51 protein-coding genes and 2 pseudogenes (2 of these 53 running past the window's edge) are annotated in these 57,236 nt (G+C 63.3%); 28 read left to right on the forward strand and 25 right to left on the reverse strand.

Annotation, left to right across the window (positions count from 1 at the left end):
* A protein-coding gene (locus tag A7A08_RS11805) for a flavin reductase family protein (protein WP_069095732.1) crosses the window boundary here: on the reverse strand, nt 1–55 show its 5' end (the start). Its footprint begins 446 nt before the window's first position; 55 of the gene's 501 nt are visible here — the first part of the coding sequence; its start codon is at nt 53–55; its stop codon lies off the left edge, out of view.
* A gap of 104 nt (nt 56–159) precedes the next feature.
* Here A7A08_RS11805 and A7A08_RS11810 point away from each other — a divergent pair, with 104 nt between their 5' ends.
* From A7A08_RS11810 to A7A08_RS11820, 3 genes are all read left to right on the forward strand, one after another.
* Nucleotides 160–423 carry a hypothetical protein gene (locus tag A7A08_RS11810; protein WP_069095669.1) on the forward strand — a complete coding sequence of 88 codons (264 nt, stop codon included), beginning with the start codon at nt 160–162 and terminating at the stop codon, nt 421–423.
* A 193-nt stretch (nt 424–616) separates the two neighbouring features.
* Nucleotides 617–1,591: a phosphodiester glycosidase family protein gene (locus A7A08_RS11815; protein WP_069095670.1), complete on the forward strand. Its 975-nt coding sequence runs from the start codon at nt 617–619 to the stop codon at nt 1,589–1,591.
* Nucleotides 1,591–2,289, forward strand: coding sequence for a glycoside hydrolase family 25 protein (locus A7A08_RS11820; protein ID WP_425349023.1), 699 nt, complete (start codon nt 1,591–1,593; stop codon nt 2,287–2,289). Before A7A08_RS11815 ends, A7A08_RS11820 begins: the two co-directional genes overlap by 1 nt.
* 23 nt (nt 2,290–2,312) lie before the next feature.
* Here A7A08_RS11820 and A7A08_RS11825 read toward each other — a convergent pair whose 3' ends face one another.
* From A7A08_RS11825 to A7A08_RS11840, 3 genes are all read right to left on the reverse strand, one after another.
* Nucleotides 2,313–3,986, reverse strand: a complete 1,674-nt coding sequence (locus A7A08_RS11825; protein WP_069095672.1) for a tryptophan halogenase family protein — start codon at nt 3,984–3,986, stop codon at nt 2,313–2,315.
* 98 nt (nt 3,987–4,084) lie between these two features.
* The gene (locus A7A08_RS11830) at nt 4,085–4,972 is read right to left on the reverse strand and encodes an SH3 domain-containing protein (RefSeq protein ID WP_069095673.1); all 888 of its coding nucleotides are present in this window, start codon (nt 4,970–4,972) and stop codon (nt 4,085–4,087) included.
* A 1,006-nt stretch (nt 4,973–5,978) separates the two neighbouring features.
* Complete coding sequence (locus A7A08_RS11840) at nt 5,979–7,319, reverse strand: carbohydrate porin (RefSeq protein ID WP_069095675.1); 1,341 nt, start codon at nt 7,317–7,319, stop codon at nt 5,979–5,981.
* A gap of 272 nt (nt 7,320–7,591) precedes the next feature.
* Between A7A08_RS11840 and A7A08_RS11845 the strand changes: the two genes are divergently transcribed.
* The 3 genes from A7A08_RS11845 to gluQRS are packed head-to-tail and all read left to right on the forward strand — an operon-like array spanning nt 7,592 to nt 10,474.
* Nucleotides 7,592–8,461, forward strand: coding sequence for a CHAD domain-containing protein (locus A7A08_RS11845; RefSeq protein WP_208430630.1), 870 nt, complete (start codon nt 7,592–7,594; stop codon nt 8,459–8,461).
* A 56-nt stretch (nt 8,462–8,517) separates the two neighbouring features.
* Entirely contained in the window at nt 8,518–9,516 is a 999-nt protein-coding gene (locus A7A08_RS11850; protein WP_245290919.1) for a sodium:calcium antiporter, read from the forward strand.
* A 58-nt stretch (nt 9,517–9,574) separates the two neighbouring features.
* Nucleotides 9,575–10,474 carry a tRNA glutamyl-Q(34) synthetase GluQRS gene (gene gluQRS, locus A7A08_RS11855; protein ID WP_069095677.1) on the forward strand — a complete coding sequence of 300 codons (900 nt, stop codon included), beginning with the start codon at nt 9,575–9,577 and terminating at the stop codon, nt 10,472–10,474.
* A gap of 21 nt (nt 10,475–10,495) precedes the next feature.
* Here gluQRS and A7A08_RS16355 read toward each other — a convergent pair whose 3' ends face one another.
* Both A7A08_RS16355 and A7A08_RS11865 read right to left on the reverse strand, forming a co-directional pair.
* Nucleotides 10,496–10,774 (reverse strand): hypothetical protein, encoded by a 279-nt coding sequence (locus A7A08_RS16355; protein ID WP_069095678.1) that lies wholly within the window; start codon nt 10,772–10,774, stop codon nt 10,496–10,498.
* Nucleotides 10,771–12,108, reverse strand: a complete 1,338-nt coding sequence (locus A7A08_RS11865) for a DEAD/DEAH box helicase (protein WP_069095679.1) — start codon at nt 12,106–12,108, stop codon at nt 10,771–10,773. The genes A7A08_RS16355 and A7A08_RS11865 overlap by 4 nt, the downstream gene beginning before the upstream one ends.
* 481 nt (nt 12,109–12,589) lie before the next feature.
* Here A7A08_RS11865 and A7A08_RS11875 point away from each other — a divergent pair, with 481 nt between their 5' ends.
* The 3 genes from A7A08_RS11875 to A7A08_RS11885 are packed head-to-tail and all read left to right on the forward strand — an operon-like array spanning nt 12,590 to nt 15,347.
* Nucleotides 12,590–13,495 (forward strand): ABC transporter substrate-binding protein, encoded by a 906-nt coding sequence (locus A7A08_RS11875; protein WP_069095681.1) that lies wholly within the window; start codon nt 12,590–12,592, stop codon nt 13,493–13,495.
* Nucleotides 13,496–13,554: 59 nt separating this feature from the next.
* Entirely contained in the window at nt 13,555–14,535 is a 981-nt protein-coding gene (locus A7A08_RS11880; RefSeq protein WP_069095734.1) for a FecCD family ABC transporter permease, read from the forward strand.
* Nucleotides 14,532–15,347: an ABC transporter ATP-binding protein gene (locus A7A08_RS11885; protein ID WP_069095682.1), complete on the forward strand. Its 816-nt coding sequence runs from the start codon at nt 14,532–14,534 to the stop codon at nt 15,345–15,347. The genes A7A08_RS11880 and A7A08_RS11885 overlap by 4 nt, the downstream gene beginning before the upstream one ends.
* Before the next feature lie 9 nt (nt 15,348–15,356).
* Here the strand turns inward: A7A08_RS11885 and A7A08_RS11890 are convergent, their stop codons facing one another.
* Entirely contained in the window at nt 15,357–16,106 is a 750-nt protein-coding gene (locus tag A7A08_RS11890; protein ID WP_208430631.1) for a GntR family transcriptional regulator, read from the reverse strand.
* A 73-nt stretch (nt 16,107–16,179) separates the two neighbouring features.
* Between A7A08_RS11890 and A7A08_RS11895 the strand changes: the two genes are divergently transcribed.
* Genes A7A08_RS11895 through A7A08_RS11910 form a run of 4 tightly spaced genes read left to right on the forward strand, consistent with a single transcriptional unit; the run spans nt 16,180 to nt 20,557 of the window.
* Nucleotides 16,180–17,526 (forward strand): glutamine synthetase family protein, encoded by a 1,347-nt coding sequence (locus tag A7A08_RS11895; RefSeq protein ID WP_069095684.1) that lies wholly within the window; start codon nt 16,180–16,182, stop codon nt 17,524–17,526.
* Nucleotides 17,526–18,833, forward strand: a complete 1,308-nt coding sequence (locus A7A08_RS11900; protein ID WP_069095685.1) for an NAD(P)/FAD-dependent oxidoreductase — start codon at nt 17,526–17,528, stop codon at nt 18,831–18,833. Before A7A08_RS11895 ends, A7A08_RS11900 begins: the two co-directional genes overlap by 1 nt.
* A 23-nt stretch (nt 18,834–18,856) precedes the next feature.
* Nucleotides 18,857–19,828 (forward strand): agmatinase, encoded by a 972-nt coding sequence (gene speB / locus A7A08_RS11905; RefSeq protein WP_069095686.1) that lies wholly within the window; start codon nt 18,857–18,859, stop codon nt 19,826–19,828.
* Between the two features lie 18 nt (nt 19,829–19,846).
* Entirely contained in the window at nt 19,847–20,557 is a 711-nt protein-coding gene (locus A7A08_RS11910; RefSeq protein ID WP_069095687.1) for a type 1 glutamine amidotransferase, read from the forward strand.
* Nucleotides 20,558–20,566: 9 nt separating this feature from the next.
* Here the strand turns inward: A7A08_RS11910 and A7A08_RS11915 are convergent, their stop codons facing one another.
* The 5 genes from A7A08_RS11915 to A7A08_RS11935 all read right to left on the reverse strand — a co-directional run bounded on the left by A7A08_RS11915 (nt 20,567) and on the right by A7A08_RS11935 (nt 26,949).
* The gene (locus A7A08_RS11915; protein WP_069095688.1) at nt 20,567–21,997 is read right to left on the reverse strand and encodes an aldehyde dehydrogenase family protein; all 1,431 of its coding nucleotides are present in this window, start codon (nt 21,995–21,997) and stop codon (nt 20,567–20,569) included.
* Between the two features lie 29 nt (nt 21,998–22,026).
* Nucleotides 22,027–23,328: an NAD(P)/FAD-dependent oxidoreductase gene (locus A7A08_RS11920; protein WP_069095689.1), complete on the reverse strand. Its 1,302-nt coding sequence runs from the start codon at nt 23,326–23,328 to the stop codon at nt 22,027–22,029.
* A 39-nt stretch (nt 23,329–23,367) separates the two neighbouring features.
* Entirely contained in the window at nt 23,368–24,756 is a 1,389-nt protein-coding gene (locus A7A08_RS11925) for an aspartate aminotransferase family protein (protein ID WP_069095690.1), read from the reverse strand.
* Between the two features lie 14 nt (nt 24,757–24,770).
* Nucleotides 24,771–26,147, reverse strand: a complete 1,377-nt coding sequence (locus A7A08_RS11930) for a glutamine synthetase family protein (protein WP_069095735.1) — start codon at nt 26,145–26,147, stop codon at nt 24,771–24,773.
* A 115-nt stretch (nt 26,148–26,262) separates the two neighbouring features.
* On the reverse strand, nt 26,263–26,949 hold the full coding sequence (locus A7A08_RS11935; protein WP_069095691.1) for a GntR family transcriptional regulator: 687 nt from the start codon (nt 26,947–26,949) through the stop codon (nt 26,263–26,265).
* Nucleotides 26,950–27,110: 161 nt separating this feature from the next.
* Here A7A08_RS11935 and A7A08_RS11940 point away from each other — a divergent pair, with 161 nt between their 5' ends.
* The 4 genes and pseudogenes from A7A08_RS11940 to A7A08_RS11955 all read left to right on the forward strand — a co-directional run.
* Complete coding sequence (locus A7A08_RS11940; RefSeq protein WP_069095692.1) at nt 27,111–28,214, forward strand: polyamine ABC transporter substrate-binding protein; 1,104 nt, start codon at nt 27,111–27,113, stop codon at nt 28,212–28,214.
* A gap of 77 nt (nt 28,215–28,291) precedes the next feature.
* Nucleotides 28,292–29,434, forward strand: coding sequence for an ABC transporter ATP-binding protein (locus A7A08_RS11945; RefSeq protein WP_069095693.1), 1,143 nt, complete (start codon nt 28,292–28,294; stop codon nt 29,432–29,434).
* A 5-nt stretch (nt 29,435–29,439) separates the two neighbouring features.
* Complete coding sequence (locus tag A7A08_RS11950; protein WP_069095694.1) at nt 29,440–30,336, forward strand: ABC transporter permease subunit; 897 nt, start codon at nt 29,440–29,442, stop codon at nt 30,334–30,336.
* Nucleotides 30,333–31,139 (forward strand): annotated as a pseudogene (locus A7A08_RS11955) (ABC transporter permease); the annotation flags it as partial. The gene A7A08_RS11950 and the pseudogene A7A08_RS11955, both read left to right, overlap by 4 nt.
* 123 nt (nt 31,140–31,262) lie before the next feature.
* On the opposite strand, the gene A7A08_RS11960 reads toward A7A08_RS11955, so the two are convergent.
* The 4 genes and pseudogenes from A7A08_RS11960 to paoA form a co-directional block, all read right to left on the reverse strand.
* Complete coding sequence (locus tag A7A08_RS11960) at nt 31,263–32,216, reverse strand: DMT family transporter (protein ID WP_083226721.1); 954 nt, start codon at nt 32,214–32,216, stop codon at nt 31,263–31,265.
* Nucleotides 32,217–32,542: 326 nt separating this feature from the next.
* A complete protein-coding gene (gene paoC, locus A7A08_RS11965; protein ID WP_069095695.1) occupies nt 32,543–34,741 on the reverse strand; it encodes an aldehyde oxidoreductase molybdenum-binding subunit PaoC in 2,199 nt (732 codons plus the stop codon).
* A 17-nt stretch (nt 34,742–34,758) separates the two neighbouring features.
* Nucleotides 34,759–35,709: an FAD binding domain-containing protein gene (locus tag A7A08_RS16935; RefSeq protein ID WP_069095696.1), complete on the reverse strand. Its 951-nt coding sequence runs from the start codon at nt 35,707–35,709 to the stop codon at nt 34,759–34,761.
* Nucleotides 35,706–36,346 (reverse strand): annotated as a pseudogene (paoA, locus tag A7A08_RS11975) (aldehyde dehydrogenase iron-sulfur subunit PaoA). Before paoA ends, A7A08_RS16935 begins: the two are co-directional and overlap by 4 nt.
* A gap of 315 nt (nt 36,347–36,661) precedes the next feature.
* On the opposite strand from paoA, the gene A7A08_RS11980 reads away from it, so the two are divergent.
* From A7A08_RS11980 to A7A08_RS12015, 8 genes are all read left to right on the forward strand, one after another.
* Nucleotides 36,662–37,633 carry an XdhC family protein gene (locus A7A08_RS11980; RefSeq protein WP_069095697.1) on the forward strand — a complete coding sequence of 324 codons (972 nt, stop codon included), beginning with the start codon at nt 36,662–36,664 and terminating at the stop codon, nt 37,631–37,633.
* A 6-nt stretch (nt 37,634–37,639) separates the two neighbouring features.
* On the forward strand, nt 37,640–38,227 hold the full coding sequence (locus A7A08_RS11985; RefSeq protein ID WP_069095698.1) for a nucleotidyltransferase family protein: 588 nt from the start codon (nt 37,640–37,642) through the stop codon (nt 38,225–38,227).
* A gap of 439 nt (nt 38,228–38,666) precedes the next feature.
* Nucleotides 38,667–39,392 (forward strand): cytochrome c oxidase subunit II, encoded by a 726-nt coding sequence (gene coxB / locus A7A08_RS11990; RefSeq protein WP_069095699.1) that lies wholly within the window; start codon nt 38,667–38,669, stop codon nt 39,390–39,392.
* 42 nt (nt 39,393–39,434) lie between these two features.
* Nucleotides 39,435–41,381: a cytochrome c oxidase subunit I gene (gene ctaD, locus A7A08_RS11995; RefSeq protein WP_069095737.1), complete on the forward strand. Its 1,947-nt coding sequence runs from the start codon at nt 39,435–39,437 to the stop codon at nt 41,379–41,381.
* The gene (locus A7A08_RS12000) at nt 41,374–41,997 is read left to right on the forward strand and encodes a cytochrome c oxidase subunit 3 (protein WP_141693978.1); all 624 of its coding nucleotides are present in this window, start codon (nt 41,374–41,376) and stop codon (nt 41,995–41,997) included. Before ctaD ends, A7A08_RS12000 begins: the two co-directional genes overlap by 8 nt.
* 4 nt (nt 41,998–42,001) lie before the next feature.
* Nucleotides 42,002–42,442: a hypothetical protein gene (locus A7A08_RS12005; RefSeq protein WP_069095701.1), complete on the forward strand. Its 441-nt coding sequence runs from the start codon at nt 42,002–42,004 to the stop codon at nt 42,440–42,442.
* Nucleotides 42,430–42,795, forward strand: coding sequence for a c-type cytochrome (locus A7A08_RS12010; protein ID WP_069095702.1), 366 nt, complete (start codon nt 42,430–42,432; stop codon nt 42,793–42,795). Before A7A08_RS12005 ends, A7A08_RS12010 begins: the two co-directional genes overlap by 13 nt.
* 41 nt (nt 42,796–42,836) lie before the next feature.
* A complete protein-coding gene (locus tag A7A08_RS12015) occupies nt 42,837–43,262 on the forward strand; it encodes a VOC family protein (protein ID WP_069095703.1) in 426 nt (141 codons plus the stop codon).
* Between the two features lie 12 nt (nt 43,263–43,274).
* Here A7A08_RS12015 and A7A08_RS12020 read toward each other — a convergent pair whose 3' ends face one another.
* From A7A08_RS12020 to A7A08_RS12040, 6 genes are all read right to left on the reverse strand, one after another.
* Nucleotides 43,275–44,069 (reverse strand): cytochrome c oxidase assembly protein, encoded by a 795-nt coding sequence (locus A7A08_RS12020; protein ID WP_069095704.1) that lies wholly within the window; start codon nt 44,067–44,069, stop codon nt 43,275–43,277.
* Entirely contained in the window at nt 44,066–44,677 is a 612-nt protein-coding gene (locus A7A08_RS12025) for a c-type cytochrome (RefSeq protein ID WP_069095705.1), read from the reverse strand. The genes A7A08_RS12020 and A7A08_RS12025 overlap by 4 nt, the downstream gene beginning before the upstream one ends.
* A gap of 24 nt (nt 44,678–44,701) precedes the next feature.
* Nucleotides 44,702–46,771: a PQQ-dependent dehydrogenase, methanol/ethanol family gene (locus tag A7A08_RS12030; protein ID WP_083226726.1), complete on the reverse strand. Its 2,070-nt coding sequence runs from the start codon at nt 46,769–46,771 to the stop codon at nt 44,702–44,704.
* A gap of 306 nt (nt 46,772–47,077) precedes the next feature.
* On the reverse strand, nt 47,078–47,719 hold the full coding sequence (locus A7A08_RS17430) for an amino acid permease (protein ID WP_342586675.1): 642 nt from the start codon (nt 47,717–47,719) through the stop codon (nt 47,078–47,080).
* On the reverse strand, nt 47,716–48,696 hold the full coding sequence (locus tag A7A08_RS17435) for an APC family permease (protein ID WP_342586676.1): 981 nt from the start codon (nt 48,694–48,696) through the stop codon (nt 47,716–47,718). Before A7A08_RS17435 ends, A7A08_RS17430 begins: the two co-directional genes overlap by 4 nt.
* Before the next feature lie 299 nt (nt 48,697–48,995).
* Nucleotides 48,996–50,000 (reverse strand): alpha/beta fold hydrolase, encoded by a 1,005-nt coding sequence (locus A7A08_RS12040; protein ID WP_069095706.1) that lies wholly within the window; start codon nt 49,998–50,000, stop codon nt 48,996–48,998.
* Between the two features lie 137 nt (nt 50,001–50,137).
* Here A7A08_RS12040 and A7A08_RS12045 point away from each other — a divergent pair, with 137 nt between their 5' ends.
* Complete coding sequence (locus tag A7A08_RS12045) at nt 50,138–50,797, forward strand: TetR/AcrR family transcriptional regulator (protein ID WP_069095707.1); 660 nt, start codon at nt 50,138–50,140, stop codon at nt 50,795–50,797.
* Between the two features lie 20 nt (nt 50,798–50,817).
* Here the strand turns inward: A7A08_RS12045 and glnT are convergent, their stop codons facing one another.
* Nucleotides 50,818–52,173 (reverse strand): type III glutamate--ammonia ligase, encoded by a 1,356-nt coding sequence (gene glnT / locus A7A08_RS12050; protein WP_069095708.1) that lies wholly within the window; start codon nt 52,171–52,173, stop codon nt 50,818–50,820.
* A 454-nt stretch (nt 52,174–52,627) separates the two neighbouring features.
* On the opposite strand from glnT, the gene A7A08_RS12055 reads away from it, so the two are divergent.
* Complete coding sequence (locus A7A08_RS12055) at nt 52,628–52,921, forward strand: hypothetical protein (protein ID WP_069095709.1); 294 nt, start codon at nt 52,628–52,630, stop codon at nt 52,919–52,921.
* A 332-nt stretch (nt 52,922–53,253) separates the two neighbouring features.
* Nucleotides 53,254–55,620: an arylsulfatase gene (locus A7A08_RS12060; RefSeq protein WP_069095710.1), complete on the forward strand. Its 2,367-nt coding sequence runs from the start codon at nt 53,254–53,256 to the stop codon at nt 55,618–55,620.
* 270 nt (nt 55,621–55,890) lie between these two features.
* Here the strand turns inward: A7A08_RS12060 and A7A08_RS12065 are convergent, their stop codons facing one another.
* Nucleotides 55,891–56,925, reverse strand: a complete 1,035-nt coding sequence (locus tag A7A08_RS12065) for a YeiH family protein (protein ID WP_083226727.1) — start codon at nt 56,923–56,925, stop codon at nt 55,891–55,893.
* A 290-nt stretch (nt 56,926–57,215) separates the two neighbouring features.
* Nucleotides 57,216–57,236: the end of a porin gene (locus tag A7A08_RS12070; RefSeq protein ID WP_069095711.1), read on the reverse strand. 1,365 nt of this gene lie beyond the right edge of the window; only the last 21 of its 1,386 coding nucleotides appear in the window; its start codon lies beyond the right edge, outside the window; the stop codon is at nt 57,216–57,218.

Below are 57,236 nucleotides of genomic sequence, written 5' to 3' on the forward strand. Positions count from 1 at the left end.
TGAGATAGACGCCGTGAGTTAGGCTCTTGAAGAGGTCTGCGATGGCCTCGCTCATTGTTCCATCCTCCGCGATTCTTTTTTTTGCGTTGCGGTTCTGATCCGGTCCCAACCGGGAGCCGTAGGCCCTCATATCGAAAATCATAAACCGGAGGAATACCCATGGCTTCCACGACAAAAGCCCTTTCGATCGCCCTCGGCCTCACGTTCCTGGCAGCGTCCGGCTCTGCGGCATTCGCAGACCATCACATGTCCGGCGACATGACCAAGCGTCAGATGAAGATGATGGAGAAGTGCCAGGCCATGCCTGAAGCCGAGATGATGCAGAACAAGAAGTGCATGAAGCTGAAGATGAAGATGGATGAGTCCATGGGCGGCGAGGCTTCGCCGCATGCGGGCGATCCCAAGCAGGCCGAGCCGCAATAGGTCGGTTTGACATGCCGGGGGCGCCCCGAGACGATCGGGGTGCCCCTCGCCTTCTCTCCGACTGCTAAGCACGTTACCCCGCCGTTCGACCCATCGGGGGACTTCGCCGCTCAACTCAATTTTTAATTGAATTGCACGCGTCTGCACGGGAAGATTGGGATCTCACCTTGATCCACCAACTTCCCGGGTATCCATGCGCCGTCCTGCAAAAGTCACCTTGTCCGTTCTCGGCTGCCTGCTGGTGGCCTTCCTCGCCGTCTTCATCGGCATCTACATGTATTGGGGGTGGTACGGCATCAATGTCGTGCTGCAGCGGGGCGGCAGCCAGTGGGTCACCGTCACCAAGGACGACGAGCGCCTCTCGCCGGCCATGCGCCTGGCGCTTCAGGAAAACCCGCCTCCCGGCGAGGCCGGCAAGCTCGAGTGGAAAGAGATCGCGCCCGGCTTCGAAGCGGGCACCCTGCCCGTTCTAGTGGACGGCAAGGAGGTCGACAGCTTCCTGCTGGCGCGGATCGACGCAAAGCGCTTCAAGCTCGTCGTGCGAATCTCGCCGCCTGGCGATAACGAGGTCGGCGACTGGATGGACGAACTCGGTGCGGTGATGGCCGTGAATGGCAGCTATTTCGCCATGGATGGCTGGCCGGACACGCCGCTGGTCGCAGACGGAAAGCGCTATGGCCCGGAGGAATACGACGCGACCCACGGCGCTTTCGTCGCCAAGGGCGATGAGGCCCACATCGTCGATCTGAAGGACCGGGACTGGCAGGAGGTGCTGGAAGGCGCCGATGACGCCATGGTTTCCTATCCGCTGCTGGTCGACCGGAACGGGGAGAGCCGCTCCAAGGGCGACAATCGCTGGCTGGCCAACCGCAACTTCGTGGCCGAGGACAGCGAAGGCCGGATCATCATCGGCACCACGACGGATGCGTTCTTTTCGCTTAACAGGCTGGCGACCTTCCTAGCGAACTCGCCGCTCGATCTGGACATCGCGCTCAATCTCGATGGTGGACCGGTGGCGTGTCAGGCCATGCAGCTGAACGGCTTTAAGCGGGATTTCTGCGGCGACTGGGAGATCGCGGTGGACGACGAGGAGATCAAGCTCCTTACACCCATGATCGGCCAAAAGCGCTGGACCCTGCCCATCGTCTTCGCGGTCATGGAGCGGTGATATTGACAGCCGTGCGCATTTTCATCGGGGCCGCCGTGCTGACCGTGGCGGTTGCGGTCGTCGCGGGAATCTATCTTTTGACCTATAGACCTGACGCAAGCCTGTATCCCGTGCGCGGTATCGACGTCTCTCATCATCAGGGCGATATCGATTGGGACAAGGTGGCGGCCGACAATGTCGCCTTTGCCTACATGAAGTCGACCGAAGGGGGCGACTGGAAGGACCGCAAGTTCCTCGAGAACTGGAAGGCGGCGAAAAAAGCAGGGATCGCGACGGGCGCGTATCACTTCTTCACGCTGTGCCGCCCGGGGAAGGACCAGGCGGAGAACTTTCTCGCCACCTTGCCGAAGGACGGCACGATGCTGCCGCCGGCGGTCGATCTGGAGTATGTCGGCAACTGCAAGGAACGTCCTACGCCGGAGGCACTAAAGCCGGAAGTCGACGCGTTCTTCGGAATGGTGGAGGAGGCGCTCGGCCGGGAGGCGATCATCTACGCGCCGGAGGATTTTCTCGCGGACTATGGAGACGCTTTGCCGGACCGGCCGCTCTGGCGCCGCTCGGTTTTCCGCCCACCCCACAAGGACGACTGGCTCCTATGGCAGTACACGTTCACCGGCTTCGTCGACGGCATCGAGGAAGGCGTGGATTTGAACGTGCTGAAGGGGGATGAGGCTGTGCTGTCTAAGCAGCTCCGGTAGGCCGAGGCCTGGCCGACCGCCCTCTACCGCCGCTTTAGCTTGCGGCGCCGGCCTTTCACGGTTTTCGGGGCGCCGCCGAGCTTGATCTTGGTGCTGCTGGCCGTGAAGGACGCGAAATCGGCCGGCGCCGGCTGGGCCAGAGGGCCCGCAGGTGGCCGACCCGCGGCCTTCAGGAATTCAGCCTGGCCGACCAGCCCTTCGAGCTGACCGGGGCGGGCCTTGCGCATCTCCGTCCTGTAGCGCTCATAGGCCGACCGGCTCAGCGATCCCGCCTTTGCGATCTCGCGGTCCTTGTAGAACCCCTTGGCGATCAGAAGCAGGGTGTAGACGGGGGCACTGAAGAGATACGCCGTGTCGAGATCCATCATCTCGGGCGTGGTGTGCTGCCAGACCTTCAGGTTCTCCTGCAGGCGGTCTGAGAGCTTCATCTCCTCCCGGGCCACGCGCCAATATTCGGAATCCTGCCGGTTGTTGAGGTGGTAATGCGCCTGCACGAAGTCGCGCACCTCCTCGTAGACCTTGGAGACCTGGCGGTTATAGGCAGCCGCCAGCTCGGGCTCGAAGTCCTGGGTCGGCAGGTAGTGGTGGAGCCAGCGCGCGCCCAGATCGGTCATGAAGATGGCGGTCGCCTCCAGGGGCTCGATGAAGCCGCAGGAGAGGCCCAGCGCCACGCAGTTCTTCACCCAGGCATTGCGGACCCGGCCGGTGCGCATGGGGATGATACGGGGCTCGTGTCCCTTGGCCTGGTCTCCGTAGAAGGCGAGGAGCTCGTCCACGGCCTCATCGTCGGAGATGAACTTGCTGGAATAGATGTAGCCGGTGCCGACGCGGGTGGTCAGGGGGATGTTGAAGTTCCACCCCGCCTTGAAGCCGGTTGCGCGGGTCGTCGGCGCCATGACGCGTTCGTCTTCGTGGGGAATCTGGACCACGGCCGCGCGGTCGTTCAGCAGATGGTCGCCGTAGGATTCGAAGGGTTCACCCAGAGCCTGCTGAAGGATGGAGCCGCGGAAGCCCGTGCAATCGATAACCAGATCGACCGGATGCTCGCCTCTGTCCCGCAGGCTGAGGGACTTCACGAAGCCGCGCTCGTCGAGATTGACCTCGTCGACATCGGCGAGGATGTGGTTCACGCCCCGATTGGTGGCGACATCCTTCAGGAAGGCGGCGAGCTTGGTCGCATCGAAGTGATAGGTGTAGCCCAGCTCGCCGCTGAAATCGGGGGCGCCGGGACGGCGAGGCGCCAAATTGCGGCGGACGATCTCGACGGCGGGCGAGAAGAGCCGCACGTAGTCGAGGCCCGCCTCGGGGCCGCGATGAGCGGCATCGAAGGTCACGAAATAATCGGCCAGCTTCCGGCCGTCGATCTGGCCGGCCGCGTTCAATACGTTCAGGAACTCGGTCGGGCGGCCCTTATCGTCGTGGTTCCAATTGATGAAATGGGCCGCGACCTTGAAGGTCGCGTCGGTGAGCTTCAGGAATTCGGATTCCGAAACGCCGAGCTGATTGAGCAGCACGACCATGCCGGGGAGGCTCGCCTCGCCCACCCCCACGATGGGGATGTTGGGCGACTCGATCAGGGTGATCTCAGGTCCGCCGCGCCCATCTTTCGACGAGCAGTAGCGGTTGAGAAAGGTTGCTGTCAGCCATCCCGCCGTGCCGCCGCCGACGATGGTGATGCTGCGTAGTGGTTCGCCCATTTCGCCCCCAGTCCGTTTCCCCTGAAGCTAGACACAGGCTCGGGACGTGCCAAGGGCTAATGGGCCGCATGGCGGCAGGCCGCGCGGTCGCCTCGCCGTCACTCGGCGTCTTTGAGGAAGTTCTTGTAGATCCAGCCGCCCTGGCCGCCTTCGGGATCGGTGACCTTGAGCCAGCCATACTGATTTTCGGTCACCCGCAGACGCTTGCCCTTCGGCTGGACGATCACCGTCTGGCCATCGGAGGCCGGTTTCGCACGCATATTCACCGCCGTGGTCACCACCATCCACTTACCGTCGGACGCGGCGCCGGCGACACCGTCATCGGCGGGCTGGCCGAGCGACGATGGCTGGGGCTGGGCGCCGGGAGACGTTTGAGTCTCCCCTTCCACGGAAGCGGTTTCGACCGGATCGGCAGAGCTCTGGTTCTGCTGGGCGGAGAAGGGATCCTGCTCCCCGTCGCCGGCTTCGTCAGCCGCGGTGACTGCCGCCTCTCCCCGAACCACGAGGGTGGTCGAGGCATCGGAGAGGACGCCGCCCTGGGCATCGATCAGCGCAACCCTCACAGGATGGCTTCCTGTGGTGCCCGGCGGCACGGTCACGGCGAGATTTCCGATCTCGTCGGCAGCGAGATTCCATTCGCCGTTACCCACGGGACGGCCGGCGGAAAGGCTCGCCCCCTCGGGCAGGCCGCCGATGATCACGGAGCTGCGCTCGGGTACCGCATCGGACGGGTCGAGAGAAATGGGGAAGGGAATGGCAGCAGCCGGCGCCAGCTCGATCATGGACGCGGTGGAAAGCTCCGGCGCTGCGGCAGCCGCGGTCTCCGCAGGCGGCGTCGCGGCCTCTGCGGGCGGTGCGGAGATATCCTCGATATCGGATTCCGCTTCTGCCGCGAACCGGCCTTCGATGGATTTCCCCGTCTCCGGCGCGCTATCGGGACCGAACAGGCTGGCGATGCCGACGATCAACAGACTGAGGACGACCATGCGCCCGCGCCGCCGCCGGCAACGACGATGGGCTTACGGTCCCACAGGTCGCGAAGCTCGATGCTCTCTGCTTGTTGGCACGCGCAGGCTTGCCGGGCGGGCGGGCAGCGGCGCGCGGTCTCTCGGAGAGATTGCGCGGCGGCTCCGGCGCGATATGGCGGGCGATGGCGTCGGGTGTCAGCTCTTCCGAGGCATTCCCGCTGCCGACCGGACCTGGCTGCCCCTGCCATCCCGGCGCACCGTCGAATGCGGGATCTTGGACATAGGGATCCTGTGCATAAGGATCTTGAGGATAGGGGTTCTGAGCGTAGGGATCTCGGACATACGGATCTTGAGCGTACGGATCTGGAAATGCCGCATCCTGAAATGCCGGATCTTGGAAAGTCGGATCTTGGAAAGCCGGATCTTGGAATGCCGGATTTTGGCCGTGGCGGCCCGGGGCCTGCCCAGAAGCGGTATGGTGCGGCCCATCGGGCCTCGGCCGGTCTGCCGGCGCACCGCTCCGATTGGGGCCGTTATGGTTCGGCCGGTCGTGACGCATGTTACTCATTGAGGTTCCCCCTCATACGGATCCGCTCCCGCGGCGGCGGTTCAGGCTTCATGGCCGGCGGCGTCCAGACCCTTCAAGACGCTAAGGCTGCACGCCATGCTGCGCCGAAAATCTCGGCTGCGGCCCTGCGGAACGTTGAACTTTGGCAGTCGCTGGTCGCAGGCGAAGTGGCGCAAACAAGTGCCGGCCACAGTAAAGCCAAGTGGACTCATGCCAGAGGGCAAGACGCATCGCGTCCTCCGAAGTCCCCCAGCCATACCCCTGCGAAATCGGTATCGGGACGCATTGGTGCGAAGGCACTGGCCCGATTGTTTTTTCGAGGTTTTCTTTTACCTCAATTTCAATGGAAGCGCAGCCGAAAGAAAACGGCAAGTCCCATCGCGCGGTGACATGAAATGACCTTGTTGCAGCCACAAACCCCGCCGGTCAGCCAGCGCCGCGATTTCCGCTGTTTCTCTAGAACCGCCAGACGGACCGGGTACCGATCACGGTGGAATCCTTGAGCAGCTTGTCGCTTCCCGGATCGGTATAGCCGCCGCCCGGACGCCAGAGATACTGGAGGGTCGTCTGCAGGGTCCAAGAGTCCCGCAACGCAAGAGTATAGGTGAGTTCGGCCAGGGCCTCGTATGAACGGCCGATCAGCGCGCCGCTATCGATGTCGAAGGCCTGGGCCGCATCGGAGATGCCGGTCCGCTCATAACCGAAAGCAATCGCATCGTCTGGACGGGACGGCATCAACCCCGTGAGTATAATTCCGGCCTCGGTGTAAAGCTCGATGAAGTTGCGGTCCTCAGGCCCCCCCATGACGCGTCCGAACAGCGTAACCCCCTGCTCATCCTTCGCACCGGCAGGCTGCCAGATCATCTGCTGCAGGATGGCGTAGAACGCGTGATCGCCATCTATAGTCGCGCCCTTCAACCCGCTCACTGCGATGGGGTTGCCGCCCGCATCGAACCGGAGATCGGAGAAGGTGTCAGCATGGTGCCATCCGCCGAGCTTGACCTCGCCCGGCAGGCCGTTCGCGATGTCGTAGCGGAACGCCATCTCGCCCATCACCAGCGGCGGGTCGCCGATGGGGAAGTCGACGCCGTGGGGATTGCAAAGCTGAGCATCGCGCTCGCTGCAATCCTCGGCAACGAGGCCGTTGAATGCGGCGATCTTGATCTCGAAGCTATCCGTAGGCCTGACCGCCAACCGGATACCCGGGGCGGCCATGGGATAGGCCGGGCCGCCTTCGGGGATATCGAAGCCGGCGATGGTCGGCCAGCCCCAGGTGCCGTTCAGCAGGTAGCCGGAGGCTTCGGTGAGCATGAATTCCGTATCCGCCGCCAACTGGCCGAAGCGGATTGAGACGCGGTCCTGAAACAGGCTCTGCTCAAGCCAGATTTCCGAGAAGCGCGTGGCGGGATCGGCCTCGATATTGCTGGCCGGCGCCAAGCCTCCCGTACCTTCGGCGGTGATGCTCTGGCCATGGATCTGAAAGGCGTCGGCGTGGAAGCAGAGTCCCTGCCAGCCGCCGAGCTTCGTAAGGTCCGCATTGACGGAAAGAGTGAGCAGGCCGTCATAGGTCGTCGCCCGGCCGAGACCGCCTGAGAGATTGGAGAAGACCTCGCCCGTGTAGGAGCCGCCGATAGCGATGCCCCTGTCGGTCAGGGCTCCCCTCCCATCCTCCAGACGCGGGGCGTAGGGGACGGCGAAGTGATCCGCGAAGCATCCGGCGGCATGTCCGTCTCCGGCCCAGAACGCGACTGGAAGGACCGCGACGGCAAGCGCGGCGCGCCGGCTGCGGCGAGACAACGCCCGTCGCAATCGGCGCGGCCTCCGCCCTGCCCCGTCCTGCCACGTGTTTCCCATCAGCAAGCCCCCACTGCTGATATTCCTTCCGGTCGGTCCCTTGGCGTGTCCGCGCCCCGCGACACCGCAATTTGCAAAGCCGGAACCTCGCAGGGATTGCATGGTTTCCTGGAAGGTACACCCTTCCTAGGTACACCCTTGACGAGCCCCAGAGGAGAAGGCGTTTGGCCTATACGTTCAAAGCCGGAAAATCTGTCGAAAAAAACACGCGCCGCGTGGCGAAGAGCCAGGTCGACAAGGCCATCGCGGAGATCGACGACAGCGATCTCGGCTTGAACGATACGATCCACCAGGTCCGCAAGCGCTGCAAGAAGCTTCGCGGACTTATCCGTCTCGTGCGGCCGGGCTTCGACGATTACGCGAAGGAGAATGCCGCCTTCCGGGAGGCGGCAGGCTCGCTTTCGGTCCTGCGGGATTCCGAAGCGATGCTCGAGACCCATGACGCGCTGATGGATTTCTATGCCGACCGGACGGATGCACCGGTCTACGCCTCTGTCCGCAACCGTCTCGTCGAGCGGCAGGAAGAGGCGGCAGAGAATCACGGGTTGGAAGAAAGGCTGGCGGTGCTCCGTGACCGCCTTTCCGACGCGAAGCCCCGAATCGAAAAATGGGAAATCGAGGGGAACGGTTTCGCCGCCGCGGCGGACGGCCTGCGCAAAACCTACAAGCGCGGCCGCGATGCCATGGCAGAGGCAGCCGAGCGCCCCGCGCCGAACTCAATGCATGAGTGGCGGAAGCGGGTGAAATATCACCGCTATCATGCCCAGCTTCTGAGCGATATCTGGCCCGCGGCGATGGAGACCCACGTCGCGGCGGCCAAGAGCCTCGGCGATGTCTTGGGCGATCATCACGATCTCGCCGTTCTCCAGGAGGCCCTTCCATCCCTGTTCGGCGGTGAGACCGACGAGATGAAAGCCTACCTTGGATTGGCGCAAGGGCGTCAGGCCCTACTGGCGTCACAAGCGCTTCATTGTGGCCAGCGAGTATTCGCCGAAAAGCCGTCTGCGCTCACCCGGCGCTGGCGGCACTATTGGGATGCTTGGCAGGCCGGGCACGAGGACGCTCATCTGCTGCAGGCGGCTTAGACGCAAAAGCCTGCCAACCTGGATCCTCTCCGATCCCGACCCAGAGGATATCGCCAGTGATTGAAGTCGGAGCCTTCGCGCTGGCCGCTCTCGTGATCGCCCTCGCCGGTGTCTACATGACCCGGGTCGCCGACACGCTCGCCGACCGCACCGGGCTCGGCGAGGCCGTGGTGGGTGGTATCCTCCTCGGCGCTGCGACATCCCTCTCCGGTGTCGTCACATCGGTCTCGGCGGCCATCGACGGATTGGCTCCCCTCGCCGTCTCCAATGCCGTGGGCGGCATATGCGCTCAGACCGTGTTGCTGGTCGTCGCCGACCTCACCTATCGCCGCGCCAATCTCGAACATGCCGCGGCAGACGAGAAGAACATGCTGCAGGCGGCCCTGCTCGTCCTGCTGCTCGGCGTCGCTCTTGCTGGCTACGTCACGCCACAGCTGACCGTCTGGGCGCTGCACCCCGTCTCCTTCATCCTAATCGCCGCATACATCTTCGGCGTCCGGACCAATGTCGCCCTGCAGGAGCGGCCGAGCTGGAAGCCAAGGCAGACCTCGGAGACCCAGCCTGACGGGCCGGAGGAAGAGGCGATGCAGGAGGCGCTGATGCCGCTTCTGCTGAAGTTCGCGGGGCTCGCGGCCGTCCTCGCCGGGGCCGGTTACGTCGTCGCAAAGACCGGCGCGGCCATTTCGGCGGATTTCGGGATATCGCAGACGGTGGTGGGTGCGCTGCTGACCGCTACCGCCACCTCTCTGCCGGAGCTCGTGACTACGGTTGCCGCCGTTCGCCGCGGCGCGCTGCAACTCGCGGTCGGCGGCATCGTCGGCGGCAACACCTTCGACGTGCTCTTCCTGACCATCTCCGATTTCGCCTATCGCGACGGCTCCATCTACGCCGCCATGGGCTCCCGCGACGCCCTGCTGCTGGTTGCGGGCGTCGTGATGACGGCGATCCTTCTCATGGGGCTGATTCTGCGCGATCGCAAAGGCATCGGCTTCGAAGGCATCTCGATTCTCGCGGTCTATGCCGCGGTTATCGCCTTGCAGATCTATCTGGGCTGAGGTGCTTGCGCGACGTTAGGGAATTGATCGAGTACGGTCTTTTCCGTACGGCTTCTGCATGGTTTCCGCCTCAGATCCCGCCGTTGAACGTTTCGCCCCCTCGCCCACGGGGGAATTGCATCTCGGCCATGCATTTTCGGCACTGACCGCGTGGGAGGCGGCGCAGGCCGCGGGCGGCACGTTCCTGCTGCGCATGGACGATCTGGATACCGGGCGATGCCGCCCGAAATTCGCAAGATGCATCGAGGAGGACCTGCGCTTCCTCGGCCTCACCTGGCCGGAGCCGGTGCTCTATCAATCGACGCGAGCGAAGAGCCACTGCGCCGTGATCGACGACCTGGCCGACAAGGGACTGGTCTATGGATGCGTCTGCACCCGGGCCGAGATCCAGGCGGCGGCCGGCGCACCCCAGGAAGGCGCGCCCGACGGTCCGCCCTACCCCGGCACCTGCCGCGAGCGATCGGAGGTTCCTTCTGACAAGGCTCATGCTCTGCGGCTCGATATGAAGAAGGCCATCGACTTTCTCGGCGGGCCGGATGCGGTGCGCGCGCTATCCTTCGAAGAGATCGGCGAGGGGCCGAGGGGCGAGCACGGCATGATTCCTCTCGATCCGCAGATGCTGATCGAGCAGGTCGGAGACGTTGTGCTGAGGCGAAAGGACGGCGCCATCGCCTATCATCTGGGGGTGGTGCTGGACGACGGGTTCCAGGGCGTGACCCATGTGACGCGGGGGCAGGATCTCTTCCCCTCGACACCAATCCACCGGCTGCTTCAAGCGCTCACAGGAACGCCGACGCCGGTCTACCGGCATCATCGTCTCATCCGGGACGAGAATGGCCGGCGCCTCGCCAAGCGGCACAAGGATCTCTCCCTGGCCGTACTACGCGAGTCCGGCGCGACGCCAGAGGATATCCGGTCGTCGGTAGGCTTGGCGCCCGCCGGCCAGTCGGCCGGCTAAGCGAACCCGTTATGGCGCTGGCTAGGCCTTGGCGGTCTTGGCTGCCCTGGCAGCCTTGGCGGCGGCACGGGTCTTCTGCTTCTCGGCTTTCTCGAGAGCGGCGGCGGCGGCGGCGGAACTCTCCGCAGCTTCCCTGGCCAGGCGAAGCCCGCGCAGGCGCGCGGTCTTCTCAGCCACTGCATCGCGAGCGACCTGCTCCTCGTCGGCCATGCGGCGCGTCTGCCGCTGCCAACGCTCGTCGGCGATTTCCTTTGCCGACCGCGCGGACGGCGGCCTCGTTTTCAGGGCGAGATCGTTCATATTGCGTGCTCCGACTGGATGCGTTCCGATGACATGCGTGCGGCGGCACCGGGTGCGCCGTTCGGCCGATCGCCTCGATAGCGGCCGCGGCCTTTGGAAACCGGACGGCCTCCGAACTTGCGTTTCGGCCTGCCCGACTTGCTCTTCGGCCCTGATTTGGCTTTGGACTTGGGCTGCTGGCGCATCACGTCGGACGGCGCCAGGGCGAAGGGATGGTCCGACACCTCAAGCTCTGTCCGGGTCAAGCGCTCGATCGCCTTGAGATACGCGCCCTCGCTGGTGTCGCAGAACGACATCGCGATGCCCTGCGCGCCTGCGCGGCCGGTCCGGCCGATCCGGTGCACATAGCTCTCCGGCTCGTTCGGCATGTCGAAATTGATCACGTGGGAAAGACCGGGAACGTCGATGCCGCGGGCCGCGATATCGGTCGCGACCAGGATGCGGATCTTGCCGCCGCGGAACCCATTGAGGGCCTTAACACGCGCGTTTTGCGCCTTATTGCCATGCAGAGCTTCGGCGGTGACGCCTTCCTGCACGAGATGGCGATAGATACGGTCCGCGCCGCGCTTGGTGCGCGTGAACACAATCGCCTGCCCCACGTCTGGTCCGTTCACCAGATCGAGGAGAAGGGTCTTCTTGTCGGCGGCGCCAACGAAATAGACGCGCTGCTCGATCTTCCGCGTTTCGACTTTCCGGGGCGCCACATCGATGCGAAGCGCATCGTGCAGCAGTTCCTTGGCCAGCGTCGCGATCGGCGGCGGCATGGTTGCCGAGAACAGGAGCGTCTGCCGTTGCTTGGGACAGGCAGCCGCGATCTTCCTGACTTCCCGGACAAAGCCCATGTCGAGCATGCGGTCGGCTTCGTCGAGGACCAGCATCGAGACGCGGTCGAGGCGGATGCGGCTCCTGGTCATCAGCTCAAGGAGTCGACCAGGCGTAGCGACAAGAATGTCGACATTGCCCTTCAGCGCCTTGAACTGCTGTCCGTAGCCGACGCCACCGGAGATGATGGTCGACCGCAGCTTCAGGCCACGGCCATAGGCATCGATGCTCTCGCCGATCTGGGCGGCAAGCTCGCGGGTCGGTGCCAGGATGAGGGCGCGCGGTGCGCCGGGTGTGCGCGGCCCGCGGTCCGCGGCGAGGCGGTGCAGAAGCGGGAGGGAGAAGGCTGCGGTCTTGCCGCTTCCTGTGTCGGCGACAGCGAGAAGGTCACCGCCGTCGAGGATCGCCGGGATCGCCTTGGTCTGAATGGGTGTAGGGGTGGTGTACTTCTCGGCTTTTACCGCAAGCCGGAGCGGCTCGGCCAAGCCGAGATCATCAAACGTGTTCGTCACTAAGATATCCTTTGTGCATCGGCTGGCGCCTGCGTGTTCGCGCATGGCGCATCCTTCGATGCGATGAAAGAGAGTTGCCCGGCATGTATCGACGGGTGTTGGCAACCAGGAGCCGCGTATCCAGCGCATTCACCGAAGTGATGCGATTTCATGGGAAGCATCCGCGTCGCCGATGGCGACCTCGCGGGACGCGCTCGTGATTGGGGGCAGGAGAATCTCAAAGGGTGCAAGCACATGCTCGCACTGCCCAAGGCAATCATATGGGGCCAAGGGGCGAAATTGGCAAGCAAAACCTTCGCCTACCCTCCGGCGCTCAGGCCGAATATCGCGGGAGTGGGCCGTTTCCACGGCCATGTCCGGGGCCACGGATGAACTGGGCCCGACGGTCTCCTCTACCGCATCGAGGCCGCTTCCGTTACATGAGGGTCCCGCAATCGAACCGGAACGAGAGTCCTTCGCGGCGCTGGGACAGGCGATAGGCATGACAGCTAGACCGATCGAAAGATGGACGCGATTCGCCTTCCTCGCACTCTCTCTATCGATCGCTGCGCCATCCGACGCGGCCGAACCGAGCGCCAAGGACGCCGGGAAGCCTCCGCCGCACCGGATCGTGTCGCTGAATGTCTGCACCGATCAGCTTCTGATGCTGCTCGTGCCAGAGGAGCGGATCGCCGCCGTGAGCCATCTCGCACGGGACCCGGAGGTTTCGACGCTTTCCGAACAGGCCGCCGGGCTTCCGATCACCTTTGGCAGCGCGGAGCAGCTGATCGTCGCCAAGCCGGATCTGATCCTCGCCGGAGCCTATACCCGGGCCAATGTTCCGCTGTTGCGGCAGCTCGGCTTCAAGGTGGTGGAGGTTCCGCCCGCGACGAGCCTGAAGGAAGTGGTCTCCAATATCAGGGCCGTCGGCGAGGCGGTCGGGGAGAGCGAAAGAGCCGAGGCGATGGTCCGGGATATCGATGAAGCCCTTGCCGAACATGCCCCCCAAGCCGGCGAGGATCCTTTGGTGGTGCCGCTCTACGCCAACGCCTATACCTCCGGTCCGGGAACGCTGGTCGATTCCGTCCTGCAAGAGGCCGGGCTGCTTTCGATCGGCCGGAGCCTCGGTCTTTCGGGTATGCAGAAGCTGAACCTGGAGACCGTCTTGATGAGCAAGCCAGACGCGCTGCTGCTCCCCGACCACCGCTACGAGGGCGATGCCTTGGCCTATGACGTCTTCCGCCATCCCGCGCTGCAGGCGTTGCACCGGGACATTCCCAGCCTCAGCTGGGACAGCGCCGAGACCATCTGCGGCACGCCGGAGATCGTGCATGTCGTGAAGCGGCTGCGCGCCTTCCGCGAGGAACTGGTGACGTCGAAGAGCCGAGAGGCGGCCGCGGCGCCGTGAGCGAAACCAGGATCATCGAAGCGGAAGCACAGAGCGGCGAGCAGCTTTACCGGCGTTCGCTGGCGGGGCTGATCGCGCTCACCTTCGGCCTGTTTCTGCTGTCCCTGATTATCGGTCCTGCGCATCTCTCACCGGTCGAGGTCTTTCGCGCGCTTTTTACCCGGGACGACACCGCCTCGGCCGTCTGGCTGATCGTCCGGGAGATCCGCCTTCCCCGCAGCATCCTGGCCGTGCTCGTCGGCGGAGCGCTCGGCGTTTCCGGAGCAGCCCTCCAGGGCTATCTCAGGAATCCTCTCGCGGAGCCGGGCATCATCGGCGCGTCCGGCGGCGCGGCCCTGGGGGCGGTCCTGGCATTCTATTTCGGACTTTCATACGCGATCCCCTTCGCCGTTCCGTTCGCAGGGCTGCTTGGTGCCGGCGCCGCCGTAATCACCGTCTATCTGCTCGCCGGACACGGCAGCCGTCCGCTGACGCTTATCCTTGCGGGTGTCGCGATCAGCGCCTTCACCGCCGCCCTGACCAGCCTGACCTTGAGCCTTTCGCCCAACCCGTTCGCCATGTCGGAGGTGGTGTTCTGGCTGATGGGGTCGCTCGCAGACCGCAGCATGAACCATGTCTATCTGGCCGCGCCGCTGATCCTGGCCGGCTGCGCTCTCCTGCTGACATTAGGCCGCGCGATCGACGGGCTGAGCCTGGGGGAGGATGTCGCCGCAAATCTCGGGGTCAATCTTCGCCGCACGCAAATCCTGCTGATCCTCGGCATCGCCATGAGCGTGGGCGCGGCGACGGCGGTCGCCGGGGCCATCGCCTTCGTCGGGCTGATCGCGCCGCATATCCTGCGGCCCTTTACGGACGGCCGGCCGAGCCGGACCCTCAGTCTCAGCTTCTTCGGCGGGGCGAGCCTGGTCATCGCGGCTGATTGCCTGATCCGGGTGATCACGCCGGAGCGGGAGCTCAATCTTGGCGTCCTGACGGCCCTGCTCGGCGCGCCCTTCTTCCTGGTGCTGATCCTGCGCATGCGCGGGAGGGACTTCGCATGAGCGGCGTCGACACGGCTTCCGCCAGTCTGACGGCGGAGAAGATCGCCCTCGCCCACGGCAAGGGCGAAGCTCTGCTGCGCGACGTCTCCTTCGCGGTCGCTCCCGGCGAACTGATCGGGCTGGTGGGCGCGAACGGCGCCGGCAAATCCAGCTTGATGCATGTGCTTGCGGGACTCCGCGCCCCGACCGAAGGCCGGGTCCTGCTGCATGGAGAGCCGCTCGATGACATCGATAGAAGCGATCGGGCGCAAAAGCTCGCCTATCTGCCCCAGACGCGAGCAGTACACTGGCCGCTCAAGGTGCGGGACCTCGTGGCGCTGGGCCGCCTTCCCTACCGCCGCCCCTTCATGGGGATGAGCGGCACCGACCGGGAGGCGATCGAGCGGGCGATGTCGATGACCCATACGCTGGGGCTGGCGGGGCGGCAGGCCGATACGCTGTCGGGGGGTGAACTGGCGCGGGTGCTGCTGGCCAGGGCGCTGGCACAGACGCCAACGGTGCTGCTGGCCGACGAGCCGATCGCCGCCCTCGACCCGGCCTATCAGTTCCGGATTTTGAATCTGCTCCGGCGCGCGGTCGACCAAGGGATCGCGGTGCTCGCCGTGTTCCACGACCTGCCTTTGGCCGCGCGCTACTGTGACCGGCTCATCCTGCTCCATGACGGCGCCCTGCACGCCATGGGGACGCCGCAGGAGGTTCTGACCGAAGCGACGGTCGAGACCGTCTACGGGATCAAGGTGGAGATCGACGACACGGGCAACTGGCTCTCCGTCACGCCGATCGACGTGACCGACGAGGACGCAACGGCCTGACCGGCTATCTCACGCAACGGAGCTGAGGAGGCGATCACCGCCGCCAAGGCTGGTCTCGATAAGAGCGGCGCCGGCGCGGATGTCCTTGACCAGGGCATCGACCAGGAGGGCCTCGTTCCGTTTCTCAAGGGCGCTCAGGATCACCTTATGATGGTCCACGAGATAGTGATCGCGGATCCTGTCTCCCGCCACACGCTGGCTCGGCCCGATCTGAAGCCAGACGCTCTCGATGCAGTTCATGGCCGCATGGTAGGGGTTCAGCTCGTAGATCCCCTTGTGGAAGTGCTGGTTCAGGACGATGAGCTCGTCCACCGCATCTTCCGTGACCTTCTCGTCCATTCGGGCGTCGATGGCGCGAAGCTCGGCGATGGCGATGTCGGACACGTAGGGCAGCGCCCGGGCTGCCGCGTGGCTCTCAAGCGTCTCCCGAAGCGCGAGAAGATCTGCGAAACGCTGCAGCGTCATCGTCGGGATCTGCATGCGCCGATTGCCGAGAATTTCGATGGCGTGCTCGGAGCTGAGCCGCCGCACCGCCTCGCGGATCGGCGTCGGGCTCATATGGAAGGCATCGGCAAGGCCGCGCATGGTGAGCTGGGTGCCAGGCGGAATGGCGCCGACCATGATGCAATGGCGAAGCTTCGCGTAGCACTGCTCCTGAATCGTCAACGATGGATCGACATCGACTGCGGCGAGAGCGGCCTGAAGATCGAGCTTCGGCACCGAAACCAGGGGCGTGCCGCCGATTTGCGCGGCTTTCAACGTTGACCTCATGGCGGAATGATATCACAAATAGGAATAACGTATCAAAAACTAGCGAACGATATCATCCGATATGGCTTCGGACTACACAGATTGGCTCGCCGCGCGGCCGGAGATCGCATCACTCTTCGCCTGTCTCTGCGATTTGAACGGGACGCTTCGAGGCAAATGGCTTCCGGCCGACCAGAGCTCCAAGCTGCTCGGCGGTGGCATTCGCATGCCCTTCTCCACCCTGAACGTGGATATCTGGGGCGCAGATATCGAAGGCAGCCAGTTCGTCTACGAGACGGGCGATGCGGACGGGGTCTGCACCTACACGGGGCGTCCGCTGGTGGCGACCGACTGGATGACCCGCCCCGGCGCCATGGCGCTTCTGTGGATGGGCTATGAGGATGGGGCGCCGTTCCTCGGCGATCCGCGACGCGCGCTGGCCGCGATCTGCGAGCGCTACGCGGCGGCCGGCTTGAAGCCCGTCGTTGCGGGGGAGTTCGAGTTCTACCTGTTCGATCCTTCGGGCCGGAGCCCGATGCCGCCCACCTCGCCGGTCTCGGGCGAGCGGCTGAATGCGCACAACGCGATCTCCATCAGCGAGGTGCAGCATTTCGAGGGCTTCCTGAACGACGTCTACGATTACTGCCGGGACCAGGAGATCGGACTCGATACGACCATCTCGGAATACGGCTTCGGACAGTTCGAAGTCAGCATGAAGCATATCGACGATCCGCTGAAGGCGGCGGACGATGCGATCCTGTTCAAGCACATGGTGCGCGCCATCGCCCGCAAGCACGGGTTCGGCGCGACCTTCATGGCGAAGCCCTATGGCGAGGATTCGGGGAGCGGGCTCCACTATCACGTCTCGCTGCTGGATAGGGATGGAGAGAACGTTTTCGACGACGGCAGCCTCGAAGGTTCAGAGACGCTGCAGCATGCGGTGGGCGGACTTCTGACGACCATGCAGGAATGCATGCTCACCTTCGCGCCCCACGAGAACTCCTATCGGCGCTTTCAGCCTGGCACCCATTCGCCAGCTTCCGTGGGGTGGGGCTACGAGAACAGAACCGCGGCGGTGCGGATTCCCGGCGGCGCGGGCAAGGCCCGGCGCTTCGAGCATCGTGTCGCCGGCGCCGATGCGAATCCCTATCTCGTTCTGGCCAGCATTCTCGGCGGTGCGCTGCTCGGTATCGAGCGCAAGCTCACGCCGCCTCCCCCGGTCGACGGCAATGCCTATGACGCGGAGCTTCCCGCCCTGCCGCGGGAATGGGGTGCCGCCATTGAGGCGTTCGATGCAGGGTCCCACGTCGGCGATATCTTCTCTCCAACGCTTCAGCGCATGCTGGTCGACTGCAAGCGCCAGGAGCTGCAGCGCTTCCGGCAAACCGTGACCGAGTTCGAGCATCAGACCTATCTGGAAGTGGTTTAGTGACGAAACAGACGAGCTATGCCGGCGACGGCGAGTATGTGGAGAGCTACTACGCATATTCGGCCAATCCCGCCCCCGACCGGCCGCATCTCGAAGGAGATGCTGAGACGGAGGTTTGTGTGGTCGGCGCGGGCTACACCGGTCTTTCGGCGGCGATCACGCTGGCCGAGAAGGGCTATCAGGTCTGCGTGCTGGAGGGTGCGAAGGTTGGCTGGGGCGCCTCGGGCCGAAATGGCGGCCAGATCGTCAACGGCCTCAACGCCAGCCTGCAATCCTTCAGGAAGCGCTATGGCACGGCGACGGCGAAGTTCGTCGCAAGCGTGGTGCAGGAAGGCGGCGAGATCATACGCGACCGGGTCAAGCGCTACGAGATCGCCTGCGACTTGAAGGACGACAACATCTTCGCCGCCCTCAACGGGCGTCATATGCAGGACCTCGAGGAGCGGGTCACAGTGTGGGAGAGCTACGGCCTGCACCACCAGGAGCTGCTCTCCAAGGACCAGATGCGGGAACTGGTCGGCTCGGACCTTTACGTGGGAGGCGTCATCGACCGGTCGGGGGGCCACATGCATCCGCTCAACCTCGCGCTGGGCGAGGCGGACGCGTTGGAAAGCCTCGGCGGCGTGATCCACGAGCGCACGCCTGCGCTGCGCATCGACCACAGCGGCGACAGGCCGGTGGTCGAAACGCCCCACGGCCGGATGACCTGCGATACGCTGGTGCTCTGCGGCAATGCCTATCTCGGCTCCGTGGTGCCGACGCTCTCCTGGCGCGTCATGCCGGTCTCGACGCAAATCATGGCGACGAAGCCTCTCGGCGACGAGCTGGCCCGTGAGCTCCTCCCGTCGGACGCTTGCGTGGAGGATGTGCGCTATATCCTGGACTACTACAGGCTCTCCGCCGACAAGCGCCTGCTGTTCGGCGGCGGCACCGTCTATGGCGGGTCGACCCCGAGCGACATCAAGGCAAAGCTGATGGGCAACATGACCGATGTGTTCCCGGCCCTGAAGGACGTGGCGATCGACTTCGCCTGGAGCGGGAATTTCGCCCTGTCTTTCACCCGCGTTCCCCAGCTCGGCCGGCTCGGCGACAGTACCTATTTCGCGCAAGGCTATAGCGGTCACGGTGTGGTCGGCTCCCATCTGTTCGGTCGCATCCTGGGCGAGGCGATCGACGGCGACCGGTCGCGATTTGACGTGTTCGCGAAAATGCCCTGGGTTCCCTTCCCCGGCGGGCGACTGTTCCGGGTGCCCTATTCCACCGTCGGCTCGTGGTGGTATGCGCTGCGCGATAGGCTGGGCATCTGACAGAAGAGTTCGAGAGGAGACGGATGAACGACAAGCGCGGCGATCAGGCCTTCAGGGCGGACGGGCTTCTCGGCCGGTGGCCGGAGATGACCTATGCCGGAGCACAGAGCTTCCTGCGGCGTCGGTATACGCGCGAGATCGCCGGCGCCGATGTGGTGGTGAGCGGCGTGCCGTTCGACAGCTCAGTGACCAACCGGCCCGGGTGCCGGCTGGGACCCCAGGCAATCCGCGCAGCTTCGGTGCAACTCGCCGAGCTGAAGGCGTTCCCTTTCGGCTTCGATCCGTTCGAAACGCTGGCGGTGGCCGATTATGGTGACTGCTTCGTCGACCCCCATCATCCCCAGGACGTGCCGGCGACGATCGAGGCTCATGCCGACGGCATCCTCGACCAGGATGCGCTCATGCTGACCTTGGGTGGCGATCACTTCGTCAGCTATCCGCTGCTGAAGGCCCATGCCAAGAAATACGGGTCCCTCGCGCTGCTCCAGTTCGACGCCCATTGCGACACCTGGGAGGACGACGGAAAATCCCTGGATCACGGCACGATGTTTTCGCGCGCGGCCAAGGAGGGGATTGTGGATCCGGCCCGATCTACCCAGATAGGCCTCAGGACCTACAACGACTCGGATCACGGCTTCGAGATCCTCACAGCGCCCTGGGTTCACCGCAATGGGATCGACGCGGCGCTGGAGACGATCAAGAGCCGGGCCGGAGATGCACCGCTCTACATCTCGTTCGATATCGACGGGCTGGATCCGGCTTTCGCGCCCGGCACCGGCACCCCCGTGGTCGGCGGGCTGGCGAGTTGGCAGGCCCTGGAACTCATCCGCGGTCTCGGCGATCTGCGCTTGGTCGGCATGGATGTGGTGGAGGTCTCGCCTCCCTATGACCATGCCGAGATCACGGCGATCGCCGCGGCCACGGTCGCACATGATTGGCTCTGCCTGCTTGCGGAGAAGAAGGGCGCGAAGCGCCATCCCGTGGGCAAGCTCTAGGACTTCTTAGGTACGCTTATGAAAATCGGCATTCTGGCCACCGGACATTCCCCGGACGAGATCCGGGACGAAGAAGGGGATTACGACGATCTCTTCCATGCCTTCCTGGCAGGGAAGGAGCTTTCGTTCGAGACCTATCCGGTCATCGACGACATCTGGCCGGACAGCCCCGACGACGCCGACGGCTGGCTGATCACCGGCTCCAAGCATGGCGTCTACGAGGATCATCCCTGGATCCCGCCGCTGGAGGATTTCATCCGCGGGGCCTACGCGGCCTCCGTGCCGGTGGTCGGCATCTGCTTCGGACATCAGATCGTGGCCCAGGCGCTCGGGGGCAAGGTCGAGAAGTTCGACGGCGGCTGGTCGGTGGGCGCGACGGAATACAAACTCAAAGACGGTCAGGAGGCCCGGCTCATCGCCTGGCATCAGGATCAGGTCATCGAGCCGCCGGCGGATGCGGAAGTCGAAGGCTCATCGGCGTTCTGCCGCTACGCGGTGCTCCGCTACGGGGACAAGGCGCTGACCATCCAGCCCCATCCGGAGTTCACGCCGAAATTCTCCCGGGCGCTGCTGGAAGCGCGGGGCACGACCCTGCCCTACGACATCGCCGAGAATGCCGCATCAAGCTTCGACCTTCCGCTCGACAGAGAGGCGTTCTCGGAGCAGATCGCCGACTTCTTCAGGGCGTCCGTGAACCGGCTTGCGGTTCCGGCCGACGAGGAACGCTGAGCACTCCCGCTACGGCATCGAGACGGCTTTGATCTCGCAATAATCCTCTAGCCCGAAGACGCCGCCTTCGCGGCCGTTGCCGGACATCTTGTAGCCGCCGAAGGGCGATCCGAATCCGATATCGGTGCCGTTGATGCGGACCATGCCGGCACGCAGGCGCTTCATGACGTTCTTCGCGCGTTCGAGGTCGCCGGACTGGACGAAGGCGCAGAGACCGTAGGGCGTGTCGTTGGCTATCCGGATTGCCTCCTCGTCATCGCCGTAGGAAATCATCACGAGGACGGGACCGAACACCTCTTCCTGGGCGATGGTCATGTCATTGGTGACCTCGCCGAAAACAGTCGGCCGGACGAAGTAGCCGCGATTGAATCCGGCTGGGCGTCCCGGTCCGCCGGCGAGCGTCTTTGCGCCCTCGTCGATCGCCGTCTCGATCAGCCCTTGCACCTTCTCGAACTGCACGGCGGAGACGAGGGGACCGATATGGGGGCCCTTCTCAGCCGGCTGTCCAACCTCGAAGGTTTCTGCGAGTTTCGCGGCCGAAGACATGGCTTCAGCGTACTGGCTTTCATGGACGAGCATGCGGGTGGGCGCGTTGCAGCTCTGGCCTGAATTCATGAAGCATTGGGCGAGGCCCTGCTTGATGGATTTCTCCAGATCGGCATCGTCGAGAATGACGTTGGGCGACTTGCCGCCGAGCTCCAGGGTCACGCGCTTGACGGTCTCCGCCGCATCCTTGGTGATCAAGCGGCCGGCACGGGTGGAGCCGGTGAAGGACATCATCTGTATGTCGGGGTGCTTGGAGAGTGCGGAGCCTACAGTCGGGCCATCGCCGTTCACCAGATTGAAGACACCAGCGGGCACGCCGGCCTCGTCGAGGATCTCGGCGAACAGCAGCGCGTTTAGGGGTGTGACCTCCGACGGCTTCAGCACGACGGTGCAGCCCACGGCCATGGCGGGGAACACTTTCAGAGCGATCTGGTTGATCGGCCAGTTCCACGGGGTGATCATGCCGCAGACGCCGATGGGCTCGCGGCGGATGAGATCTCCTTCGGCGTTGATGTGCTCGAACTCGAAATTTTCCAGGGCGGCGATGGTCGCCTTCAGGTGGCCGACGCCGACGGCGGTCTGGGCCTTGTCGCAAAGATCGATGGGCGCGCCCAGCTCTTCGCAGATGATGGACGACATCTCGGCATAGCGCCGCTCGTATACCTCCAGGATCTTCTTCAGAAGCGCGATGCGCTCCTCCCGGCTCGTCTCGGAGAAGGTGGCGAAGGCACGATTTGCGGCCGCGACGGCGGCGTCGACGTCTTCCGCCGTGCCCATGGCAATGGTTGCGATGACCTCTTCGTTGGCTGGATTGATGACGTCTTCCGTCGTGCCGCCATTGGGGGCGACCCAGGCGCCGTCGATATAGAATTTGTCGGTCTTCAGATCGGTCATAAATTCAGCGCGCTTCGTGGAAGCGCCTCCTAGAGTTTGTCGCGGAAGGAGTACCAGGTCATGGCCGCCGCCAGCAGGGGCAGCCGCATGGCCGATCCTCCGGGGAAGGACGCGTTCGGGATCTCACTCATGATGTCGAAACGGCCGGCCTGATTGGCAATGGCGTCGGCGGCAATTTTGCCCGCCATGGTGGCCATGCCGATGCCGTGGCCAGAGAAGCCCGAGGTCGAGAGGATGTTGCGGTCCACGCGATGGAAATGCGGCAGGCGCGAGCGGGTGATGGCAAGGGTGCCGCCCCAGGCGTAGTCGATGGGCACATCCTTGAGCTGCGGGAAGATCTCCAGCATGGGCTTGCGCACTGTCGCGGCGATATCGTCGGGGAAGCGATAGTTGTAGGTCTCCCCGCCCCCAAACAGCATGCGCCGGTCTTCGGTGAGCCGAAAGTAGTTCACCACGAAGCGGCTGTCCGCGACGGCGTAGCCGTTCTTGATCAGCGACTTGGCGAAGTTCTCGCCGAGCGGCTCTGTCACGGCGATGTAGTTGTTGATGGGCATCACCTTGGCCGCGATCCCACCCTCGATATTGTTGTGATAGCCATTCAGCCCGAGCACCATGTGCTTGGCGCTCACCACAGCCTTGCCGGTGCGCAGCTTTACCGTCTCGCCCTTGTCGAAGCCGGTCATGCGGCTTCTTTCGAAGATACGAACGCCCGCCGCCTCCGCCATCCGGGCGAGGCCGAAGACATATCGCAGGGGATGGAGATGGGCGGAGCCCATGTTCAGAGATCCGGAATGATAATCGGGTGAGCCGACCTGATCGCGGATCTCGTCCTTGTCGAGAAAGCTGATGTCCTCGTCGCCATACACGTCGCGCATGTGCTCGACATAGGCCTTTGTGTCGGCCGTGAAGCGTGCGCGATGGTCGGCGTGGATGATGCCTGGGGTCAGAGCGCAGTCGATATTTCCCCGCTCGATCAGCCCCTTCACCAGGGCCACGGAATCCTGCCCGATCTGCCAGAGGATCTTGGCCTTCTCCAATCCGAACTCTTTTTCAAGCTCGGGCTGCTCAACGCGCTGCCCGCCGCTGAGCTGACCGCCATTGCGGCCCGAAGCGCCGAACCCGACCCGGCTCGCTTCCAGCAAGACGACATCCATCCCTTGCTCGGCGAGATGCAGCGCAGCCGACAATCCCGTGAAGCCACCGCCGACCACGCAGACATCGGCCGCAATCTCCCCTTCAGCTTCCGGATATGGGCCCGGAGGCGTCGCCGTCGCGGCGTAGTAGGAGGCCGGGTATTCGCCCGGCCGGTCGTTGATGGTCAGTATATCCATGGGCCTCGCTATCCATGAGTCCCGCCCGCGTTGCGGGCGTCAGGCCGCTTGCAACAGACCTTCGGCTTGGATGCGTTCGTAAGTTTGATCGAGGGATTGCCAGACCCGCTCCATCAGCAGGTCGATCTCGTCGTTCGTGATGACAAGCGGCGGGGCGATGATCATGCGGTCACCGACGGCGCGCATCACCAGGTTGTTCGCGACGCAGATATCCCGGCAGAGCGTGCCGACCGTTCCCTCCTCGCCGGCGAACTTTGCGCGCGTGCTCTTGTCGGGGGTCAGAGCGATGGAGGCGATCAGCCCCTTGATCTTGGCCTCGCCGACAAGCGGATGATCGGTCAGCGCTTCCCACTTCTCCTTGATGTAGGGGCCGGTGGTCTCCTTGACGCGATCGACGATGCCTTCCTCTTTGAGGATGCGAAGATTCTCCAGCGCCACCGCGGCGGCGACGGGATGGGCGGAATAGGTGAAGCCGTGGTTGAACTCGCCGCTGTCGTTGATCACAGCGGCCACCTCGTCGCTCACCAGCGAGCCGCCGATGGGCACGTAGCCCGAGGAGAGCGCCTTAGCGATGGTGACGATGTCAGGCTCGATGCCGTAGTGCTGGAAGCCGAACCATTCGCCGGTCCGGCCAAAGCCGCAGATCACCTCGTCGGCGATCATGAGGATATCGTACTTCTTCAGGATGCGATTGATCTCGGGCCAGTAGCTGTCCGGCGGGATGATGACCCCGCCCGCGCCCTGGATCGGCTCGGCGATGAACGCGGCGACCTTGTCCTCGCCAAGCTCGAGGATCTTCTCCTCCAGCTCCCGGGCGCGCTGGAGCCCGAATTCCTCGGGGCTCGTGTCACCCCCTTCGGACCACCAGTCCGGCTGATTGATATGTACGATGCCGGGGATGGGAAGACCGCCCTGCTCGTGCATCCCCTTCATGCCGCCAAAGGACGCCGCGCCGACGGTCGAGCCGTGATAGCCGTTCCAGCGGGCGATGATGGTCTGCTTCTCGGGCTGGCCCTTGGCCGCCCAGTAATGGCGCACCAGGCGGAGATTGGTGTCGTTCGCCTCGGAGCCCGAGGTCGAGAAGAAGACGTGGTTCAGATCGCCCGGCGCAAGCTCGGCGAGACGCGTCGCCAGGGTGATCGCCGGCACGTGGGAAGTCTGGAAGAAGGTATTGTAGTAGGGAAGCTGACGCATCTGCTCGGCGGCGACATCTGCGAGCTCGTCGCGGCCATAGCCGATCGCGACGCACCACAGCCCGGCCATGCCGTCGAGGATCTCGTTCCCCTGGCTGTCGCGAAGGAAGACGCCGTCGGCCTCTGTGATGATGCGCACGCCCTTGGCGCCGAGCGCGCTGCCATGGGTGAAGGGGTGCAGATGGTGGGCGGCATCCAGACGCTGCAGCTGCTCCGTCGTGTAGTTCGTTTCCATCGGCCGTCCCCTTGCTAGACGTTGAGCATCAGGTGCTCGCGCTCCCATGGCGATATCTCGCGCCGGAACTCGGTGAGCTCGGCATTCTTGATCGCGGCGAAGACCGTGCAGAAGCGCTCGCCGAGCACGGCGCGGATGTCGCTTGCGACCTCGAAGCTCGCGAGGGCGGCAGCGAGGCCGTCCGGCAGCACGCTGCCCTCCCGCCAAACCTCGTTGGTCGCTTCCGGACGCGGGTCCACCTTGTTGACCATGCCGAGATAACCGGCCGCCAGGCTTGCCGCGATGGCAAGATACGGATTGGTGTCGATACCGATGATCCGGTTCTCGACCCGGCGCGCCTCGGGTTCGCAGATGGGAATGCGCAGGCCGGTCGTGCGGTTGTCCTTCGACCACTCCACATTGCCCGGCGCGCTCATGCGGCCGTTCAGGCGCCGGTAGCTGTTCGCGTAGGGCGCCAGGAGCGGCATGACGTCCAGCAGATGTTTCTGGGAGCCGCCGATGAAGTGGAGGAAGGAGGACGAGATGCCGCCCGTCTTGTCGGAGAAGATGTTCGCGCCCGTGTCGATATCCACCACGCTCTGATGGATATGCATGGCCGAGCCCGGCTCGTCGCGCATTGGCTTGGCCATGAAGGTCGCGAAGATGTTGTGCTTCAGCGCGGCCTCGCGGATCGCTCTTTTGAAGTAGAACACCTCGTCGGCCAGCAGGAGCGGATCGCCGTGCAGCAGGTTCAGCTCGATCTGTCCGGCGCCGCCTTCCTGGATCATCGTGTCGATGTTCAGGCCCTGGGCTTCGGCGAAGTCGTAGATCGTATCGATGACCGGGCCGTACTCGTCGACGGCGACCATGGAGAAGGACTGACGGCCGGAGGCCGACCGTCCCGTCCGCCCGATGGGCGGCTCGACGGGCTCGTTGGGATCGAGGTTCGGCTTGGTGAGATAGAATTCGAGCTCAGGGGCGACGACCGGACGCCAGCCCTGCTCCTTGTAGAGCGAGATGACCCGCTTCAGCACATTGCGGGGCGCGACCTCCACGAGCTCGCCGCTCCTCGTCTTCAGATCGCAGATCACCTGCAGGGTCACGTCTTCCGCCCAGGGCGCGGCGCAGGCCGTGCTCATATCCGGGTGGAGGGCGATGTCCTTCTCCATCCACTGGTTCTCGATCTGATCGATCTCGACATATTCGCCGGTGATCGTCTGATAGAAGAGAGAGTCCGGCAGGTAGTAGATGGTGTCCGGCGAAAACTTCTCGCACGGCATCGCCTTGCCTCGGGACATACCCACCATGTCGGGGATGATGCACTGCACCTCCTCCACGGGCTTGTCACCGCGGAAGTGGTTGAAGTTCTCGGGTATGGAGTCGAACCAGTCTGGTTTCGTATAGCGGGTCACGCTGCACACATCATGAAGGGGCGGTAGCACGCCCGGTGGCCAGGATATTGATCGGCCTGCCCCGAATGCCAACCCGGCAGTCTCCGGATGCATAAGGCCGATCAAAGATATTCCGTCAAGAAATTTTGATCAAATTATCCTTCCTCTCGGCCGCCTCGAAGAGACCGGAGCGGATGGTGTCGATGCCCTGGAGAATGTCCTCCCGCATGGCCTCCTCCACCTTGTCGGGCCGATTGTCCCGCAGGGCGGCCATAGCCTGCTGATGCATATCGATTAGATTCAAGGTGCCGAACCGCCCGAACATCATTCTCAGCGACGGCCCGGTCTTCAGCCAGAGCCGCTCAACCATGTTCAGCAACTCCGGCTTTCCCGCCGCCTGATAGATGGTCATGTGGAAGCGGTAATTGTGGATGAGATACTCGCGCACATTGCCGTAGGCGATGGCCGAGTTGAGAGCGCGATCGATCATGTCGAGCTCGTAGACCTTGCTGACGCCGATCTTTTCGGCGCCCCAGCGGGCCAATTGCGGCTCGATGGCCAGGCGCGCGAAGGCGAATTCGTCGAGCTTCGCCTCCGTAAGGACGGGCACGCAGACCCGGCGATTGCCCATGAATTCGAGAGCGCCTTCGCTCGTGAGCCGGCGGATAGCCTCGCGCACCGGTGTCATTCCGGCACCCAGCACATTGGTCAAACCCTGGATGGTGACCGCCTCTCCAGGAGCCAGCTCACCATAGAGGATCATGTCCCGAATGAGCTTGTAGACGCGAAGATGCGCAGGCTGCTTCAGATTACCGACCTCCAACTGCCCTTACCTTCCGGCGAAATTCGCGCTCTGTTTCACGGCTTTAGGGCGGATCGTTGCGCCAATTTCGGACAACGAGTGTTTCGCCTTGCCACACCAAACCAAATTTGATCAAATAATTTAGCGTAACTCGAAATCCAAGTCACGGAGTAGAGCACGACATGAGGTACATCTGGCTCATCTGCAGCTGCCTGCTGGCGTTCGCCGCCGCCCTTCCCACCAACAGCTCCCCCGCCGCCGCCGAAGAAGTCCACGTCTATAACTGGTCGGACTATATCGACGAGTCCTTGCTGAAGAAGTTCGAGGACGAGACCGGGATCAAGCTCGTCTACGACGTTTTCGACAGCAACGAAGTGCTGGAGACGAAGCTGCTGGCCGGCTCTTCAGGCTATGACGTCGTGGTGCCGTCCGCGACCTTCCTCGAGCGGCAGATCCAGGCCGGTGTCTTCCAGCCGTTGGATTATTCCAAGCTGCCGAACGCCGACAATCTCTGGGATGTGATCAAGAAGCGCCTGCAGCCCTACGATCCGGACAACAAGTACTCCGTCAATTATATGTGGGGCACCACGGGCATCGGCTACAACGTGAAGAAGGTTAAGGAAGCACTCGGCGACGATGCGCCGGTGGACAGCCTCGACCTGATCTTCAAGCCCGAGAACATGGAGAAGCTCGCCAAGTGCGGTGTGATGTTCCTCGATGCGCCGACCGAGATCATTCCCGCAGCGCTGAAATATATCGGCGAGGATCCGAACTCCCAGGATCCCGAAGTGATCGCGAAAGCCGAACCGGTGGTCGCGGCGGTACGTCCCTATGTCCGCAAGTTCCACAGCTCCGAATACATCAATGCTCTGGCCAACGGCGATATCTGCGTCGCATTCGGGTGGTCGGGCGACGTCTTCCAGGCGCGTGACCGGGCCGACGAGGCCGAGAACGGCGTGGAGATCGCCTACAACATCCCGAAGGAAGGCGCGCTGATGTGGTTCGACCAGATGGCCATCCCGAAGGATGCGCCCAATCCGGACGCCGCGCACAAGTTCATCAACTTCATGATGGACGCCCACAACATGGCCGACGCCTCGAACTACGTCTATTACGCCAACGGCAACAAGGCGTCTCAGGAGTTCCTGGAAAAGGACGTGATCGACGATCCGGCCATCTATCCGGACGCGGAGACGATGGACAAGCTGTTCACCGTCTCGGCCTACGATCCCAAGACCCAGCGCGTGGTGACGCGCATGTGGACGAGGATCAAGTCCGGAACGTAAGGCAAGATAATGTGATTGCGCGGGACCAAGATCCCGCGCAATTCGTCTCTGGGGTGGGCTGAAAGAAGAATACTGTGATGGGCCAGAACGCTGCGACCACTGCTTTTGCGCCTTGGAACGATCCTGACGCAAATCCTCTTATCCGCTTCGAGAACGTCACGAAAAGGTTTGGCGACTTCACCGCCGTCAACAATCTCAATCTGACGGTCTACGAGCGGGAGTTCTTCGCGCTCCTGGGAGCTTCGGGCTGCGGAAAGACCACGCTGCTCCGCATGCTCGCCGGCTTCGAAACGCCGACAAGCGGGCACATCCTGCTCGACGGTCAGCACATCAACGGCGTGCCGCCGAACAAGCGGGCCGTGAACATGATGTTCCAGAGCTACGCGCTGTTCCCGCATCTCAGCGTCTGGGACAATATCGCCTTTGGCCTCCGCCGCACGAAGATGGAAAAGGACGAGATCGGCGACAGGGTGCAGGAGATGCTGCGCCTCACCCAGCTCGAGCCGTTCGGCCGCCGCAAACCGCATCAGCTTTCCGGCGGCCAGCGCCAGCGCGTGGCGCTTGCCCGCTCGCTTGCGAAGGCGCCCAAGCTTCTGCTGCTCGACGAGCCTCTAGCCGCGCTCGACAAGAAGCTGCGTCAGGAGACGCAGTTCGAGCTGATGGATATTCAGGAGAAGACGGGCACCACCTTCGTGATCGTGACCCACGATCAGGAGGAGGCGATGACCGTGGCGTCCCGCGTCGCGGTGATGAACAAGGGCAATCTCCTGCAGGTGGCGACGCCGGGCGAGATCTACGAAGGGCCCAACTCGGTCTATGTCGCCGACTTCATCGGCGAGGTGAACATCATCGAGGGCACGGCGAAGATCGTAGGACCTGATGAGCTCGCCATTCAATATTCAGAGAACGCGCCGCCGATCCACGCGAAGATCGAGACGGAAGGCTTCAGCGACGGGCAGAGCGTGTCCTACGCGATCCGGCCGGAGAAGATCGGCGTTTCCCTCACCCAGGACGACCCGCGACCGAACAAGGTCAAGGGGACCGTCATCGATATCGCCTATCTCGGCAGCACCTCGACCTATCACGTCCGGTTGGATTGCGGCCAGATGTTCTCCGCTCAGATGACCAACGTCCGGCGGATCGAGCATCGAGAGATCACGTGGGAAGACACGGTCTGGCTCAGCTGGTCGAACAGCGCCGGCCTGGTTCTGGTGAAGTAGCGCTCATGAACCTCCGCCGCCTGCTCATCGTCATCGTACCCTACGCCTGGCTGGTCGGCTTATTCCTCATCCCTTTCCTGATCATCCTGAAGATCTCGCTTTCGGACACGGCGATCGCCATCCCGCCGTATACGCCGACCCTCGATCTCTCTGCGGGGTGGGCCGGGATCAAGGAGTTCTTCTCCGAGCTCGATCTGGAGAACTACTACTTCCTGTGGACCGACAGCCTCTATTGGAAGTCCTTCGTCTCCTCGATCACCATCGCGACGATCTCGACCTTCCTCACCCTGCTGGTGGGATTTCCGATCGCCTACGCCATGGCGCGGGCACCGTCGGCCTGGCGCCCCACTCTGATGATGCTGGTGATCCTGCCGTTCTGGACGTCGTTCCTGATCCGTGTCTATTCGTGGATGGGAATCCTCTCCACCAACGGTTTCCTGAACAACTTCCTGATGTGGACGGGACTTATCGACTCGCCGTTCCACATCCTGAACACCCCTACGGCGGTCTATATCGGCATCGTCTACACCTATCTGCCGTTCATGATCCTGCCGATCTATTCCACGCTGGAGAAGATGGACATCTCGCTGCTGGAGGCGGCCGAGGATCTTGGCTGCACCAGCCGGTCCGCCTTCTGGCTGGTGACGGTTCCCCTCGCCCGCTACGGCATCATCGCCGGGTGCTTCCTGGTGTTCATTCCGGTGAACGGCGAGTTCGTCATCCCCTCGCTGCTGGGCGGCTCGCGGATCAACATGATCGGCAAGGTGCTGTGGGATGAGTTCTTCAACAATCGCGACTGGCCGGTGGCTTCGGCCGTGGCGATCATCCTGCTCCTGATCCTGGTGGTGCCGATCGTGCTGTTCCAGCGCGTGCAACAGAAGCAAGAGGAGGCCACGGTATGAACAGGCCCCTCAGCTGGTTCAACATCACGTCGCTGACCCTGGGCTTCACCTTCCTCTACCTGCCCATGGTCATCCTGATCATCTACAGCTTCAACGCGTCGAAGCTGGTGACGGTGTGGGCCGGGTTCTCGACGAAATGGTATGTGCGGCTGCTCCACGACGAGCAGTTCCTGGATGCGGCGTGGGTCACCCTCAAGGTCGCGGTGTGCTCCTCGACGCTTGCGACGATTCTGGGCACCATGGCGGCTTATGCTCTGGTGCGCATGCGCCGCTTCCCCGGCCGCACGCTGTTCTCCGGCATGGTGTACGCGCCGCTCGTCATGCCCGACGTGATCATCGGCCTGTCGTTGCTTCTGCTGTTCATCGCCATCGGACTGGACCGCGGCGTCTTCACCATCGTGCTGGCCCATACGACCTTCGCGATGTGCTACGTGGCGATCGTGGTCTCCTCCCGGCTGACGAGCTTCGACGAGTCCTTGGAAGAGGCTGCGCTGGATCTCGGCTGCACGCCGTTCGATGCATTCAAATCCGTGACGCTGCCGATCATCGCGCCGGCGGTGATCTCGGGCTGGCTGCTGTCCTTCACGCTGTCCCTCGACGATCTGGTGATCGCTTCCTTCGTCACGGGGCCGTCTTCGACCACCTTGCCGATCAAGATCTTCTCGTCCATCCGGCTTGGTGTGAACCCGGAGATCAATGCGCTCTCCACCATCATGATCGGCCTGGTCACGGTGGGCGTGCTGGTCGCTTCGCTTGTTTCGCGAAACACGATCGCGAAACGCGAGCGAGAAGAGCTCGAAGCCAATCTCGCGCCCGTCACCGAACCGGCCATGGCCAGCGTCACCGAGGGGGTGGTTCGGGACGAGGAGATCGAGGACGCCAGGGCCAGCGGCGCTCGCGGCTAAGGCGGTGAGCGAAAGTCGGCTCTAGAGCGGCGGCCGATCCCGTTTCATGATCATCTTCCGGTCGAAGCTTGCCGCCAGCAGAGCGACGACAATCAGCGCGCTGCCGCCCATCTGCATGGCGCCGACCGGCTCGCCGAGGAAGGCGACCGCGCCGCTGACGCCGAAGACCGGGATGAGGGTCAGATAGAGAGCGGCCTTCTGCACCGGGATGGTCCTGACGGCGTAGAGGTAGAGCCAGAAGGGCAACGTGTGCTGCGCCACCCCGGAGAAGACGATGAACAACCATTCGCCCGTGGTCGGCCAGTGGGAGATGCTCTCCCAGCCCGCGATCAGGGAGACGACCGTGGCACTCAGGATAATCACGAAGCCGACGCTCTGCTGAAGTCCTGCCAGCAGGAGGGGTGGCGCATGGTCGGCAAGCCTGCTCGACAGCACGACATAGAGCGCGGCGAAGAGGGTCGATGCGACGACCAGCATATCGCCGGCGAAATGGACGCTCCCTTCCTTGCCCCCTGCCCCGCCGCCGGTAGCCGTCACCAGCCCGGCACCGACCACCGCCAGGGCGATGGCGATCACGTCGCGCCAGCGGCTTCGCTCGCGAAACACGACGAATAGCAAAGCAAGCGACAGAACCGGCTCCGTGGCACCGATGAGGGACGCGTTGGCGGCCGAGGTGAGGGCCAGGCCTTGCATGCCAACGACGTAGGAAAGACCGGGCTCCAGCACGCCGTTCAGGGCCGCAAGCCGCATGGGACCGGAGATTCTGGGGACGCCCTGGACGCAGAGGAGGAGCGTCCAGATCAAGACGATGCTGGCGCTGAGCTGGGCGGTCAGCAGGGAGAGGGGGGGCAGGATCGAAAGCGCGCCCTTGCTCATCACGGTGGCCAGCCCCCAGCACGCGGCCGAGCCGATCATCGCAAGGGTTGCGATGCCATGGCTGGGCGGGGGAGACGACTCCAGCGGGTCCGTGCTCATTGCCGGGTCCGCTCGCGCGATGCAGACATCAGGTCTCCGGTCCAAACCATCATCAACGTCCGAGGACTCCGACCGGATGCCGCCGCGAACGGACCGGGCCTACTCTGCCACGCAGCCGCTTGCGTTCAGGAAATATCCGTTCCCGACCCTATGGGCTGCCGATGGGTGAGCGTAGCATTCAAACCCCGCGGAGGAACTGCCTGAATGGGCTCACTGCCTGCTCTTCGGCGTCCCGGACTGGCCACGATTCAAGCGCGATCAAGCAAGGCGATAATGGCGAGCGGATTCCAGGGAGCCGACGCCTCTCGAGAGCTGCCCTGCGCAGGTTATGCCAACCGGCCCAGATGATGCTCGAGGGTGATCGGATAGTCGCGGGTGCGCACACCGGTGGCGTTGTAGATTGCGTTGGCGATGGCGGCGCCCACGCCGCAGATACCGAGTTCGCCGACCCCCTTCGCCTTCATGGGCGAGGAATATGGATCCACGTCGTCGATGAAATGGACCTCCTGATGCGGGATGTCGGCATGAACCGGCACCTCATAGTTCGCCAAGTCGTGATTGACGAAGAAACCGAAGCGCTTGTCGACAGCGAGATGCTCCATCAGCGCGGCGCCCGCCCCCATTGTCATGGCGCCGATCACCTGACTGCGGGCAGATTTCGGATTGAGGATCCGGCCGGCGGAGCACACGGCCACCATGCGGTCGATGCGCGGAACGCCTGTGAAGCGGTTGACCGACATCTGGACGAAATGGCCGGCAAAGGTCGCCTGCTGATACTGCTTGTCCAGGTCGCCGTATTCGATGGCGTCCTCGCCGACAAGTTCGCCATCGGCCACGGCATCGGTGAGCGGCACGCTCTTGTTGGCAAGATGGATCCGGCCGTTGGTGAAGTTCGCCTTCTGAGGATCGAGGCCCACCTTCTCCGCGGCCTGCTCACGCAGCTTCACGCAAGCCGCATAGACGCCGGCCGTCGAGTTGTTGGCGCCCCACTGACCGCCGGAACCGGCGGAGATCGGGAAATCGGAATCTCCCAGAGTCACCTTCACTCTCTCCAGCGGCAGACCCATCATTTCGGCCGCCGTCTGGGCGAGGATCGTGTAGGTGCCGGTGCCGATATCGGTCATGTCAGTCTCGACGGTAACGATGCCGTCCTTTCCGAGACGCACACGGGCGGCCGACTTCATCAGCAGATTGCCGCGGTAGCCCGCGGCCATGCCCATGCCGACGAGCCAGTCGCCGTCGACGGTCTTGCCCGGGGTGGAGCTGCGCTTGTCCCAGCCGAACTCCTTGGCGCCGCGGCGAAGACATTCGACGAAGTTCCGCCGGGAGAACGGACGGTCGGCATCCATGGGGTCGACCTGGGTATCATTCAGGATCCGGAACTCGACGGGATCCATGCCGAGCTTCTCGGCCATCTCGTCCATGGCGATTTCGAGGGCCATGAGGCCCGGTGCCTCGCCCGGCGCGCGCATGGCGTTGCCTTCCGGCATGTTCATCTTAGCGAGACGGAGGGCCACCTTGCGGTGAGCGCCAGCGTAGAAGACCTTGGTCTGATTGACCGCCTCCTCCGGCTTGCCGTCGGGCAGATTTCCCGAGGTGCTCTCATGGGCGATCGCGGTCAGCCGCCCGTCCTTGGCGGCGCCGAGGCGAATGCGCTGGATGGTCGCCGGCCGGTGGGTCGTGTTGTTGGCGATCAGGGGCCGCTGCAACGCCAGCTTGACGGGGCGTCCGGCCTGGCGCGCACCGATCGCTGCGACCACCACATCGGCACGGATGAACAGCTTCGACCCGAAGCCGCCGCCGATATAGGGCGAGTCCACCCGCACCTTCTCCTCCGGAATCCTGAGGGCTTTTGCGAGGTCGCGCTTGCCCCATTGGATCATCTGGTTCGAGGTCCAGACGGTGACCTTGTCGCCATCCCAATGGGCGATCGTCGCATGGGGCTCCATCATCGCGTGAGTCTCGGCGGGCGTCCGATAGGTGGCGTCGGTTGTCACCTCGGCCGCCTCGTAGGCGCCTTCGAAATCGCCGAAATGATCGGCCATCTCCTCGCCGTCGGGGCCTTTGGCAAGGTTTGCGGAATCGGCATGCTTCTCAAGATCGAAGCTGCCGTCGTCTCGCTTGTAGTCGACGTCGATGAGCGCCGAGGCGGCCCGCGCCTCTTCGAAGGTCTCGGCGATCACGAGAGCGATCGCCTGATGGTAATGGTCGATCTTCGCGCCGCCGAACAGATTGGCGGTGTTGTGCTCTCCCAGCGGCACGGGCTTGTGGTCGAGGGTCGAGACCACGTCGATCACGCCCGGCGCCTGCTTCGCCTTGCTCACATCCATGGAGCGGATCCGGCCCGTGGCGATGGCCGAGCCCAGGATGTAACCGTAGGCCTGGTTCGGCACCACGTCGTGGCGCTCGTAAGCATAGGGTGCGGTGCCGGTGACCTTCAGCGGTCCGTCGATACGGTCCGTCGGCTTGCCGATCACCTTCAGCCGGTCGATAGGATTACGGGTTGCGGGGGTATCGAACCTCATGGTTCTCGCTCCTTAGCCTAGCTTTTTGCCTGTTCGATCACCGAGGCGAGCGTGCGCTCGACAAGCGGGACCTTGAAGGCGTTGTCGCGGGTGGTCGTGGCGCCTTCGGTAAGCACGCGGGCGACGGCTTCCGCCCCATTGGGCAGTTCCGCGTCCGCTTCCGGCTTTCGCCAGGGCTTGGGCGCGATGCCGCCGATGGCGACACGCCCCGTGCCGTCTGGCTGGATGACGGCGGCGACCGAGACCAGCGCAAAGGCGTAGGACGCCCGGTCGCGGACCTTGTGATAGAAATGCTTGCCGCCCGGCGGAGGTGGCAGGATCACCGCGGTGATCAGCTCGCCCGGGTAGAGCGCATTCTCGACCTCTGGCGTATCGCCGGGCAATTTATGGAAGTCCTCCAGGGGGATCTGCCGGGTCTTGCCATCGGGACCGACCGTCTCCACGACGGCGTCCAGCACACGCATGGCGATGGCCATATCGCCCGGATAGGTGGCGATGCAGCTGTCGCTTACGCCGACGATCCCGAGCTGCCGGCTGTAGCCGCCGATGGCGGCGCAGCCCGCGCCAGGGGACCGCTTATTGCACGGCATGTTGGTATCGTAGAAATACGGACAGCGGGTTCGCTGGAGCAGATTGCCGCCGGTGGTCGCCTTGTTGCGAAGCTGGCCGGAGGCGCCCGCGACGAGCGCGCGGCTCAGCACGGCATAATCCCGCTTGATACGATCGTCGGCAGCCAAATCCGTGTTGGAGACCAGCGCACCGATCCTGAGGCCGCCCTCCTCGGTTTCCGTGATCTCGTCGAGGCCAAGGCCATTCACGTCAATCAGGTGAGCAGGCGTCTCGACCTCAAGCTTCATGAGATCGATCAGATTGGTGCCCCCGGCGATGAATTTGGCGTTCCGTCGCGCCATGGCCGCGATCGCGGCATCCTTCGGGGTGGAAGCACGTTCGTAGGTGAAACTTCTCATGCTGGCACTCCTGCAACCTCTGCCATGCGTCGGCGATGTTCGAGTAGGCGCCGCAGCGGCAGATATTGCCGCTCATCCGCTCGCGCATTTCCATGTTGGTGAAGCCTGGCTTGCTGGTGAGATCCTCGGTCACGTAGCTGGGGATGCCCGCTTCGATCTCCTTGAGGACAGCAACGGCGGAGCAAATCTGACCGGGCGTGCAGTAGCCGCACTGATAGCCGTCATGTTTGACGAAGGCGGCCTGCATCGGATGCAGATCTTCAGGCGTGCCGAGGCCCTCGATGGTCGTGATCTCATCGCCTTCGTGCATCACGGCGAAGCTGAGGCAGGAATTGATGCGCTCCCCGTTGACCATCACCGTGCACGCGCCGCACTGGCCGTGATCGCAGCCCTTCTTGGTGCCGGTCAGCTTCAGATGCTCGCGCAGCGCATCCAGCAGGGTGGTGCGCGTGTCGACGTCTATGTCGCGCGTCTGCCCATTCACGGTGAGGCCGATTCCGCTCCGCGACGGGGTCGGAGCACCGGCGGATTTCGTGATCTCCTTCGCAGCACCCGGACTCGCCATGAGGGCGGTGAACGCCACGCCGCCAGCGAGGAAACCTCGTCGGGAAAGCGGGAAAGATTGTCTGATATTCATGGATCTTGCTCCGGCCTAGAGACCATGGGATGAGCCGAGCCCATGCATGGAATGAAACAATTTGAGTGAGGCAGATGAAACAATCCGGCCGCAGTTTGGTTCGATGCCCGTAGCAAAACGAGGGAGCGACCCGACGTCGCGCTTGCATTCGGCTCGCGGATAACGACGTCAGAAGCTCCATCACAACCGGATATTTCGCGCCCCGTGCCCCTCGCATTCGGGGCATTTCGCACCACAGTGCCGATTGATGGATCGTCCATTCTGGATGCGAGTTTCTTTTGGTAGCGCCTCCGAGGCGCCTGTTCCCTGAGGACGATGAACGCGTTTTCCGACCTCCTACAGTTCCTCCTCGCCGCCGCAGATCGCGGCGAGCGCACGGCGCTGGTGACGATCACCGATGTGATCGGCAGTTCTCCGCGCGCGCCGGGAACCCATATGGGCGTCACCGAACGCGGCGCCTATTTCGGATCGGTCTCGGGCGGGTGCGTAGAGGCGGCGGTGGCCACCGAGGCCGTGCGCATCATGAAAACAGGCCGGGCCGAGGAGATCCGCTTCGGCAGAGGCTCGCCGTTTCTCGATATCCGCCTGCCCTGCGGCGGCGGGATCGATCTGCTGTTCACGCCGATGCCTGCTTCCGAAGTTCTGGCCGAAGCGCTTCGTCAGCATGAGGCCCGCCGGCCGGTCCTTCTTGCGCTGGGACGGCACGGCAGCCTCGACCTCATGGATTCGGACGGCGGAGGAAGCGGTTGGAATCATGATGTTTTCTATGCTTTCCACCGCCCACGGCTGAAGCTCTGCGTGTTCGGGCGGGGCGCGGAGGGGCGCTCGCTGTTGGAGCTCGCCCCGGGGCTCGGCGTGGATCTTTGCGTGGTGAGCCCGGAGGAGGAGTTGATCGCGGCAGCGCAAGCGATGGGCGCCGAGGCCCATCACCTTGCGTCGCGCGAGGCCCCTGCCCGGCTGTCGATCGACAGGAATACCGCCATCGTCATGCTGTTCCACGATCACGGATGGGAACTGGATATCCTTCAGCAGCTTCTCCCCCAACCGGCCCTCTTCATCGGCGCCATGGGGAGCCGCCGCACCCATGAGGACAGGCTGGAGGAGCTGCGGAAACGTGGGGTGAAGGAAGCCATGCTTGCGAAGCTGGTGGGACCGATCGGCCTGATCCCGTCGACCCGCGATCCCCGGACCCTGGCCCTGTCAGTCCTCGCCCAGGTGGTGGAGCGCTACAATGCAGCGGAACCTTCGAATAGCGCTCGAGCATGCCAGGCACGAGCAATCGCCTAGCGCGAGATGACTCCGTCGCCCTTCATCGCCGTCCTTGCCGCCGGCCGAGCCCGCCGCTTCGGCGCGCCCAAACTCGATGAACTATTGGCAGGACAGCCCGTCGGAAGCTGGGTTCTGAACGCGGTATCTTCAGCCGGGCTTCCGGCGGGAGCGGTCGTCACCGGCCCGACGCCCCCGGACTTCCTGGCGGCATGGCCGGATTGGGAACGGCTTGAGAACGCCGCGCCCGAACGGGGTCTGGGATCATCGCTCGCGCTCGCCGCCCAAGCCGCCCTGCAGGCGGACGCCGATGGACTCCTCGTCCTGCTTGCCGACATGCCGCTTTTGGATGCGACGTTCCTGAGCAAGCTCGCCGCAGCAAAGCCTCCCGCGGCCACCGAGCAGATGGATGGCTCGCCCGGCGTTCCGGCCCTGCTCCCCCGCGCTCTTTGCGAACGGCTCGCTACGATGACCGGCGATTCCGGTGCGGGACGTTTTCTCGGAGAAGACCCTGCGACGACCCTTATTCAGCCGCCCGCGAATATGCTGATCGATATCGACCGACCGGAGGATCTGGCCCGTGCCGCTGCCTTGCTCGGCGGAAACAGGGCATAGCGCTTCAATTCAGCGGTTTCGCAGGGATAGCGGACGTGCGCGCCCTCCGGAGGGGATGGGCGATCGGAAGCGGCCACCGGCCGCGCTCCGCTCCCCGCCCGTCCTGTCTCAGGAACACTTCCCCTGCCGTCGCGTTGCCAAACTGGGTGGCCGGCCCTCGATCTTGCCGCCGCCCAGCTTGAGAGATGCCAAACATGTCGCTTATCGAGACGCCGTTATCCTATCTCACGGGCGCCGGCGCGCGGGCCTATCCCGTCGTCGGCCTCACCTGGGGTATGATCGGCATCTCGGTCGTCGTGACCCTGATCATCGCAGTGCTTCTGGTCCAAGGTGTGCTCAGCCGCCGGCGCGGGCAACCGAAGGGATCGCCGCCTCCAAGCCCATCGAGCGGCCTCTCTCCGGGCTCCGCTGGATCTATATCGGTGTGGGGATTTCGTCTGTGGCGCTGGTCGCGACGGCCGTGTGGACCATGACCACCCTGGCGGAGGTTTCCGGCCCGCCAGCCGAGCCGGCCTTCACCATCGAAATCACTGCGCATCAGTGGTGGTGGGAGGTGCGCTATCTCAGCGACCAACCCCATCGCATCTTCACGACAGCCAACGAGATCCACATTCCCACGGGTGAGCCCGTGCGCTTCGAGCTCAAGAGCGCGGATGTCATCCATTCCTTTTGGGTGCCGGCGCTGACCGGCAAGACCGACACGATCCCGGGTCAGGTGAACCGTACGTGGCTCGAAGCCGACGAGCCTGGCGTCTATCGAGGGCAATGCACGGAATATTGCGGTCTGGAGCACGCCAGGATGGGATTCGAGGTCGTGGCCCAGACACCCGAAAACTTCAAGACGTGGCGCGAGGACCAGCTTCACGGCGCCGAAGAGCCGCCGAATGGCGGCACCGCGGCACGCGGCGAACGCATCTTCATGGCGAGCTGCTCCGGGTGTCACCAGGTGCGCGGCACCGCGGCCGGCGGAGCCATGGGCCCGGACCTCACCCATGTGATGTCGCGGGATATGATCGCGGCCGGAACGCTTGAGACGTCCAAGGCAAATCTCGCCGGCTGGGTCGCCGATCCCCAAGCGATCAAGCCCGGGACGCAGATGCCGGCTCTGCCGCTCTCCGGGTCCGAGCTGAATGCCGTGGTCACGTATCTGGACGGTCTCGAGTAGGAGAAGCGGATGGTCACCTTATCGGATACGACCAGGAACAACATGATCGCCGACATTCCGATCGTGAAGCCGACCGCTGCCCTCAAGCGCCGGCTGGAGGCGATCTGGGGCGATCCGCCAGGCCTTGCCGGTTTCTTCTCGACGGTCGATCACAAGCGGATCGGCATCCGCTATCTCGTGACCGCCTTCATCTTCCTTCTACTCGGGGGAATCGAGGCACTGATCCTGCGTGCCCAGCTCGCGCAGCCCGGCGAAACGCTGCTCACGCCGGAGCAGTACAACGAGCTTTTCACCATGCACGGGATCTCGATGATCTTCCTTTATGCGGGCCCCGTGCTGTCCGGCTTCAGCAACTATCTCTGGCCGCTCCTTTTCGGCACACGCGACATGGCGTTCCCACGGGTCAACGCGCTGTCCTACTGGATCTTCCTCGCCGCGGGCCTGTTCATCTATGCCAGCTTCTTCATGGGCGCGATGCCCAATGACGGCTGGTTCGGCTACGTGCCGTATTCGAGCGCGGAGTATAACCCCGGCTTCAATATCGACTTCTACACGCTGGGCCTGATCTTCCTCGGCATCTCGACCACAGTGGGCGCGGTCAATTTCGTCGTTACGTTCATGCGCACGCGGGCGCCGGGCATGTCGATCAACCGGGTGCCGATCCTGGTCTGGGGGACGCTCACGGCATCGGTCGCCAATATCCTGGTGATCCCTTGCGTCAGCCTGGCCTTCTTCCTGCTCTGGATGGACAGGAATATCGGCACCCATTTCTTCGACGTCTCGGCCGGCGGGCAGCCCCTGCTCTGGCAGCATCTGTTCTGGATGTTCGGCCATCCGTGGGTCTACGCCATCGTGCTGCCGGCCATGGGCATCGTATCGGACGGGCTGCCGACCTTCTGCCGCCGGCCGCTGGTGGGCTACGCGCTGGTGGCGCTGTCGACGGTGGCGACCATGGCGCTCGGCTTCGGCGTCTGGATCCACCACATGTTCGCGACCGGCATCGCGGACATGTCCCTCGCCTTCTTCTCCGGCGCGTCCATCTTTATCGCGGTCCCGAGCGCCGTCGCCGTGTTCGCCTGGCTCGCCACCATCTGGACCGGGCGGCCGGTGATCACAACGGCATTCCTATTCTTCGCCGGCATGGTGATCCTGTTCGTGATCGGCGGGGTTTCGGGCTTCATGACGGCGTCGGTGCCGGTCGACTGGCAGCTCACGGACACCTATTTCGTGGTGGCGCATATCCACTACGTGCTTATCGGCATCAACGTCTTTCCCGTCGTCGGCGGGATCTATTATTGGTTCCCGAAAATGACCGGTCGCATGCTCAACGAGAGGCTGGGCAAGTGGAATTTCTGGACCATGTTCGTCGGGTTCAATCTCGGCTTCTTCCCAATGCACATCACCGGCCTGCTCGGCATGCCGCGCCGGGTCTACACCTACGGCGCCGCGTTCGGCTGGGGCGATCTCAACCTAATCACGACGCTCGGCAGCTTCCTGTTCGCGTTCGGCATCGCGCTGTTCTTCATCAATGTCGCGATTAGCTTGCGGCGCAGCGCGCCCCCCGGCGCCAATCCCTGGCATGCACCCACGCTGGAATGGGCCACGTCCTCGCCGCCGCCCGCCTATAATTTCGCTGTTCTGCCCGCGCTTGCGAGCCGCCACCCGCTCTGGGAGGGCGAGCTCGAGGAGGCGCCGTCGCGGTCCGTTATCGATCGCGGACCGGCACTCGACGACGGGCATCAGATGCTGGGCACGACGGTGCTGGACGCAGAGCCCGATGCACTACTGAACATGCCAGGACCCAGCTATCTGCCGTTCATCCTGACGGTGGCCATGGCGGTGTTCTTCAGCGCCATGCTGCTCCAGTCCTGGATGCTCGTCGCGGGCTCGGCAGCCGTGATGGTTGCGACACTGTTGGCTTGGATTTGGCCGCGCTTCTCGACGGTGCGGCTCGGACGCGAGGCGCGGGAGGCCGTGGTCAGTGGCTGATACGAGCGATGTGACGACAATGCATTCCGGTCTGACCGAGCGGCAGGACACCCATATCGCCTCGGGATGGTACGGGATGTGGTGGCTGGTCATCACGGAGGGAGCGCTCTTCGCATATCTCCTGTTCAGCTACATCTACACGATGCTGGAGAACCAGGGCTGGCCGCCGGGCGGGCCGCTCTCCCTGAAGCTGGCGCTGCCCAACACGTTCGTTCTTCTAGCGAGCAGCGTGCTTATCTTCATCGGCGAGCGCGCCGGGCGGCGCGGCCGGTCCGGGCTGGAGCTGGGCATGCTGCTGGGTGCCATCGTGCTGGGCGTCATCTTCGTGGGCGTGCAGCTGATGGAGTGGTCGGACAAGGCCTACTCCTACGACACCAATCTCTACGGCTCCTTCTATTTCACGGTGACCGGCTTCCATATGGCCCACGTCGTCGTCGGTCTATTGGGCCTGACCGCGCTGGCTGCATGGATGGTCTTCGGCGGCAGCAAGGCGCTTGGACCAAGTCACCCCTTGCAGCAACGGCCGCTGACGATCTTGTCGATCTACTGGCACTTCGTCGATGCGGTTTGGCTCGCCGTTTTCATCACCTTCTATCTCTGGCCGCTATGGAGCTGACGCCATGACCGATACGGCTAGCGCAGAGCAGAGAGATATTCAGCATCCGGCGCCGCAGCGCGGCGAGGTAAGCCTGCTTGCAATCGTGTTCGGGCTTGTCGCGGCCCCCACCGTCTGGGCTCTGCACCTGACCGTAAACGCGGCTTTGGCGAGCTCCGTCTGCAAGGGGCTGAGCCCGAATATCGGTCGGGACGGAGCATTGGTCGCGATGACGGCAACCGGGCTGACCGCGCTCGGCGTTTCCGTGATCGCGGCTGTCGTGGCCTATCGCGGCTGGCGTGCGACCCAGCAGAAGCAGGAGAGCAAGCACCACATCGTCTTCGAAGTCGGCGAAGGCCGCACGCGGTTCCTCTGCGTAATCGGAATCGTCTTCAGTATCGGCTTCTTCGCCGCCAGCCTTTTCGATCTCATCGCCGTCTACATGGTGCCGCTATGCGCAAGCTGACCCTCGTCTTCATGGCGGCGGGCCTGAGCCTGCTTGGCGGGTGCGATATCGATACGGTCGCCGCGGAGAAGCCGACAGCGGCGCAGCGGGGCGCCGACCTCATCGCCGAGGTGGGCTGCGGGTCGTGCCACACGATCCCCGGCATACAGGGCGCGAACGGGCTCGTCGGCCCGCCCCTCGACCAAATGGCCCGTAGGATCTACATCGCAGGCAAGCTGCGGAACTCCCCGGACAATATGGTGCGCTGGATTCTAAACCCGCAGAAGGTTTCGCCCGGCAATGCGATGCCGGATATGGGCCTCACGGAATCCCAGGCGGAAGACATCACCGCCTATCTCGCGACGTTGGAATAGAGCTAGACTGCGGTCTTGCATTCGAGCCTTGAGAGGAAGCCGTGGAGCAGCGGATCACCTTGGTCACGCTTGGCGTACGCGACCTGCAGAAAAGCGCCGCCTTCTTTGAGCGTCTGGGCTGGCGGCGATCCGTGAAGGACGTCGAAGGCGTTGCCTTCTACCAATGCGGTTCAATCGCTCTCGGGCTCTATCCTTGGGAGGCTTTGGCTGAAGACGCAGGCGTCGCCCCCGATGGCCAAGGCTTCGTCGGGATTACACTGGCGCACAACGTTCGGACCAAGGATCAGGTAGATTCGGTACTGGCAGATGCGGAAGCCGCCGGCGCCTCCATCGTGAAACCTGCTCAAGACGTCTTCTGGGGAGGGTATCACGGCTATTTCCGCGACCTTGACGGACATCTGTGGGAAGTGGCCTGGAACCCGGGCTTTCCCCTCGATGCCGATGGCGCGGTTACCCTGCCCGATTAAAGCGTTGCTGCCTTAAGCCGATAGAGCCTCGTCGCGGTCCCGCTGTTCCAGACGGTGAAGGTAGACGCCAAGCGCGGCGAGAAGCTCGATGGTGAGGATCAGACCGCCGGGCACCCACATGATCAACCCGCCGAGGATCTGGTCCTGGAGAGGGGTGAGCCCGAAGGGCCAGGTCGTGTTGTCGTGCACCGCGAAGAGGGCTGCCGGTGCGAGGGTGAGGATGGCGCCGATGCCGGACATCTGGATGCCGGTGACGAAGCTCGCCATAAGCATGGAGGCCGGGTCGGCACGCAGGATCACCCGCCACACGATGAGCGCCGTCCCGATCATGGTGATGTGCATAAGCCAATAGATTGCGTGGCTCTCGAACGTCGCCGTGTAGGGAACCGGCATGTGCCAGATCCATACGGCAAGTGCGAATCCGACTGTGCCGATGGCGAATTCAGCCCACCCCGGCGTCTCGCTCAGGCCTCTTACGGCACGGGCCAACATGATATCGGCGCGGCCTGCAATAATCAGCGGCGCGGCGATCAGAGCGAGGATCATGTGCTGACCGACGCGGGCGGCGAAGAGCGCGACACTCAGATTGCAGAGAGGCGAGATGAGCGCCAGGGTCAGGATCGTCCAGCCGATGGCGAAGGACAGCGCGCTGGTCCGATTCGCGCCGGGGTCGATGCGTCTGGCGTACCCGATCGCATAGGCGGCCGCGAATGCCATCAACACAGTGATGAGAATGGGGTCGAGATTCCACACGGCACCGCCGGGCTCCGGAGCCGTGCCGCAATATGGGATCGCGTTCCAGATCATCGGCCGCTCTCCTCCGGGGACTTGATCTCGCCCTCATCATCTTTGGCGGCGGCCTTCTCACTGATGCTCGCCGGCTCGGCAAGCTTCACGTCGGACCTCGGCTTCGTATTCTCGCTGAGAGACTTCACATAGGCGGCCAGCTTATAGACGGTGTCGCCCTCGACCATGGCGCGGAACGAAGGCATGCCGTTGGGCCGGCCTTCGCGGATCGAACTCGCGATGTTTTCCATCGAGCTACCGTAGATCCATTTGTCGTCCATCAGGGCCGGCCCCATTCCGCCACCGCCGTTGAAATGGCAGCCGTTGCAGTTGAACGAGGTGAAAAGCTGCCGGCCGATCTCGATGGCCTGCGGATTACCCTTAGCAGCCTTCGCGGCCGCGCTCTGCTGATCCACGGGCTTCCCGCCGCCGGGCGCGATGGACACGAGCGAGATCTCGACATCCCCGCCCGAAGGCTGATCGAGAGGCGGAGGATTCTCGCTACCGGCGCTCTGGGTATCGGATTGAGCGCTGTTGTCGGCGTTTTCCTCGTCGCCCTGATCGCTGCAGCCGGCCACGCCCAGGCAAAGTGAGATAGCGAGAACGAATGGAAAGACTCGATAAGTCATTTCGCTTCCTCCAAAGGGCGCGCGTCAGTCCGGCAGCTTGAACGCATAGAGCGTACCGCCCGCCGTCGTGTAGTCGGGCAGGTCGGTCATCGCATTTACGAAGCCCAGAGCTGCCGTGCCGTCACGCGGGTCGAGATTGCCGGCCACGATCGCGCCGGACCAGCCGCCGACGCCGTCCAGCACGCCGATATATTGATGGCCGTCGGGGCCCCTCCAGGTGGTGGGCTGACTGATGATCCCGGACGATGTCTTGAACTTCCAAAGTTCGTCGCCCGTCGTGGCGTTCAGCGCTTTGAACCACCCGTCCATCGTCCCGTAGAACACGACATTGCCCGCCGTGACCACGGTGCCGCTCCAGACGGGGAAGCGCTCCTTCAGCGTCCATTTCGCCTTCTGCTTCGTCAGATCCCAGGCGGTGAACTCTCCACGATGACCGCCCGGACCAGGCTTCATGCGGACCTCGGCGCCGACGAATGGTGTGCCCGCGATGTATCCGACCTCGGTCTCCTTGAGATCCATGCAGAGGTTCTGATGGGGGACGTAGAGCAGCCCTGTGTCGGGCGAGTATGCGCTGGGCTGCCAGTCCTTGGCGCCAGGGGCTGCCGGGCAGAGGTCCTTCTTCACCCGACCGGTATCGTCGGGCATCTTGTCCTTGACCCATTGGATGCGGCCGGTCTTGAGGTCCACGCCGTCTGAGGTGGTGATCGCGCCGAATGGCTCGGCGGAGAGGACCTCGCCGGTCTCGCGGTCCAGAATGTACATGTAGCCGGTGCGACCCGGGTGGACGAGAACCTTCCGCTTCTCGCCTTTCCACTCCATGTCGAGGATCATGTACTCGTTCACGCCGTCATAGTCGTTCCAGTCGTGATGGCTGGTCTGATAGTACCAGACGGCTTCGCCCGTATCGGCGTCGCGTGCGAAGACGCCGGCCGCCCACAGGTTGTCGCCGGGGCGCATGGACGAGTTCCAGGGGCCCGGGTTACCGATGCCCGTGTAGACGAGATTGAGTTCCGGATCGTAGGAGACCCAACCCCACGCACCGCCGCCGCTGTTCTTCCACATGCCGGCCGGCCAGCTCTTAACGCCGAGATCCTTGCCCTTGTACTGATCGTAGAACGGCTTGAACCTCTCGCCGATCTTAACGTCCTCGTCGGGTCCGGTGCTGTTGGCGGTCCACACGACCTTGCCCGTCGCGACGTCCAACGCCTTCACCCAACCGCGGATGCCCATTTCGCCGCCGGAATTGCCCACGATCACCTTGTCGCCTGCCAGGGTCGGCGCCATGGTCATGGTCATGCCTTCCTGGATCCGGCCCAGCTTCGTCCGCCAGGCCTCTTTCCCGGTCTCGGCGTCCACGGCGACCGTGGTGTCATTCAACGTGTTGTAGATGATCTTCCCGTCGGAATAGACGGCGCCGCGATTGACCACGTCGCAGCATGCGACGCCCTGGGCGGCCAAGGGTTGGTCGGGCGTGTAACTCCATTTGAGGGGCGCCCCTTCCTTGGTCAGATCGAGCGCATAAAGGTGGTTCGGATAGGCCGTCACCACATAAAGCGTATCGTTGACCACGAGCGGCGCCGATTCCTGGCCTCGGTTGACGCCGAGGGAAAACGTGAAGGCCAGCTTCAGATCCTTCACGTTCTTGTCGTTGATCTCGTCGAGCTTGCTGAAACGGGTGAGTGCCGTGGTCTTGCCCGGCATCGTCCAATCGGACTCGTCGGTGCGCTCGGCAGCGAAATCCGGAATTTGTGGCTTCTCCGTCGCGGAGCTCGAGACGTGGTCCTGGGAAATCTCGTCGTCCTGGGAAGTCTCGTCGTCCTGCGAAGTCTCGTCGCCTTTTTCGTTTCCGGGTGGAGGCGTTTCGTCAGAAGCGGTTGGGGACGGCGCGCTATCGGGCTGCAGTTGTTTCACGCTGTCGCCAACTGCAGGCTGAGGGCCCGTCGCGGCCGGATCGGCGGGCACATCCGGTGCCGCCGCATCGTCGGCCGGCGGGTCATCGGTTGCTTGCGCGAATGCGGCGGTCGGGGACGTCGCAAGGACGAAAGTCGCTACCAGAACGGCGAATGCGTGGCGGGAGCTTGGACGTGTTTTCATTATGCGCTTCTCCTGCCTGAGGTTAGGCGAGAGCGGTCGCTCACATGGGCTCAACACGGGTATGGACTGCAAGTTCCATAGGTTCCCGGAGCCGCCAGGCATTCTCGGAAAAGCACCCGCGCAGACCACCCGTGGCTTCCGCCAACTATTGCGATGGGCTGCAAGAGGCGGTCGAGCCCGCGGATACCACCTCCGCGTTCGACCCTCGGTCGGGGTTGTTTGGTGACGGGCACGAAAAACCGGCCCCTTGGGATTCGCATCTGTCCCAAGAGGCCGGCAGGTGTAGAAGGAGGGAGGCCCCTTCTGTTAGTAGACCGCTATCGAGTTGAAGAAGAAGACCACGGCGAAGGCCGCAGCGAGAGTGAGATAGGGCAGCATTCCGCATCGCCTCTCAATCGTTCCCCCCTCTTCGCCATGGGTCAGAAGCATGTCCTTGTACATCTGCTCCGGGAACTCGCCCTTATCCTGGACGTAGTGGCGGTAGCAGAAGACGGGGATGATGGCCGCCGCGACCAGCAGGCCAACGGTCAGTGTCCCCGCGCCCCAGATATTCGCGCCCATGCCCAGGAAGGCGAGGTTCACGAAACCCAGGATTGCGCCCGTGCCCAGCAGCCAGGTCGGGCATCGGAACGGACGCTTCGCGTTGGGGCTGTCCACCCGGTGCATCCAGCCGGATTGCAGGTTCAGGAAGATGAAGACCATGTAGTTGACGTTCGCGAGCGCCAGCAAGAACACGTAGTCCGACATCATCAACAGCAGCATGTTGAAGCAAAGGTCTGTCCACATCGCCGACACGGGCGCGCCGTTGTGGTTGATGCGAGACAGGTAGCGCGGCAGCCAACCGTCGACGGAGCCCTGGTAGAGGGTGCGGGAAGACCCTGCCATTGCCGACATGACCACAAGGAGCAGCGCCAGGATCAGCATCACCACGATAACGTTGCCGATCACGCGCCGCCGCCGACCATCTGGGCCATTACCTGTCCGACGCCGTCGCCGTTATAGATCCCCGGCGCAAGCATACCGTCGAGCCCGAGGAAGCCCTGGAAGGCAATCGGAACGAGGGAGAACACGACCAGACACAGCAGGCCGGCATAGGCGATGGCGCGGACCGTGTCGCGGTCGGGATTTCTGAATTCGCGCGTGTAGCAAACCGCCGTCTCGAAGGCGTAGGTGGACCAGCCTGCGATGAACAGGCCGCCGACGAAGATCGTCCACCCGGCCATGTTCCAGGTTCCGGCAACCGGGTTCCCCTCGCCGTCGTAAGCCAAGGGCACGAAGGGCGTGAAGTGGTCCTTCGGCAGGTCGCCCGAGATCAGAGGCGTCAGCCCGATCAGCAACAGCGGGCAGAGCGCCACGATCGCGACGATCATCTGAGCCCGTGCCGCTCTCAGAATGCCGCGATGCTGGATGGAGAACACGGTCAGCACGAGGATGAAGCCGAGAACGAAGGTCGAGTTCAGCCGGAGGGACAGGTCCTCCTTGATGAAATCGAGGTTCACCAGCGTGATCTGCCAGGTGTTGATGGCGGAGTCGGCATCGAACAGCAGGTTCAGGATATAGCCGGCCGCCAGCCCGGTACCGATGGCGAGGACCGGAGTCCACGAGAACCAGTTCGACCAGACGGAAATCGGCCCGAGCAGCTTGCCGTACCGCACCCAAGCGATGGCGCCATAGACCGATGCCCCACCCGACTTATGGGGAAAGAGCCCGGCTATCTCGGCATAGGTGAAGCACTGCAGGAAGCCGATGAAGGTGGAGATGATCCACACCAGCGGCGATATGTTGCCCACCGTCGCTGCGATCGCCCCCACAGTGAACAATACGAGGGCGGGCGTGCCCGCCGCGAACCAGAAGGCGTGCTTCCAATCGATGTCACGCCGAAGGCCATCGCCCTCGCCTGACTTATTTTCCTCTGCAAGTTCCATTGAACGTCTCTCCCCGGTTGCCTGTATCGCCCGGTCGCTTTTGCCGCGACACTTTTGCGCAGTTCCAAGGGGACGGAATATTTATTAATTTGTCAATTAATTAAATCGAAAGTCCGATTTACCGGCCTTTTCCCGTCCTTTGGGGGCGGGCAGCACTCTGTCCGTCGTCTCTCTCATCAGAAACGAGATCGACGAGGATGCGCCTGAGGGCGTGTCCTAATTTTCGTCGAACGCACTCAGAACCGCCTCCCGATCTCGCCGTGGCCGGGGCGCGGTTTGCCAACGAACAGGCGCGCGTATTATTCGCTCAGGAGGTCTGAGATGGCTCGATCCAGAAACGCCATGAAGCCTGGTGCGGGCGCTGATGGCGTCGCCGCGCAGTGGCCCCAATCGGACTCGAACGGGCGGAACTCTGCCTCCGGTATCGTGGCTGCTTCGCGCTCGGTCTGGCCCGCGGCGAAGTACATGTCTGTGCTCGACGGCATGACGATGGTACGCGCCTGGACCGCTCCCAGAGCCGCCTTCAAATCCCCGGCATACCGGTCGTTGGCGCTGATATCGGCATGCTGCCACGTCCAGATCTTGCACAGCAGATCGTTGGCGTCCCAGGTCAGGTGATCGCGCTCCCAATCCTGCAGAAGCGCTTCACAAGTCTCGAAGCCCAACTCCCGATACATTCCGCGGTCGAAGAAGGGACCCGAATATGCCCATCCCGCATAGGCACGGCCGAACGCCCGCAATCCCCGCTCCGGAGGATCGGTATAGTCACCGTCCGCCCAGCTGCCGTCGGCCGTCAGCGCCGCCTTCACGCCTTCGAGAAAGACATGATTGTGAGGGCTGCACCGTGCGGTCGCGCAGAATGGAAGGGCGCGGCTTACGAAGTCGGGAAACTGCGCCGCCCATTCGAAGGTCTGGACGCCGCCCATGGACCAGCCGACCACCAGGGCGATCCGTTCCACGGGGCAGACCGCATCGATCAGCGCGCGCTGGAGTTTGACGTTATCGTGTATCGTGACACGGGGGAATCGGGCGCCTCCCCGAGTACCGCTTGTATTGCTGGGGGAGGAAGAATTCGAATTGCCGATCAGGGAAGGAACGAGGATACAGTGCTTCGCGGGATCGATCGCGCGGCCGGACCCGAAGAACGGCTCGTTGCAGGATTGCCGGCCGGTGAAGTAGGTCGGGAAGACGATCAGATTATCCCGCGCGGTATTGAGCTCTCCGTAAATCTCGTATGAAAGCCGGACGGCGTCCATGGACTCCCCGGATTGGAGGGTCACATCGCGCTCTATATGGATTGGCATGTCGCCCCTCCCCCGAGTTCAATGGCGTTTGAGAAGGTGTCGCTTGGACGGGCTGCGGTGCAGCCCCAAGACTTTGCAGGCACGGTTCGAGGAACAGGGCGTTTCTCGCCGAGCCGAACCAGAATGGTAGACCGATCATGAAGAAAGTTGGCCGGCCCCGGCAGGTGGGCCAAGCGCGCGACACGGCGGAAGCCCTGAAGAGGAGTGCGCTCGATCTCCTGTCGCGCAACAGCTACCGCTCCGTCACGATCAAGGATATCGGCCGGGAGGCCGGCCTGACGACGGCGATGATCTACTATCATTTTCGCGACAAGAACGATCTGCTGCGCGCAACGATCGAATACGCGATCGAGAAGGCCCTGACGCGCTTCCAGGAGGTGAGCGAGAACATCGACGAGCCGGCGGCGCTCATCCATGAGTGGCTCTATATGCATGTGAACCTGCATTCCGAGCTCGGAAAGGTCCTCAAGCTGATCATCGACTACAACCATTCGGACGTTCAGACCGATCAAATCGACGAAGCCGTGCAGCGTTTCTACGGAACCGAGCGGGACGTGCTCATGGGCTGCGTCCAGAAAGGTCTCGAAACGGGGATCTTCTCGGACGGCAAGCCGGAAGAGATCAGCATCCTGGTTTCCACCTTCCTCGACGGCGCCGTCTTGCGGGGACAGATCCTCGGCGAGACGGATGCTCAAGGCGCGGCAGCGATCCAGACTTCCGTCGAGGTCTTCGAGCGGGTGCTCTGGTCCGCCCTCGGGTTCCGCGGCCGGGCCGCGTTGTCCTCGAGAACCGGCTGACCAGAGCCCGCCCAAGAGCCTCAATAGAAGTTCATGTAGCGCTGGACCTCCCATTCGGACACGTGGTTCAGATAGGCCAGCCACTCGTCGCGCTTGTAGTCGAGCCAGGCGTCGAACATCTTATCGCCGAAGACTTTCCGCCCCAGCGGGTCCGCCTCGAAAGCATCGAGTGCCTCTTCCAGGGTCCGGGGGAGCGTCTTGACGCCGAGCCGGTCCAGCTCTTCAGGCGTCTTCTCGTACATGTTCTCGAAATGGGGCTCGCCCGGATCCGCCTTCTCCCGGATCCCTTCCAGTCCCGCTGCGATGGTGAGCGCAGCGGCGAGATATGGATTGCACATGGGATCGACCAGCCGCAGCTCCACGCGGCCGCCGCCGCCGGGGATGCGGACCGTGTTGGTGCGATTGTTGTCGCCGTAGCACTGGAAGACCGGGGCCCAGGTGAAGCCCGAGTTGCTGCCCTTCAGGATGAGGCGCTTGTAGCTGTTGACCGTCGGCGCCGCGACGGCGCTGATGGCCGGGAGGTGCCGCATCACGCCGGCGATGTACTGATAGCCGACTTCCGACAGATCGCAGCCGCGCGGATCCGCGCCATCGGGAACGCAGAGATTCTTGCCGGTCTCGGCGTCGGCGATGGACATGTTGAAGTGAGCGCCGCTTCCCGCGTAGCTGCCGAAGGGCTTCGGCATGAAGGTCGCGAAGGCGCCGTGCTTTCTGGCGATCGCGTCCGCCATCCGCCGGAAGAAGACGAACCTGTCCGCGGTCGTCAGGACGTCGTCATACGCAAAGTCGATCTCGAACTGGCCGATGCCGTCTTCGTGGTCGAAGGAGTAGACGTCCCAGCCCAGCTCGTTCATGGCGTCGATCAGCTCGGAGAGCCAATCCATGTTCTCAAGCAGGCGCGGGACGTCGTATGCGGGCTTGGAGAGATTGTGACGCTTGCTCACCGGCAGGACCTTGCCGTCCTCGTCCCTGCGGAAAACGAAGAACTCCGCCTCCATGCCGAGATTGATCGTGTAGCCCATGGCCTTCGCCTCGGCGACGACCCGCTTCAGGATGTTCCGGCTGCAGGGCTCGAACGGGCTTCCTTCGCACCAGAGATCGCTGGCGAACCAGGCGATGTCCCTCTGCCAGGGCTGGACAATGCAGGACTCCGGATCGGGATGTGCGGCGACTTCCTCGTCGCTGATGATCTGAGGCACGCCGTCCAGCGCCGCGCCTGTGCAAAGCTCGGAGCCAGACATCATGCGATCGAGGTGCGCGATCGGGACCATCTTGGATTTGGATGCTCCGTGCATGTCGACGTAGCTCGGAAGCAGGTATTTCACGCCCTTCTCTTCCAACTCGGTTTTCAGCGCCTTGTAGTCACTCTGCGTCATCCTTTTCGTGCCTCCCATCGGCTCGGTCTCTTGCACTATCAATTTAATTGATTGTTCAATTAATTATGAATGTCAACCGCGTTGTTCCGGTAGGAGGTCAGACTCCGGGGCAATTCGAGCCGGGGTTAGGTTGCCGGATGCTGGCTGAAGATTGAGAACGAGATGGGAGAACGTCGGGAGACCGAGGCGGTTAACGTCACTCGGTCAGCTAGGAGACGCTGCACGCCGAAGGCGACCAACGAAATGGCACTAACGGGTCTGGAGCAGCGCTCTCCCCCTCTTCCTGCCGGGATCTGCGGCGTGCCCTCCGGGCGACCGGCTGCCTGACAAGCTTCTTGTGATTTTATTCAGCAGCTTGGCAAAATTTTGAGCAATTGGTGACATATCAGGAGTATTACTCGCTCGTTATCTACCACTGTTCTGGGATACAGGAAACTTGGAGAGGAGTTTTGAAATGAAAAGCATCATGCGGACGGCCCTTACTATCGCTGTCTTGTCGACGCTTGCTGGCAGCGCTTATGCGGCCGACGCTGCGGACGATGCCGCTATGGAGGACGAGGCCATCCAGGGCACCGAGACGGGCCCGGCCAGCGAATCCGCCCCAGGCGCGACCGACGCTACGGACTCGGCTGACGAGAGCCAGGCGATCGAGGGCGACGAGACCGGCCCGGCCAGCGCCACCGGTGCAGGCCCGACCGATGCGGACGATTCCGCCGACGAGAACGACTCGATCTCCGGCGGTAACTAAAGGCTTGAGGGAGCCGCGCGGCCCAGCCTTTCGAGCAGGCCGCGCCATTCCCCTGAGATGCGGTGAGCGATCAGCCCGGAAACAGCCGGCTGATCGCAACCGACATGAAGACGTTCGAGCACGAAGCTCGCCGCGACCACCGATCCCGCGGTCATCGAGCCTGCCGATTACTCCCCTAAGATTGGCGCCTGACAAGGGGCCGAGAGCCTGATCAGGCGGGCGCAGGCCAGCGTTACACTTCGTTAGCCCCATCAAAAATTGCCGTAACCAGCACCCCAAAGGGGTGATATAAACCTATCTATAGTTGCATCCGACTGCATCGGAGTAATCTGATGAAGGCGTTCGGACTAGCATTCTACTCGCTCGCATTGGTGCTTTCGGCCTGGAACGTTCCGGGCCATGCCCAGGAACTCCCGCCCGGTGCCAAAGACGGTCAGGTGACACTGCCCTATGCCGAGCAAAAGTTCCGCGGCAATGTCGGCACGACCTACCTCAATTCCGATCCCGCGACGTTTCCGGCGCCTGTGAAGGCGCCCCACGGTGCGCCGAATATCCTGCTCATCCTGCTGGACGACGTGGGCTTCGGCCAATTCGATGTGACGGGCGGAGGCGTCCCCTCCCCGGCCTTGGATGAATTGGCCAAAGATGGCGTGACCTACACCCATTTCCATACGACCGCGCTGTGCTCGCCGACCCGGGCCGCGCTGCTCACGGGGCGCAATCACAACGTCGCAGGAACCGGCGTCATCACCGAGCTCGCCACCGGTTATGACGGCTATACGGGGATCATTCCAAAGGACACCGCCTCTATCGCAGAGATCCTGCGCCAGAACGGCTATACCACCGCCTGGATCGGCAAGAACCACAACACGCCGATCTATGAGACCAGTGCCATGGGGCCGTTCGACCATTGGCCCAACGGGCTGGGGTTTGATTACTTCTACGGCTTCATGGCGGGCGATACGAACCAGGTCCGGCCCTATCTGTTCGAGAACCAGACGCCGATCGGCACGCCGGAGGGCGAGGGTTATTACCTCAGCACCGATCTGGCCGACCATACGATCGCGTGGCTGAGGACACTTGAGGCGATCCAGCCCGACAAGCCATGGTTCGCCTATCTTGCGCCGGCGGCGACCCACGCTCCTCATCAAGCACCGAAGGAACTCATCGAGAAGTTCAAAGGGCAGTTCGACATGGGCTGGGACGCTTATCGGGAGCAGACCTTCCAGCGCCAGAAGGACCGCGGGATCATTCCGGAAAATGCGGAGCTGACCGAGCGGCCTGCAAGCCTGCCGGCCTGGGATAGCCTGAACGACGACCAGAAGCGCCTCTACACCCGCATGATGGAGGTGTTCGCCGCGTACGGCTACCAGGTCGACGAGGAGGTCGGACGGGTGCTCGATTACGTCGCCAGCCTGCCCGACGCCGACAACACGCTCATTATCTATATCGTCGGCGACAATGGCGCCTCGGCCGAGGGCGGCTTCGACGGCACGCTCAACGAGAACGCCTTCTTCAACGCCTATCTCATGTCGACGGAAGAGATGCTCGGTCGGATCGACGAGATCGGCACCGAGCTTCACTTCAATCATTTCCCGGCCGGCTGGGCCTGGGCGATGGATGCGCCCTTCCAATGGACCAAGCAGGTCGCGAGCCATCTGGGCGGGGTGCGCAATCCAATGATCGTGAAGTGGCCGGCCAAGCTCTCGAACGGCGACGAGACCCGGACCCAGTTCGTGCATGTCATCGATATTGCGCCGACACTTCTCGACGCCGCTCACATTCCCGAGCCGCGGAGCGTCAACGGAACGGCTCAGACGCCGATCCAGGGCAAGAGCTTCTTGAGCACCCTGAACGACGCCAACGCGGAGGAGATCCGGACCAGCCAGTATTTCGAAATGGTCGTGAACCGGGCCATGTATAAGGATGGCTGGTGGGCGGGCTCACTGGCGTTCGAGCCCTGGGATCCGGTACGCGGCGCGTTCGATCCCCTGAAAGCCAAATGGGAGCTCTACAATCTCGACGAGGATTTCAGTCAGGCGAGAGATCTCGCGGCGGAAGATCCAGACAAGCTGGAGGAGCTGAAGGCACTCTGGTGGGCGGAAGCCTCGGCCAACAAGGCGCTCCCCCTGGATTGGCGCGGCGCGGAGCGTTTCAGCGCAGAGGCGACCGGAAAGCCGAACCTGGCCGGCGATCGCAAGCGCTTTACCTATGAAGGGGTTTTGGCCGGCCTGCCGGAATCCTCCGCGCCGGACCTCAAGAACAAATCGTTCAGCGTGAGCGCCAAGGTCGATGTCGAGGACAAGGCCAACGGCATGATCTTCACCCAGGGCGGGAATACCGGCGGCTGGGCGTTCTACCTCAAGGACGGCACGCTGAAGGCGGTCCACAACTATCTCGATGTCGAAGGCTACACGGTCGAAAGCGACAGGCCCGTCCCTGCCGGCGAGCATGAGGTGAGGATGGACTTCGTCTATGACGGCGGGCAGGAGATGGGCAAGAGCGGGGATGTGACCCTCTTCATCGACGGCCAACCCGCAGGCTCCGGCAAAATCGAGCGCACCACCCCGTTCAAATACTCCCTTTCCGAGAACCAGGATATCGGGACGGATACGGGCACGGCCGTCACCACGGATTACGAAGCGCCGTTCGACTTCCAGGGAGAGCTGGAAGAGGTGGTCGTCGAGCTCAAGCAATAGAGGCGGGATAGCGCCCGCCATTCCTGGTTTGGCGCGAGCCGGATTTGAATGGCCGACTCTCCTCAGGCACTAGCACCGAAATCGGTTGGAGGGGCCGCATTCGCCCTGGCGATCTCCCCTCGGATTGGGTGGAGCGACGTCGGCGGGAACGGACTTCACAAAAAAATGGGGCCCCTAAAGAGGGACCCCAGTCATGGAACTGCCGACGGGCATTTAACGGAGGGTGAGCCGCTCGTCGTCAGGCATCCAAGGCGATGATGGTTCCGAGCGTCAGAACGCTAATGAAGATCGAGCGATAAGGCCTAACAGAAGCGGCTTCAGCCCTTTGGCGCGAAGCTTCTTGATGTCCGTTTCGAGTCCCATCGCAGCCAAGGCGATGGTGAGCAGGAACACCGTCCCCGGAACGAGCACGTCCCTGGCGCCTTGCGGGATATCGATGGTGCTGTTCACGACAATCATCGCGATGAAGAAGAACACGAACCATGGAACCTGCACGCCGCTCAAGCGGCCGCCGTCCGCACTCGGGCCACGCGCAAACATTCCGAGCAGCAGGATCATGGGGGCCAGCATCATCACGCGGGAAAGCTTGGTGATGGTTCCCAGATCGCCTGCCAATTGCCCGTCCTGGTAGGCTGCCGCCACGACCTGCGCGACCTCATGGATCGAAGCTCCGGTCCAGAGCCCATAAGCACGGGGCGCGAGATGCAGCAGATCCGGAAGAAGCGGGTAAACGAACATCGCGATCGAGCCGAAGACGGTGACGCAGGCAACGCCGTACGCCGCGTCTTCGTCGGAGGCATTGGTGGCCGCTTTCGCCGCGACGACCGCAGATGCGCCGCAGATGGACGTTCCGGTTGCGATCAGCTGACTGAGGGTTCGCTCAACGCCCATCAGCTTGCCCAACCATATCGTCATGGTGAAGGTCGCAACGACGCCAAGCACCGTGACTCCCAGTCCAACCGGGCCAATTGCAATAACCTGATCGATGGTTAGCTGGAAGCCAAGCAGTATGATGCCAAACCGCAATATTCTGCGGAGCGCAAACTTCACCCCTGGAATCGCAGAGGCCGGCGTTCCTATGGTGTTGTGGAACAATATTCCAACAAGGATCGCCAAGATCATGGGGCTAAGAAAAGACACCCCCGGAATATATCGAAGACCATAGGCGACACATGCAATGCCCGTGGTCAATACCAGACCCGGAATGACGTTCTTTACGCCTTCGAAGAAATCGGACCCGCGGTCCTCGTAGACGAAATCTTCGTCTGATTGGGCTGCGGCTGAACTGGATCGGTTATTGGCCATTCACTCGGGCTCCTTTTCGAGCCTCAAATTACGAAGGCACCCTCAATCGTTCCAATTGATTGTCGTTAGCGTTTTGATCGATCTGATTGATGAAAGGCCTCGCGGCCGTGCTCTTCGATCGCCGGAGGGTGAGCCCCCCTCCTCCAGAATCGCCGGCCTGGACTGCGCTGGGGGATCGAACGCTCTTCCCGGCAAGAGGCCCCTGAAAGCGAACAGCACCCGTTGAGCAAAGCTCAAGGGCGCTGAACACGACCTGCGACAGGCTGGGAAAGGTGGCCTACGCCGCCAAATCAGAAGAAGACATAGCCGCC

This window comes from Methyloligella halotolerans (assembly GCF_001708935.1).
Lineage (GTDB): Bacteria > Pseudomonadota > Alphaproteobacteria > Rhizobiales > Methyloligellaceae > Methyloligella > Methyloligella halotolerans.

What these genes read in the sequence shown, in the direction of transcription:
- A7A08_RS11810 (WP_069095669.1), top strand. Translation starts at nt 160, where the DNA reads ATGGCTTCCACGACAAAAGCCCTTTCGATCGCCCTCGGCCTCACGTTC.
- A7A08_RS11815 (WP_069095670.1), top strand. Translation starts at nt 617, where the DNA reads ATGCGCCGTCCTGCAAAAGTCACCTTGTCCGTTCTCGGCTGCCTGCTG.
- A7A08_RS11825 (WP_069095672.1), bottom strand. Translation starts at nt 3,986, where the DNA reads ATGGGCGAACCACTACGCAGCATCACCATCGTCGGCGGCGGCACGGCG.
- A7A08_RS11830 (WP_069095673.1), bottom strand. Translation starts at nt 4,972, where the DNA reads ATGGTCGTCCTCAGTCTGTTGATCGTCGGCATCGCCAGCCTGTTCGGT.
- gluQRS (WP_069095677.1), top strand. Translation starts at nt 9,575, where the DNA reads ATGGTTTCCGCCTCAGATCCCGCCGTTGAACGTTTCGCCCCCTCGCCC.
- A7A08_RS16355 (WP_069095678.1), bottom strand. Translation starts at nt 10,774, where the DNA reads ATGAACGATCTCGCCCTGAAAACGAGGCCGCCGTCCGCGCGGTCGGCA.
- A7A08_RS11875 (WP_069095681.1), top strand. Translation starts at nt 12,590, where the DNA reads ATGACAGCTAGACCGATCGAAAGATGGACGCGATTCGCCTTCCTCGCA.
- A7A08_RS11885 (WP_069095682.1), top strand. Translation starts at nt 14,532, where the DNA reads ATGAGCGGCGTCGACACGGCTTCCGCCAGTCTGACGGCGGAGAAGATC.
- A7A08_RS11895 (WP_069095684.1), top strand. Translation starts at nt 16,180, where the DNA reads ATGGCTTCGGACTACACAGATTGGCTCGCCGCGCGGCCGGAGATCGCA.
- speB (WP_069095686.1), top strand. Translation starts at nt 18,857, where the DNA reads ATGAACGACAAGCGCGGCGATCAGGCCTTCAGGGCGGACGGGCTTCTC.
- A7A08_RS11910 (WP_069095687.1), top strand. Translation starts at nt 19,847, where the DNA reads ATGAAAATCGGCATTCTGGCCACCGGACATTCCCCGGACGAGATCCGG.
- A7A08_RS11915 (WP_069095688.1), bottom strand. Translation starts at nt 21,997, where the DNA reads ATGACCGATCTGAAGACCGACAAATTCTATATCGACGGCGCCTGGGTC.
- A7A08_RS11920 (WP_069095689.1), bottom strand. Translation starts at nt 23,328, where the DNA reads ATGGATATACTGACCATCAACGACCGGCCGGGCGAATACCCGGCCTCC.
- A7A08_RS11925 (WP_069095690.1), bottom strand. Translation starts at nt 24,756, where the DNA reads ATGGAAACGAACTACACGACGGAGCAGCTGCAGCGTCTGGATGCCGCC.
- A7A08_RS11940 (WP_069095692.1), top strand. Translation starts at nt 27,111, where the DNA reads ATGAGGTACATCTGGCTCATCTGCAGCTGCCTGCTGGCGTTCGCCGCC.
- A7A08_RS11945 (WP_069095693.1), top strand. Translation starts at nt 28,292, where the DNA reads ATGGGCCAGAACGCTGCGACCACTGCTTTTGCGCCTTGGAACGATCCT.
- A7A08_RS11950 (WP_069095694.1), top strand. Translation starts at nt 29,440, where the DNA reads ATGAACCTCCGCCGCCTGCTCATCGTCATCGTACCCTACGCCTGGCTG.
- A7A08_RS11960 (WP_083226721.1), bottom strand. Translation starts at nt 32,216, where the DNA reads ATGAGCACGGACCCGCTGGAGTCGTCTCCCCCGCCCAGCCATGGCATC.
- paoC (WP_069095695.1), bottom strand. Translation starts at nt 34,741, where the DNA reads ATGAGGTTCGATACCCCCGCAACCCGTAATCCTATCGACCGGCTGAAG.
- A7A08_RS16935 (WP_069095696.1), bottom strand. Translation starts at nt 35,709, where the DNA reads ATGAGAAGTTTCACCTACGAACGTGCTTCCACCCCGAAGGATGCCGCG.
- A7A08_RS11980 (WP_069095697.1), top strand. Translation starts at nt 36,662, where the DNA reads ATGAACGCGTTTTCCGACCTCCTACAGTTCCTCCTCGCCGCCGCAGAT.
- A7A08_RS11985 (WP_069095698.1), top strand. Translation starts at nt 37,640, where the DNA reads ATGACTCCGTCGCCCTTCATCGCCGTCCTTGCCGCCGGCCGAGCCCGC.
- ctaD (WP_069095737.1), top strand. Translation starts at nt 39,435, where the DNA reads ATGATCGCCGACATTCCGATCGTGAAGCCGACCGCTGCCCTCAAGCGC.
- A7A08_RS12005 (WP_069095701.1), top strand. Translation starts at nt 42,002, where the DNA reads ATGACCGATACGGCTAGCGCAGAGCAGAGAGATATTCAGCATCCGGCG.
- A7A08_RS12010 (WP_069095702.1), top strand. Translation starts at nt 42,430, where the DNA reads ATGCGCAAGCTGACCCTCGTCTTCATGGCGGCGGGCCTGAGCCTGCTT.
- A7A08_RS12020 (WP_069095704.1), bottom strand. Translation starts at nt 44,069, where the DNA reads ATGATCTGGAACGCGATCCCATATTGCGGCACGGCTCCGGAGCCCGGC.
- A7A08_RS12025 (WP_069095705.1), bottom strand. Translation starts at nt 44,677, where the DNA reads ATGACTTATCGAGTCTTTCCATTCGTTCTCGCTATCTCACTTTGCCTG.
- A7A08_RS12030 (WP_083226726.1), bottom strand. Translation starts at nt 46,771, where the DNA reads ATGAAAACACGTCCAAGCTCCCGCCACGCATTCGCCGTTCTGGTAGCG.
- A7A08_RS17435 (WP_342586676.1), bottom strand. Translation starts at nt 48,696, where the DNA reads ATGGAACTTGCAGAGGAAAATAAGTCAGGCGAGGGCGATGGCCTTCGG.
- A7A08_RS12040 (WP_069095706.1), bottom strand. Translation starts at nt 50,000, where the DNA reads ATGCCAATCCATATAGAGCGCGATGTGACCCTCCAATCCGGGGAGTCC.
- A7A08_RS12045 (WP_069095707.1), top strand. Translation starts at nt 50,138, where the DNA reads ATGAAGAAAGTTGGCCGGCCCCGGCAGGTGGGCCAAGCGCGCGACACG.
- glnT (WP_069095708.1), bottom strand. Translation starts at nt 52,173, where the DNA reads ATGACGCAGAGTGACTACAAGGCGCTGAAAACCGAGTTGGAAGAGAAG.
- A7A08_RS12055 (WP_069095709.1), top strand. Translation starts at nt 52,628, where the DNA reads ATGAAAAGCATCATGCGGACGGCCCTTACTATCGCTGTCTTGTCGACG.
- A7A08_RS12060 (WP_069095710.1), top strand. Translation starts at nt 53,254, where the DNA reads ATGAAGGCGTTCGGACTAGCATTCTACTCGCTCGCATTGGTGCTTTCG.
- A7A08_RS12065 (WP_083226727.1), bottom strand. Translation starts at nt 56,925, where the DNA reads ATGGCCAATAACCGATCCAGTTCAGCCGCAGCCCAATCAGACGAAGAT.